This window comes from Mucilaginibacter aureus (assembly GCF_053514885.1).
Window position 1 is genome coordinate 1,842,745 of record NZ_CP170601.1, and the last position, 57,671, is coordinate 1,900,415.

At 45.1% G+C, this 57,671-nt stretch carries 51 protein-coding genes (2 of these 51 only partly in view); 21 read left to right on the top strand and 30 right to left on the bottom strand.

What is annotated here, in order from left to right; all coding sequences use genetic code 11:
• Positions 1 to 428, bottom strand: partial view of a response regulator transcription factor gene (locus ACFGVR_RS07780; RefSeq protein WP_448702210.1) — the 5' portion only. It extends 274 nt beyond the left edge of the window; the window shows 428 of its 702 coding nt (coding positions 1–428); it begins with the start codon at positions 426 to 428; the stop codon falls past the left edge of the window.
• The gene (locus ACFGVR_RS07785; RefSeq protein WP_448702211.1) at positions 428 to 2,314 is read right to left on the bottom strand and encodes a sensor histidine kinase; all 1,887 of its coding nucleotides are present in this window, start codon (positions 2,312 to 2,314) and stop codon (positions 428 to 430) included. Before ACFGVR_RS07785 ends, ACFGVR_RS07780 begins: the two co-directional genes overlap by 1 nt.
• Before the next feature lie 189 nt (positions 2,315 to 2,503).
• Between ACFGVR_RS07785 and ACFGVR_RS07790 the strand changes: the two genes are divergently transcribed.
• Positions 2,504 to 3,154 carry a DUF47 domain-containing protein gene (locus ACFGVR_RS07790; protein ID WP_448702213.1) on the top strand — a complete coding sequence of 217 codons (651 nt, stop codon included), beginning with the start codon at positions 2,504 to 2,506 and terminating at the stop codon, positions 3,152 to 3,154.
• A gap of 1 nt (position 3,155) precedes the next feature.
• Positions 3,156 to 4,157 (top strand): anion permease, encoded by a 1,002-nt coding sequence (locus ACFGVR_RS07795; protein ID WP_448702214.1) that lies wholly within the window; start codon positions 3,156 to 3,158, stop codon positions 4,155 to 4,157.
• 186 nt (positions 4,158 to 4,343) lie between these two features.
• Here ACFGVR_RS07795 and ACFGVR_RS07800 read toward each other — a convergent pair whose 3' ends face one another.
• Positions 4,344 to 6,191, bottom strand: coding sequence for an ABC transporter ATP-binding protein (locus tag ACFGVR_RS07800; protein ID WP_448702215.1), 1,848 nt, complete (start codon positions 6,189 to 6,191; stop codon positions 4,344 to 4,346).
• Positions 6,192 to 6,368: 177 nt separating this feature from the next.
• Here ACFGVR_RS07800 and ACFGVR_RS07805 point away from each other — a divergent pair, with 177 nt between their 5' ends.
• Positions 6,369 to 7,070: a L,D-transpeptidase family protein gene (locus ACFGVR_RS07805; protein WP_448702216.1), complete on the top strand. Its 702-nt coding sequence runs from the start codon at positions 6,369 to 6,371 to the stop codon at positions 7,068 to 7,070.
• 36 nt (positions 7,071 to 7,106) lie between these two features.
• Here the strand turns inward: ACFGVR_RS07805 and ACFGVR_RS07810 are convergent, their stop codons facing one another.
• The 4 genes from ACFGVR_RS07810 to ACFGVR_RS07825 all read right to left on the bottom strand — a co-directional run bounded on the left by ACFGVR_RS07810 (position 7,107) and on the right by ACFGVR_RS07825 (position 10,346).
• On the bottom strand, positions 7,107 to 8,345 hold the full coding sequence (locus ACFGVR_RS07810) for a carboxypeptidase-like regulatory domain-containing protein (protein ID WP_448702218.1): 1,239 nt from the start codon (positions 8,343 to 8,345) through the stop codon (positions 7,107 to 7,109).
• A gap of 569 nt (positions 8,346 to 8,914) precedes the next feature.
• Positions 8,915 to 9,817, bottom strand: a complete 903-nt coding sequence (locus ACFGVR_RS07815; protein WP_448702220.1) for a prohibitin family protein — start codon at positions 9,815 to 9,817, stop codon at positions 8,915 to 8,917.
• 26 nt (positions 9,818 to 9,843) lie between these two features.
• A complete protein-coding gene (locus ACFGVR_RS07820; RefSeq protein ID WP_448702221.1) occupies positions 9,844 to 10,032 on the bottom strand; it encodes a DUF6358 family protein in 189 nt (62 codons plus the stop codon).
• The gene (locus ACFGVR_RS07825; RefSeq protein WP_448702222.1) at positions 10,032 to 10,346 is read right to left on the bottom strand and encodes a rhodanese-like domain-containing protein; all 315 of its coding nucleotides are present in this window, start codon (positions 10,344 to 10,346) and stop codon (positions 10,032 to 10,034) included. Before ACFGVR_RS07825 ends, ACFGVR_RS07820 begins: the two co-directional genes overlap by 1 nt.
• A 391-nt stretch (positions 10,347 to 10,737) precedes the next feature.
• Here ACFGVR_RS07825 and ACFGVR_RS07830 point away from each other — a divergent pair, with 391 nt between their 5' ends.
• The gene (locus tag ACFGVR_RS07830) at positions 10,738 to 11,856 is read left to right on the top strand and encodes a DUF4407 domain-containing protein (protein ID WP_448702223.1); all 1,119 of its coding nucleotides are present in this window, start codon (positions 10,738 to 10,740) and stop codon (positions 11,854 to 11,856) included.
• 306 nt (positions 11,857 to 12,162) lie between these two features.
• On the opposite strand, the gene ACFGVR_RS07835 is transcribed toward ACFGVR_RS07830, so the two are convergent.
• Positions 12,163 to 13,539 (bottom strand): aspartate kinase, encoded by a 1,377-nt coding sequence (locus ACFGVR_RS07835; RefSeq protein WP_448702224.1) that lies wholly within the window; start codon positions 13,537 to 13,539, stop codon positions 12,163 to 12,165.
• A gap of 182 nt (positions 13,540 to 13,721) precedes the next feature.
• Here ACFGVR_RS07835 and ACFGVR_RS07840 point away from each other — a divergent pair, with 182 nt between their 5' ends.
• On the top strand, positions 13,722 to 16,172 hold the full coding sequence (locus tag ACFGVR_RS07840; protein WP_448702225.1) for a hypothetical protein: 2,451 nt from the start codon (positions 13,722 to 13,724) through the stop codon (positions 16,170 to 16,172).
• Positions 16,173 to 16,192: 20 nt separating this feature from the next.
• On the opposite strand, the gene ACFGVR_RS07845 is transcribed toward ACFGVR_RS07840, so the two are convergent.
• The 3 genes from ACFGVR_RS07845 to ACFGVR_RS07855 all read right to left on the bottom strand — a co-directional run bounded on the left by ACFGVR_RS07845 (position 16,193) and on the right by ACFGVR_RS07855 (position 20,928).
• Positions 16,193 to 16,414, bottom strand: a complete 222-nt coding sequence (locus ACFGVR_RS07845) for an MbtH family protein (RefSeq protein ID WP_448702226.1) — start codon at positions 16,412 to 16,414, stop codon at positions 16,193 to 16,195.
• Between the two features lie 24 nt (positions 16,415 to 16,438).
• Positions 16,439 to 19,603, bottom strand: a complete 3,165-nt coding sequence (locus ACFGVR_RS07850; protein ID WP_448702228.1) for an ATP-dependent helicase — start codon at positions 19,601 to 19,603, stop codon at positions 16,439 to 16,441.
• A gap of 455 nt (positions 19,604 to 20,058) precedes the next feature.
• Positions 20,059 to 20,928, bottom strand: a complete 870-nt coding sequence (locus ACFGVR_RS07855; protein WP_448702229.1) for a transglutaminase family protein — start codon at positions 20,926 to 20,928, stop codon at positions 20,059 to 20,061.
• A 1,376-nt stretch (positions 20,929 to 22,304) separates the two neighbouring features.
• On the opposite strand from ACFGVR_RS07855, the gene ACFGVR_RS07860 reads away from it, so the two are divergent.
• A complete protein-coding gene (locus tag ACFGVR_RS07860) occupies positions 22,305 to 23,363 on the top strand; it encodes a terminase small subunit (RefSeq protein WP_448702230.1) in 1,059 nt (352 codons plus the stop codon).
• Between the two features lie 288 nt (positions 23,364 to 23,651).
• On the opposite strand, the gene ACFGVR_RS07865 is transcribed toward ACFGVR_RS07860, so the two are convergent.
• The 6 genes from ACFGVR_RS07865 to ACFGVR_RS07890 form a co-directional block, all read right to left on the bottom strand.
• Positions 23,652 to 24,785, bottom strand: coding sequence for a polymerase (locus ACFGVR_RS07865; RefSeq protein ID WP_448702232.1), 1,134 nt, complete (start codon positions 24,783 to 24,785; stop codon positions 23,652 to 23,654).
• A 96-nt stretch (positions 24,786 to 24,881) separates the two neighbouring features.
• Entirely contained in the window at positions 24,882 to 25,331 is a 450-nt protein-coding gene (locus ACFGVR_RS07870) for an SRPBCC family protein (protein WP_448702233.1), read from the bottom strand.
• Positions 25,332 to 25,359: 28 nt separating this feature from the next.
• On the bottom strand, positions 25,360 to 25,794 hold the full coding sequence (locus ACFGVR_RS07875) for an SRPBCC domain-containing protein (protein ID WP_448702234.1): 435 nt from the start codon (positions 25,792 to 25,794) through the stop codon (positions 25,360 to 25,362).
• Positions 25,791 to 26,117, bottom strand: coding sequence for an ArsR/SmtB family transcription factor (locus tag ACFGVR_RS07880; RefSeq protein WP_448702235.1), 327 nt, complete (start codon positions 26,115 to 26,117; stop codon positions 25,791 to 25,793). The genes ACFGVR_RS07875 and ACFGVR_RS07880 overlap by 4 nt, the downstream gene beginning before the upstream one ends.
• Positions 26,098 to 26,547, bottom strand: a complete 450-nt coding sequence (locus ACFGVR_RS07885; RefSeq protein ID WP_448702236.1) for an SRPBCC family protein — start codon at positions 26,545 to 26,547, stop codon at positions 26,098 to 26,100. Before ACFGVR_RS07885 ends, ACFGVR_RS07880 begins: the two co-directional genes overlap by 20 nt.
• A gap of 20 nt (positions 26,548 to 26,567) precedes the next feature.
• Positions 26,568 to 27,002 carry an SRPBCC family protein gene (locus ACFGVR_RS07890; protein ID WP_448702237.1) on the bottom strand — a complete coding sequence of 145 codons (435 nt, stop codon included), beginning with the start codon at positions 27,000 to 27,002 and terminating at the stop codon, positions 26,568 to 26,570.
• A gap of 320 nt (positions 27,003 to 27,322) precedes the next feature.
• Between ACFGVR_RS07890 and ACFGVR_RS07895 the strand changes: the two genes are divergently transcribed.
• The 6 genes from ACFGVR_RS07895 to ACFGVR_RS07920 all read left to right on the top strand — a co-directional run bounded on the left by ACFGVR_RS07895 (position 27,323) and on the right by ACFGVR_RS07920 (position 31,693).
• Positions 27,323 to 27,991 carry a hypothetical protein gene (locus tag ACFGVR_RS07895; protein WP_448702238.1) on the top strand — a complete coding sequence of 223 codons (669 nt, stop codon included), beginning with the start codon at positions 27,323 to 27,325 and terminating at the stop codon, positions 27,989 to 27,991.
• 104 nt (positions 27,992 to 28,095) lie between these two features.
• A complete protein-coding gene (locus ACFGVR_RS07900) occupies positions 28,096 to 29,406 on the top strand; it encodes an amidohydrolase (RefSeq protein ID WP_448702239.1) in 1,311 nt (436 codons plus the stop codon).
• A 49-nt stretch (positions 29,407 to 29,455) separates the two neighbouring features.
• Positions 29,456 to 30,340, top strand: coding sequence for a hypothetical protein (locus ACFGVR_RS07905; RefSeq protein ID WP_448702240.1), 885 nt, complete (start codon positions 29,456 to 29,458; stop codon positions 30,338 to 30,340).
• A 462-nt stretch (positions 30,341 to 30,802) separates the two neighbouring features.
• Positions 30,803 to 30,991: a hypothetical protein gene (locus tag ACFGVR_RS07910; protein ID WP_448702241.1), complete on the top strand. Its 189-nt coding sequence runs from the start codon at positions 30,803 to 30,805 to the stop codon at positions 30,989 to 30,991.
• Complete coding sequence (locus ACFGVR_RS07915; RefSeq protein WP_448702243.1) at positions 30,988 to 31,359, top strand: type II toxin-antitoxin system death-on-curing family toxin; 372 nt, start codon at positions 30,988 to 30,990, stop codon at positions 31,357 to 31,359. Before ACFGVR_RS07910 ends, ACFGVR_RS07915 begins: the two co-directional genes overlap by 4 nt.
• A gap of 7 nt (positions 31,360 to 31,366) precedes the next feature.
• Complete coding sequence (locus tag ACFGVR_RS07920) at positions 31,367 to 31,693, top strand: low molecular weight protein tyrosine phosphatase family protein (RefSeq protein ID WP_448702245.1); 327 nt, start codon at positions 31,367 to 31,369, stop codon at positions 31,691 to 31,693.
• Between the two features lie 350 nt (positions 31,694 to 32,043).
• On the opposite strand, the gene ACFGVR_RS07925 is transcribed toward ACFGVR_RS07920, so the two are convergent.
• The 4 genes from ACFGVR_RS07925 to mutY form a co-directional block, all read right to left on the bottom strand.
• On the bottom strand, positions 32,044 to 33,567 hold the full coding sequence (locus ACFGVR_RS07925; RefSeq protein WP_448702246.1) for a serine hydrolase: 1,524 nt from the start codon (positions 33,565 to 33,567) through the stop codon (positions 32,044 to 32,046).
• A 211-nt stretch (positions 33,568 to 33,778) separates the two neighbouring features.
• Positions 33,779 to 34,264, bottom strand: coding sequence for a hypothetical protein (locus ACFGVR_RS07930; RefSeq protein WP_448702247.1), 486 nt, complete (start codon positions 34,262 to 34,264; stop codon positions 33,779 to 33,781).
• A 276-nt stretch (positions 34,265 to 34,540) separates the two neighbouring features.
• Positions 34,541 to 34,939, bottom strand: a complete 399-nt coding sequence (locus ACFGVR_RS07935; RefSeq protein ID WP_448702248.1) for a single-stranded DNA-binding protein — start codon at positions 34,937 to 34,939, stop codon at positions 34,541 to 34,543.
• 24 nt (positions 34,940 to 34,963) lie between these two features.
• A complete protein-coding gene (gene mutY, locus ACFGVR_RS07940; RefSeq protein ID WP_448702250.1) occupies positions 34,964 to 36,013 on the bottom strand; it encodes an A/G-specific adenine glycosylase in 1,050 nt (349 codons plus the stop codon).
• A gap of 162 nt (positions 36,014 to 36,175) precedes the next feature.
• On the opposite strand from mutY, the gene ACFGVR_RS07945 reads away from it, so the two are divergent.
• From ACFGVR_RS07945 to radA, 5 genes are all read left to right on the top strand, one after another.
• Complete coding sequence (locus tag ACFGVR_RS07945) at positions 36,176 to 36,475, top strand: HU family DNA-binding protein (protein ID WP_295650864.1); 300 nt, start codon at positions 36,176 to 36,178, stop codon at positions 36,473 to 36,475.
• 3 nt (positions 36,476 to 36,478) lie between these two features.
• Positions 36,479 to 37,339, top strand: coding sequence for a tetratricopeptide repeat protein (locus tag ACFGVR_RS07950; RefSeq protein WP_448702252.1), 861 nt, complete (start codon positions 36,479 to 36,481; stop codon positions 37,337 to 37,339).
• 221 nt (positions 37,340 to 37,560) lie between these two features.
• Positions 37,561 to 39,111: an Rne/Rng family ribonuclease gene (locus ACFGVR_RS07955; RefSeq protein WP_448702253.1), complete on the top strand. Its 1,551-nt coding sequence runs from the start codon at positions 37,561 to 37,563 to the stop codon at positions 39,109 to 39,111.
• A 242-nt stretch (positions 39,112 to 39,353) separates the two neighbouring features.
• A complete protein-coding gene (locus ACFGVR_RS07960; protein ID WP_448702255.1) occupies positions 39,354 to 40,178 on the top strand; it encodes a hypothetical protein in 825 nt (274 codons plus the stop codon).
• 62 nt (positions 40,179 to 40,240) lie between these two features.
• A complete protein-coding gene (gene radA, locus ACFGVR_RS07965; protein WP_448702256.1) occupies positions 40,241 to 41,656 on the top strand; it encodes a DNA repair protein RadA in 1,416 nt (471 codons plus the stop codon).
• Positions 41,657 to 41,798: 142 nt separating this feature from the next.
• On the opposite strand, the gene ACFGVR_RS07970 is transcribed toward radA, so the two are convergent.
• The 9 genes from ACFGVR_RS07970 to ACFGVR_RS08010 all read right to left on the bottom strand — a co-directional run bounded on the left by ACFGVR_RS07970 (position 41,799) and on the right by ACFGVR_RS08010 (position 54,329).
• Complete coding sequence (locus ACFGVR_RS07970) at positions 41,799 to 43,508, bottom strand: ArnT family glycosyltransferase (protein WP_448702258.1); 1,710 nt, start codon at positions 43,506 to 43,508, stop codon at positions 41,799 to 41,801.
• A 150-nt stretch (positions 43,509 to 43,658) separates the two neighbouring features.
• Positions 43,659 to 44,795 carry a PepSY-associated TM helix domain-containing protein gene (locus ACFGVR_RS07975; protein ID WP_448702260.1) on the bottom strand — a complete coding sequence of 379 codons (1,137 nt, stop codon included), beginning with the start codon at positions 44,793 to 44,795 and terminating at the stop codon, positions 43,659 to 43,661.
• A 3-nt stretch (positions 44,796 to 44,798) separates the two neighbouring features.
• Positions 44,799 to 47,234, bottom strand: coding sequence for a TonB-dependent receptor domain-containing protein (locus tag ACFGVR_RS07980; RefSeq protein ID WP_448702262.1), 2,436 nt, complete (start codon positions 47,232 to 47,234; stop codon positions 44,799 to 44,801).
• Positions 47,235 to 47,585: 351 nt separating this feature from the next.
• Positions 47,586 to 48,524 carry a LysR substrate-binding domain-containing protein gene (locus tag ACFGVR_RS07985; RefSeq protein WP_448702264.1) on the bottom strand — a complete coding sequence of 313 codons (939 nt, stop codon included), beginning with the start codon at positions 48,522 to 48,524 and terminating at the stop codon, positions 47,586 to 47,588.
• A gap of 190 nt (positions 48,525 to 48,714) precedes the next feature.
• Positions 48,715 to 49,410 (bottom strand): hypothetical protein, encoded by a 696-nt coding sequence (locus tag ACFGVR_RS07990; protein WP_448702266.1) that lies wholly within the window; start codon positions 49,408 to 49,410, stop codon positions 48,715 to 48,717.
• 89 nt (positions 49,411 to 49,499) lie between these two features.
• Positions 49,500 to 50,120: a CatA-like O-acetyltransferase gene (locus ACFGVR_RS07995; RefSeq protein ID WP_448702268.1), complete on the bottom strand. Its 621-nt coding sequence runs from the start codon at positions 50,118 to 50,120 to the stop codon at positions 49,500 to 49,502.
• Positions 50,121 to 50,132: 12 nt separating this feature from the next.
• Entirely contained in the window at positions 50,133 to 51,968 is a 1,836-nt protein-coding gene (glmS, locus tag ACFGVR_RS08000; protein WP_448702269.1) for a glutamine--fructose-6-phosphate transaminase (isomerizing), read from the bottom strand.
• A gap of 101 nt (positions 51,969 to 52,069) precedes the next feature.
• On the bottom strand, positions 52,070 to 53,485 hold the full coding sequence (locus tag ACFGVR_RS08005) for a DUF4270 domain-containing protein (protein WP_448702270.1): 1,416 nt from the start codon (positions 53,483 to 53,485) through the stop codon (positions 52,070 to 52,072).
• A 19-nt stretch (positions 53,486 to 53,504) separates the two neighbouring features.
• Positions 53,505 to 54,329, bottom strand: coding sequence for a glycogen/starch synthase (locus ACFGVR_RS08010; protein ID WP_448702271.1), 825 nt, complete (start codon positions 54,327 to 54,329; stop codon positions 53,505 to 53,507).
• Between the two features lie 152 nt (positions 54,330 to 54,481).
• On the opposite strand from ACFGVR_RS08010, the gene panC reads away from it, so the two are divergent.
• From panC to ACFGVR_RS08030, 4 genes are all read left to right on the top strand, one after another.
• Positions 54,482 to 55,321: a pantoate--beta-alanine ligase gene (gene panC / locus ACFGVR_RS08015; RefSeq protein WP_448702272.1), complete on the top strand. Its 840-nt coding sequence runs from the start codon at positions 54,482 to 54,484 to the stop codon at positions 55,319 to 55,321.
• A 46-nt stretch (positions 55,322 to 55,367) separates the two neighbouring features.
• On the top strand, positions 55,368 to 56,363 hold the full coding sequence (locus ACFGVR_RS08020) for a TonB family protein (protein WP_448702274.1): 996 nt from the start codon (positions 55,368 to 55,370) through the stop codon (positions 56,361 to 56,363).
• Positions 56,364 to 56,375: 12 nt separating this feature from the next.
• Positions 56,376 to 56,945, top strand: coding sequence for a Crp/Fnr family transcriptional regulator (locus ACFGVR_RS08025; protein WP_448702275.1), 570 nt, complete (start codon positions 56,376 to 56,378; stop codon positions 56,943 to 56,945).
• A 71-nt stretch (positions 56,946 to 57,016) separates the two neighbouring features.
• Positions 57,017 to 57,671 carry the 5' portion of a sterol desaturase family protein gene (locus ACFGVR_RS08030; RefSeq protein WP_448702276.1) on the top strand. It continues 68 nt past the right edge of the window, so the window shows 655 of its 723 coding nt (coding positions 1–655); it begins with the start codon at positions 57,017 to 57,019; its stop codon lies off the right edge, out of view.

Here is a 57,671-nt window from a genome sequence, read left to right on the forward strand (position 1 = left end):
GCACCTATCTCAAAAACCTCGTTATTATCCTGCTTGGGGGTTGTGTACTCACTGATGAGCCGGTCTTTGCTCAGCAATGCTTTGATACGTACAATGAGCTCTTCAACACTGAAAGGCTTTTTTAAATAGTCGTTGCCACCCATTTCAAAACCCATTACCACATCTTTGGCTTGCGAGCGTGCGGTTAAAAAAATAACCGGCGTTTTACGGTCGCTTTCGCGAATGGTGCGGGCTACCTCAAAACCATCCATTTTGGGCATCATTACATCCAATACCAAAATATCGGGTTTGGCTAAAGTATATTGTTTAAGCGCCTGCTGCCCATCCGCGCAAAGCGTAACAGCAAAATCGCGTTCCTCTAAACTTTCGCGTACAATGTGGGCCAGTGCAAGTTCGTCTTCGGCTAATAAAACTTTTATCTTTTCCATTAATTGGGTAAAGCTATTATAAATTCGGCACCGTTGCCCGGCTCGCTTTTAACCGCAATGCTGCCTCCGTGGGCTTCAATAATATATTTGGCATAACTTAAGCCCAGGCCGGTGCCTTTTACATTGTGGATATTGCCGGTGGGTACACGGTAAAACTTATCGAACACCTGTGCGGCATCGGCGGGGGCAATACCAATGCCATTATCTTTTACAGAAATGCAGGCCATGTTATCTTCCGTATAAACAGTGATCACAATATCCACTGCATCGCCCGAGTATTTAATGGCGTTGTCGATCAGGTTATGCAGCACGTTACGCAGATGAAAAACATCGGCAGTAATGGTTTCAATGCCATCGCGGTTAGCATAGCTAAAACTCACCGTTTTGGTAGCCTTGGCTTTTTCGCTGCGAATGATATCATTGACCAGGTCATCCATCTTTATCGGCGTTACAGCCAGGTCCACCTCCTTGCCTTCAAAAGCGGCAATGTTAAGCACTTTGGTTACCAGTTGATTGAGGCGGGTCAGCTGCTCGCGCGATGTTTCGAGATAGCGCCGGGTTTTTTCGGGATCGTTCAGCGCGTTAAAGTTTTGCAGGCCCTCAATAGCTACGCTGATGGTGGCTATTGGCGTTTTGAGTTCGTGTGTCATGTTGTTGATAAAATCATCCTTTAACTCGGCCAGCTTTTTTTGCTCAACAATGGTGCGGTACACATACAAAAAGCAAAATCCGGTAAGGGCTATCAACAGCGCTGAGAACAGCAGGTTGATGAGCATGCTTTTCATTACCGCATATTGGGGTGATTTAAACACTGCCTTGGTGTAGGTAGTGTTAATGGTGGTGATATTGGGCGTTAAAAAATCAAACCCGTGGTACCGATACGGAAATGCAGTAGTCTCACTATATAGCTCGCTTACTTTTTTCTCACGCTGATCTTTCGGGACAAACGTTAACTTAAATGGTGCAATGATATTAATATGCACAAGCTCTTTTTTAAAGTACTTGTAAATTCTGGCGCTATCGGCCTGGTGAAAATGCGGCGGCATACGACTGTCGCGTTCCTGCTTAAACATCATATTAATGGAGTGTTTAAGCAGTGTGTCGGCAGGTTTTGGAGGTACAGTGAGCTTGAGAGCGCCTGGTGATTGTTTGGAATTTAAAAAAGCTTTGTGTTTAGCTGCCAGTACTTTTATTTGCTGCTTAAATAACGAATCGTCTGCAGGTGTGTGCTTGCCCGAATTGTGTTTGTAAAACAGATCGTGCAGGCCGCGGTCAAAAGCGCTATCCCTGGGTTGTATGGGGTTGGGGTTAGGATCAATGGTTTGCAACTCTGCCTTTTGTTTAGCGCGTAAAGCACTATCGGCTTTATAACTGGCACGGTTAATGGCTTTAAACCGTGCCATGCCACTGCTCATTTCTTCCATTTGGAAAGCAAAGGTGAGCTGGTATAAAAAAGTGGGTACGTAGAAAGACATTTCCGTAAGCAGTGCCGGGATGCTTTCGCGTCCGGTATATTTTATCTTAGTTTTATAATAGTTGAGGTTGAGCGCCCGCATGGTAAACGGAGCATTCACCATCATTAACGATTCTTGTGATTTATGCGCCACGCGGATATCATAACTGATATTGCCTGGATCGGGCGCGGTATTGGTATCTATCCGGATGATATAATCGGTTGATAACTTTTTGATCATCACAATCCGTATCGAATCAAAATAATCGCGCTTGCAACTATCCATGGCGCGCAGCATGGCGCTGTCGATATCGCTATCGAACTGTTTTTTGTTTACCCGGTAAGCGTTAACGGTCCAGTATCCCTGGAAAACGATAATGCCGATCAGCGAGAGCGCGATCAATGTAAAAGCAATACCCAGTTTCTTTTTCATGCTTAGCGATGAAGATATGGCTTATTGACTGCAAACGGCGAGTCTGTTAACAAATGTTAACATAAAATAAGGTAAATGCAACGTGTTGTGAGGCTGGTAATAATAGTTCATCATTTTTTATTGCTTAACATTAACTTAACATAACCGGGTTATCTTTGCCTGTCTGTACTACACAAATTATAAAGACAAATGTCGCTAAACAGCATCTTTCAATACTTCGTCCCTAAAGACAGAAAAGTTTTTTTCCCTCTATTTGAACAAGCCGCTAATAACGTAGTAGCCATAGCCACAGTTTTGGTTGAAACGGTAAACTCGCACAACCCTGAAACCCGCGACGAGCTGTACAAACAGATAGATAAGCTTGAAAATGTAGGGGACGAGCTGACCCACCAGATCTATATTGAGTTAGGTAAGAACTTTATTACTCCGTTTGACCGGGAAGATATACACAGCCTGGCTACCGCCATTGATGATATTGCCGATAACATACAGGGCGCTGCCAACCGGATGAACCTGTACCGGATAGAAGATTTTACGGTACCTATCCGCAAACTGGCCGACCTGATATTACAGGCCAGTATTGATATGGAAAAAGCGGTACGCGAGTTAAAAGACCTGAAGAACGTACGTAATATTGCCGACTCGTGTATCCGCATTAACAGCATTGAAAACCAAGCTGATTATGTATTTGACCGTGCTGTTGCCGACCTTTTTCTATACGAAAAGGATGCGATTAAGCTGATCAAATACAAAGAGATATTAGCGACCTTAGAAAATGCTACCGATATGTGCGAGGATGTAGCCAATGTAATGGAAACCATTTTAGTTAAAAACGCGTAGCATGACATTACTTGTTGTGGTTATTTGCTTAGCCATCATTTTTGATTTTATCAATGGTTTTCACGATGCGGCCAACTCCATAGCCACCGTGGTATCAACCAAGGTACTTTCGCCGTTAATGGCTGTGCTGTGGGCCGCAGCTTTTAACTTTCTGGCTTACTTTTTAGTTAAAGATCATAAAGTAGCCAACACCATTGCCAAAACAGTACACGAAAGCTTTATTACTTTAGATGTTATATTGGCCGGTCTTATTGCCGCCATTACCTGGAACCTCATCACCTGGTGGTTTGGTATCCCATCGAGCTCATCGCACACGCTGATTGGTGGTTTTGCGGGCGCCGGCATGACCAATGCCATGTTTATGCACCAAAATGCCTTTGATGCAGTAAATGCCGAACCTATTATCAAAATAGTTGCCTTTATATTTTTAGCGCCTATATTGGGCAGTATTATTGGTTTTGCCATTAACATTGCCATTTTGCATATCTGTAAAAACATGCGCCCATCAAAAACCGAGAAATGGTTTAAGCGGCTGCAACTGATATCATCGGGTGCGTTGAGCTTTGCCCACGGGGGTAACGACGCGCAAAAGGTAATGGGTATTATTTACGTGGCCCTAATAGCAGGCGGACATTTGGTAGCCGGTGCTGATATGCCCGAATGGATACCTTTAACCTGCTACTCGGCCATAGCTTTAGGCACCATGAGCGGCGGTTGGAAAATTGTGAAAACCATGGGTACTAAAATAACCAAGGTTACCCCGCTTGAAGGTGTGAGCGCCGAAACAGCCGGCGCTGTTACCTTATTTATTACCGAGCGTTTTGGTATACCGGTATCAACTACACATACTTTAACGGGTTCAATTATTGGTGTGGGTTTAACCAAACGGGTATCGGCAGTGCGCTGGGGGGTTACCATTAACCTGATATGGGCCTGGATAATTACCATCCCCATCTCTGCACTTATAGCCGGCCTGGTGTTTTTAGTGGTTAAGCAGTTTTAATTTTTCCAGTCTAAGATTACTAATTCGTTACACATAGGCGTTGTTAGGTTATTGCTCTACGCGCGTCATTGCGAGCGATAGCGAAGCAATCCCCAATAGGCAGAGCGGCTCTGTAAGTCGGGGATTGCTTCGTCCCTCGCAATGACGCGTGGTGAAGGATCGTCCAGGAGTAGTTGTCTGTCAAAATTACCTATACCCCGCAGCCTGCAAGTTAAACAGCTCGGCGTAACGGCCGTCCTTTTGCAGCAATTCTTCATGGCTGCCAATTTCAATCAGCTCGCCTTTTTCTAAAACCAAAATACGGTCGGCCATGCGCACGGTTGAGAAACGGTGCGAAATCAATACAGCTGTTTTGCCTGTTGTTAACTGGGCAAACCGCTGAAATACTTCGTATTCGGCACGGGCATCCAAAGCGGCAGTTGGCTCATCTAATATCAGCAGTTCGGCGTCGCGCATATAAGCACGTGCCAGAGCCACTTTTTGCCATTCGCCGCCCGATAGCTCAACCCCTTTGTTAAAACGACGGCCAAGCATTTGATCGTACTGGTCGGGCAGTTTGGCAATCAATACATCGGCAAGGCTTAATTGTGCAGCTCTTTTTATCAGGTCAGTATTGTGCAGCTGCTTAATGTTACCTACAGCTATATTTTGCCCGTAAGTAAACTGGTAGCGTAAAAAATCCTGAAAAATAATACCTGTTTGCATACGCAGCTGGGTAAGGTCGTATTCGCGCAGGTCGTGCCCATCGAGTAATATGCGCCCTTCGGTAGGGTCGTATAATCGCGAAAGCAGCTTAACCAGGGTAGTTTTACCCGCACCGTTCTCACCTACCAGGGCCAGTTTTTCGCCTGGGCGCAGGGTAAAGTTCAAATGCCGGTTTGCCCAGCGCTCGCTGTTAAGGTATTTAAAGCCAACATTCTCAAAAGTATAGCCTTCAACCATTGGGTTTGGAAACGGAAGCGGGTTTGCCGGTACGGGTATTTTAGGTTTGATCTCAAAGAAATCAAAAAAGTCGCGCAGGTAAATAGCGCCTTGCGATACCGAGGTAAACCGCGATAAGATACCCTCCATCAGACTGCGTACCTGGCTAAACGAACCAACCATAAACATCAGCTGCCCGATGGTGGTTTTACCGACAGCGGCGCTAAAAACAATAATAAGGTAGGCAGCATAATAGCCCGCTGTGCCAATGAATGAAAACAGCGCACCCCAGGCCGAACGTTTGATGGCCAATACACTGTTTTCGCGGTAAAACTTGGTTGATAAAACCCTGAAACGGTCGATAATAAATCCCGAAAGGTCAAAAATTTTAACCTCCTTGGCGGTATCATCGCTGGCGCCAATGTAGCGCAGGTAATCCAGTTCGCGCCGCTCGGGGGTTTGCCCGCGGGTAAGGGCATAGGTACGGTCGTTAAAATAAGCTTCTCCTAAAAAGGAAGGGATGATAGTAACCAGCAGTAAGGCAATGAGCCAAAAGTTGAACGTAAGCAGCCCCACGGCTAAAGCGCCAATGGTGATCAAATCCTGTATCTGGCTCATCACCTGGGTAAGTAATACGGTACGGCCCGCGGTTTGCTGGCGGGCACGTTCAAGCTTATCATAAAAAACCGAATCTTCAAACTGGTCAAGGTCAAGCGTGGCCGCATGCTCCATGATGCGGATAGAGGTATGGTTTGAAAACAAGTCGCCAAGCAGGGCATCAACAAGCGAAACGAGCCTGCCCAATATATCTGATATGATAGCCAGGCCAAACTGAAGCGCGATGAGCATGAGCAAATGCTGGTGCGATACCGGGCCCTTGCCTGTTATCATACTGGTTATCTCGTCAAGTATCAGCTTGGTAACATACAATATAGATAAAGGTAATGCCGATTTGGCAATGCGCAGGGCAAAGGTGCAAATGGTCATCCATTTACTGGTTTGCCATACCAGTTTAAATAGGGCCGGCAGATTGCCAAGCGCCATTACACGCTCTTTTAAAGTTACGTTGTGGGTGTCGCGGGGGGCAACATTAAAAAAGTCCCTAAGCTTCATTGGGCTAAATTAACAAAAGGCGGCATAGGTAATTGAAAATTAAAGTGATTTTGCAATAAAAAGATCACACTGCCGGCTGGTTTTAAGTCGACTGCATCGGCCCTGAAATTTTTTTAAGGCTTGTGGAAATTATACGATCTGCGCATCGTTAGGATAAACATAACCAACCTACGCCTTATGCCTAAACTATTATTTACCCTGCTGATCTTGCTGGGTGCTTTTAATTACAAAACCAACCTGCCCGATAGCAAACGCGCCAGCGATGTACGCGACAATGTATGGCCAAAACTACAAACCGAACTGGAAAGCAAAAACCTTAAAATGAGTGGGGTTTACCTGCGCATTTTTAAAAGCGAGCATATGCTTGAGGTTTGGGTTAAAGCCGCAAAACAATATGAGTTGTTTAAAAGCTACGAGGTTTGCTTTTTCTCCGGTGGCCTGGGCACCAAAACCAGGTCGGGCGATGGTAAAAGCCCCGAAGGTTTTTATACCCTTGAACCTAAGCAGCTCAACCCGGTAAGCAATTATTACCTGGCCATGAATGTTGGGTATCCCAACAAATTGGAGCAACTAAAAGGCTATACCGGCGATGCCATTATGGTGCACGGGCATTGCGCATCGATAGGCTGCTATGCCATGACGGATGCGCGGATAGAAGAAATTTACACATTGGTTTATAAAGCTTTTGAAGCAGGGCAGCAAAAAGTACAGCTTGATATTTTTCCTTTCCGAATGGATGCCGGGCACATGCGCCAATATGCCTCATCGCCGTACAGGCAATTCTGGAAAACTATGAAACCGGGTTATGACCTGTTTGAACAAAAGCACATACCGGTTGTTGCGGGGATAAAAGATAAACAGTATTGGTTTGGAAAGTAAATTGAATATCGAATAATGAATATCGAAATTTCCCCTTTAGGGGGTTAGGGGGCTCATATAGTCAACCGGCAACAGGTCGGCGTTGCCGCTTTTACCCCATTCGCCCTCAAATAAAGTACTGGTAGGGTCAATAAAAATGCCGTTTTGATCAAACACGGCAAATTTTTTGGGTAGGGTAACGGTAGTTGCAGTATAATTAACCTCCTCTTTGGGGTGTAGCTGGATATCCTTTGCAGGCCGGCTGGTTTTTTTAGGATAAACAATGTACAGGTAATCGGTAAAGGTTAGGGCATATAAGTTTCTGGCATCCGCGCGTTGTACAAAGTCGGCAGGCAGCAAAGGTTTGTTTACCAGGTACTCAAATATCTTAGGCATATTAAACTTTTCGCGCCAGTATTTAAGCGAATCGGCAAAGGGCCCGTAACCCGTATCGGGATATTTGATGTTGTTAATGCCATTTACCGGCTGGCTAAATTGCCTTATCCTGGCGCGTATCACCTCATCAGGAGGCCGATTAGGGTTGGGTTTGCGTATCAGCCGCAGTACTTTAAATCCATCGGTATCCAGCCGGTTGGCGATAATCGACCGCAGAAAATGCATGCCCGAACCGAGATAGGTTTCCAGCCGTTTCTTTTCCCATTTTTTAACCTGCGAACGCGAACCCTGCATATTTTCAAAAAGCACATTACCATAGTAGTAAGTGCTTGAAGTGCCGGGCTGCATGGTCAAAATAAAACTGGTGAGCTGATAATGGATCTTATAACCCAGTGCTTTGTTCTCGATGATCAGAAAATCATCCGAACTGGCAGTGAGCGTTCGTTTGGCGCCGTCATAGTCCAGGTCGAGCACGTCGGGATTAAGTATCTTACAATCGGCAGCGTTTTCTGAGCGGCCCAGAAACTCGCGTGTAAACAACTCCAGGTAATTTTTGCGGTTAGGATCGGGCGGACCGATACGCACTTCTTTTAACTGCTTATTGCTCAACGCCAGCACAATTGGCGGCAGGCTGATACCGGTATTGCCGGCGTTAATGTTTTGATGGTTGGTTTGGTACCCGATAAAAGATACCACCATATCATACTGCCCCGGTTTTACATTGCTGAGCGCGAACGACCCATCGTCCTTTGTTTGGGTGCCAACCTGTGTGTTGCTTAAAAACACGTTAGCAAAAGGCACGGGCTTGCTATTCGCATCAATTACCTTGCCGGTGATAGTGATTTGCGCGGATAGTGAAAAGGGCGATAGTAATAGGAATATGAGCAGTTTGCGCATCATGCCGGTAAAATTAACTAAATTTTTAGTTGTTTTACAATTCGTTTGTTTTAATGAATGTTGTGTAGCGCTTTTGACGGAAAAATGCATTCTCTGTTCCGTTATGTTTGTGCAATAAAGCAGATATTTTATACTTTTAAACTGTGAATAATGCAAATACTAAACACTGGTTGTTAGGGAATCCATTTAAAATATATGGTTGGTCGTTTCTCCTTTTTCTGCTATTCTATTCAATAGGCACCATCATAGTAAGGTTAGTTACTAAAAACAACCAAGGTTCAGTCGGGGATTACCAGTTATTTGCTTGTGTGGGATATAGTGCATTGGTTTTACTGATCGCTATCATCACAAGTTTTTTATACCGTGAGTGGTTTAGAAAATACGCACACATTAATATTACCCTGGTCATCTTTTTAGGTATTTTTTGGGCTTTTCTAATTGCAATACTTTGTCTCGGAAGATTAGGATGTTAATCAGGATATGTGCGTTGCTAAATATCCAATAAAAAAGCACGAACCGTTTTTATACAATTCGTGCCTGAACTTTTAATTCCCATTTCGGGGATTAGAGGTCTACTCTTTCCCCAATATGATAGACCCCGGCTTGCCGCCCATAATAATTACTTTGGCGTTTGGCGACAGGGCGATCTCTTTTTGCGCCTTAATGGCTTCGTATTGCAATTGCTTGTCGGATAAACCGGTGGAGAGGATCTTTTGATAATCGGCTATACCTTGTGCCTCTACACGCTTACGATCGGCTTCCTGGCGCTCTTTTTGCAAAACGAACTGCATTTTTTGCGCGTCCTGCTCGGCATTAATTTTTGATTCGATGCTGGCCTTTACCGATGCGGGTAAGGATATATTGCGCACCAGCAGCGATTGCAGCTCCATACCGTTTTTAGCAAAGGCTGCTGCGATGGTTTTTTGAATGCGAGCCTGGAACTCTTCGCGGCGGGTAGAATATAAGGCCACGGCCTCGTAATAAACGGCATTATCGCGAATGGCAGTGCGTGCTACCGGGCGAACAATGTTATCGATATAATCGGGACCGATGTTTTGTAACAGGAATGGGGTTTTGCTTGGGATAAGACGGTAAAGCACCGTGATATCAATGGTCACTTCCAAACCGTCTGACGAGAGCACGCGGATGGCATCATCGCCCTGTTTCTGGCCCTCATCGTGCTGGCCGCTCATGGTGTAATTTTGAGTTTTGGCATCAAACTCGGTTATTTTAACCACAGGGTCGATAAAATGGAGGCCGCTTTCTAAAACATCATTTTGTACTTTACCAAACAGCGATTGTACGCCAACCGTGCCTGGCTCAATCACCTTAACCGATGAGCTTAATAAACCCAGCGCCACAATAATAACCCCTACAATAGTAATGGTGCGCGAAAAATGCGCGGCCGGCGATTGACCTTGTTTGATAACCATGCCCGCAATGAGCACGATGATACCGATAATTGCTATAAACATTTCAGGTTTTGATTTAGACCTGAAAGTTACGGCTTTTTAGTCAGGTTTTTAATATCCTTAATTAAGCGCAATTTAAAGATCACGATCAACGTGCCAATAAACAAAGCACCTAATACAAACGCCCAGTTGCCGTTTTTAAGACCCGACCAAATGGTGATGAGGCATATGATAATGCACAGGTTATATAATATATTGAGGATGAATTTAAAGGCCATTAGTACACGCTCATATTAGGGTCGATCTCATTGGCCCAGGCCAAAATACCACCCTGTAAATTATATAAATTGGTATAGCCAAGCGGCTCTAATTGCATAATGGCAACAGCACTGCGTTTACCGCTGCGGCAGTGCACAATAACCGGCTTGTCTTTGGCAATCTTATCGGCTTCTATCACTACGCCGGCCAAAGGGATCAGCAGGCCGCCCAGGTTCGACGTTTCATATTCAAACTCTTCGCGAACGTCGATCAGTTGAAAATCTTCGCCATTGTCCATTTTCTCTTTTAGTTCCTGTACGCTTATTTCTTTCATTTTTAACGGGTATCAAATTATTAGTTCAAAGGTATGTTTTTTATCAGAGAAAATGGATCATCGCAACGTAAGGTGTTTGTTGAGAATTTCGGAATTCGGATGTTCGATTTCGGATTTTCTTTTTTAGCAAGTCATGTCGAACTCGTTTCGGTACCACCATACAGAGCATCTATGCAAATTATTTTTAATTTTAACTTTTGAATTTTGACTTTCAACAGGGCGTTCCCTGCGGGCCGGGCTATCCGCTCATACTGCACTGGCCTTAGCCACGGGCCGGTATCCGCTTCTATCCCTAACGCATTCTTTCGGGGTGGTTGTGCTCATCAATTGAAAATAGCCTGTAACATAAACCACTTACAGGCGTTTAATAACAACAAACTGTTGACTATAAATGAGGAAAGTAACGCGTTTTTTTTGGTTTTGCAGCGGCGCGCATATCGATACGTTAAAAAAATACCCGGTTGAGCATAATAAGTATGTGGGTATTGGCGCCACTATATTTTTTACGGCGCTATTTGCCTCGTTGTCGGGTGGGTATGCCATGTATTTTGTATTTAGCGGCAGTGCGTTTGCGGTTGGCTTTGCTATTTTATTCGGTTTGATATGGGGTACGGCCATTTTTAACATGGACCGTTATATTGTTGGCAGTATCAACAAACAGGGCACGGTAAACCAGCAGATCTTACAGGCATCACCGCGTATCCTGCTGGCCATCATGATCGGGGTGGTGATATCGCGCCCGCTGGAGCTGAAGATCTTTGATAAGGAGATCCGCCAGAAACTCAAAACCAGCTACCTTAACGGGCAGCGCAATAAAATTGATACGTTGCAAAAGGCCTATAACGAAAAATACGCGCAGCAACTGGGCAGCACATCCGAACTGAAAAAGGAGCGCGACTCGCTCACCAAAGATATTAACCGCTCGCGATACCAGTTAAACCAGGAAGTATTTGGCGATAAAAGCAACCAAACAAGCGGCATAAAAGGGTATGGCACCTACGCCAAACAAAAACAAGGGGTATTGGAAGAAAAGCAGGCCCGGCTAAAAACCGTGCAGGATGGTATTGATAAAACCACAGGTTACCTTGACGAGCGCAAACAGCTTGATGGTTTAAATAACATCATCCTGTTCTCCGATCATCAGCTGGACAGTCTGGCCAACGTTGCGGGCTTTGCCGACCGTAACTGGGCGCTTGGGCAGCTGGCTTTTCGCGCCGATGGTAAAAAGGACCTGGATACTTACCTGGCCGAATCGTTCATCGCCTATCTGTTTATCCTGTTTGAGTGCTTACCGGTTTTCGTTAAACTGATGTCGCCAAAGGGACCGTACGATGTGGCGCTTGGGCGGATCGAGGAGGCCAATCATTATTATGCCGATAAGGACCGCGACCACGAAATTGCCGTTACCGATGAAACTTTTGACCATCGTTTCAAAACAGATGTAGATAAGCGAAAGCAAACCATCACCGGCCAGGCGGAATGGGATCTGGGCAGGCAGCGGTATGATTGACAATGTGCAGAAGAGGACACACCCCTCCGCCCCTCTCAAGAGGGGAATCGCACCAGGCCCCTGCTTTTTTATTTTGGAAGATCAGGTTTGCCATCAAAACTCCCTTCTTGAGAAGGGGTGCGTAAGGTAGTGTGGTTGCGGGGATGTGTTATTTTGCGTTATAAAATGACACACCCCTCCGCCTCCCGAAGTATCGGGACAGGCTCTCTCAAGAGGGGAATCGCACCAGGCCTCTGCTTTTTTTATTTTTCGGACATCTGTAATTAAAAATCCGCACAATTACATCAATATAGACAATGGACCCAATCAGGCCATAGCTTTGTTTAGCGCTATAATCGCTTCATCAAAATCTTCGCGGGCAACCAAAAACTGGATGTTTACTTTACGTAAAGCAAAACCGGCGCTTTTGATATCGATATTGCGTGCCGAAAGTGCGCCTGCCGATTTAGCCAGTAAGCCTACCTGGTCCATATTTGAACCTATCAGACAAACCATGGCCATTTTTTCGACGGTTACCTTTTCAAATTTTTCTTCCAGTTCTTTGATCAGTTCTTTATGAAAATCTTTTTCCCAGATCACGATCGAGATACTGTTGGCGCTGGTGGCCTTAAAGTTGTAGCTGATGCCCAGGTCAAAAAACACCTGCATGATCTGGAAATCGGTACCTACGTTGCCCACCATCAGCGGGTCGTAAATATCGATCATCACCAGCTTGGTGGTGCCGGTAATTACCTCCACACGCTTGTGCGGCGATACATAATCCTTAGTGATCAACGTACCGGGATGCTCAGGCTCAAAAGTGTTTTTGATGCGCAGGTTGATGTTGTTGATCTCGAGCGGTTTTGACGCTTTAGGGTGGATAGCCTCCATGCCCACATCAGCCAGCTGATCGGCAACATCGTAATTGGTAAACCCAACCGGGATGCAGTTATCGGTACCAACCAAAACCGGGTCGGCGCTGCACAGGTGATATTCTTTGTGGATGATGGCCTCCTGGGGCTGAACCGCAACCGCGATCTTGCAAAAAGTAACCTCGCTGTAGCCACGGTCAAACTCGCGCATAATACCCTCGGTACCTTTGGCGTAGCCGGTTACTATGCAAATGGTTTTATCAAACTCGATATTGCTGAAGGTATGCTTGATGCGCTGATCGATGGTGTACGATTTATGATCGTGAAAACCGCTCAGATCAACCAGCGTAGCGTTGATACCCATGTTTTGTAAAATATTGGTAAACACAAAAGCCGAGTGGCTTTCGCCGATGGAGGCAAGGATCTCGCGGGCGGCCTGTAAAATACCTTCTTTACTTACATAACCCGATGCTAAAATATTAGCCAGGTTATCCAGATAATGTTTGGCATCGTTGATCCGGCTTTCAATAAATTCATCGGCCAGAGCCAGATCTAAACCCAGGTCGACATATTTTTTATTGATGGTTTGCAGGCTCACGATCAGTTCGCTCAGCGCGTGATGAAATTCCTGGTATTTGGCAATACGGTGGTAAACACCCGGTTCGCCGGTTTTTTTATTTTCTAAAAGTAAGTTGGTTACACCCGAAAAAGCCGATACCACAAAAATGCGGTTATACAACTCATCGCCCTCGCGGCCAAATAATATAATGTTATTAATTACATCCTTTAAGGCACTCATTGAGGTGCCGCCTATTTTTTCTACTGTCAGCATGTTCACTATTTATATCCTTAAACTGATATCCACCCGTTTAAGTGGCGGCAAATTTATAAAAATAGCTGAAAAGATTGTCGACTGATTTTATAGATAATGAAAGCGGGTGATACCGGCAGATCATCTTAAAAAAAACAGGTTCCCCAAAAAATGGCTATTTTTATCACACCACTATAAACGAAATGAAAAAAGCCTTTTTAACTATCCTGTTGCCGGGCATTATTTTATTGTGCCTGTGTGCTGCACGAATAGATGGCCGGATGCATGGGTTAACGGGCGGGTTAATTGACAGTTTGCAACACCGGATGGCTGTTTACCAGGCCGAACGCCCTTTTAACAACCTGTACGTGCACCTGGATAAAAACAATTACCTGACCAACGAAAGCATTTGGTTTAAGGCTTATATGCTTACCAACCCCGGTTTAGAGAACAAGGTGCTTTTTGTGCGCCTTACCGACGCGGATAAAAAGGTGATACTGAGCTACCAGTTTCCGGTGTATGATATAAGGGCGCATGGCGATATGTTATTGCCCGATACCCTTAAACAGGGCGAATACTTTTTTTACGCCTTTACCAATACCATGCTCAACTTTGCCCCAAACCAGGTATTTGTACAAAAGATAAAGATATTTAAGAACGCCGCCGAAAATATGGAGGCCGAGGCCGGTGTGACCGACAGTACCAAACTGCGCCGGGGCGCGGCAGTGGATATACTGATCAAGCTGAAAAAGGGCAACCGTTATGTAACTGATGTGAAGGGCAATTACCAGTTGCTGGTTGATGATAAACCCATTAAAGCTGGCAAAGTGACCACCAACTTTTTAGGCGAGGCGTTTATATCATTTACATACCCGCAAATTGCCGACAACCAGACATTAAAGGTTACAGCCAAATTTAACAAGGATAATGATGGCGCCGAACTTAACCTGAACCTGCGGCACGAAGCCAGCCCGGTGGTGGTGAATGTTTGGCCCGAGGGCGGACACCTGGTTGAGGGGATAGTTAACCACGTTGCTATTGAGGCGGGCGATAACAAGAACAATCCGCTGACTACGGCTCTGCTGTTTAAAAACGGCGATGAAGTTTTAGCCAGGCTGCAAACCAATGCTTACGGCATAGCTAAGTTAGATTTTGTACCGCGGGCCACCGGCAATTACCATTTTGAGGTGCCGGGCAATACTAACAAAACGCCCATTGTTATGAACGCGAAGATAGAACCGGCAGGGCTTGGGCTATGGGTAAAGCAAACGGGCAACCGGTTTTACGCCACTGTATACAATAAAGGTAAAAGCGATAGCGCTACGCTGGTTTTACGATCGTACACGAATGTGCTGTGGCACCAGGGATTAGTAGTGAAAACGGGCGACTCGACCCGGGTTGAATTGCCGGCGGCAGACTTCCCGAAAGGCGTGCTGAGTTTGGCCTTGTTTGACAACGCGGGCAATTGCGCTGCCGAACGCCTGTTAATGAACAAGCAAACCGAGCAGGTGAGCATAGGGGTGCAAACGGATAAACCCAGCTATGGGTTACGGCAACGGGTAAAGGTAACCATTAATGCCCGCGACCTGGCCAATATGCCTATGGTTACCAACCTATCGGTAGCGGTGGTAGAAAAAACACGCATTAATAGCGGGAGCTATACCACGATACTGGATAACTATTACTATAAAGCATTGAGCCAGTCGTTTGCCGACCAGCATTATAACAGCGCCAATGCTGCCGATATGGATGCTGTGCTGATAGGTAAAAAGTGGTATGCCAACAACTGGACCGATCTGTTGGCCTATAAGCCCAGAGGCTACCGCCGGATGCTGAAAAACACCGACGGGGTTAGTGGCATGATCACCAGTTTGAAACATAAGCCGATACAGCTGAAATCACTTATCGTGATGTCAAAAGGTGGATTTAGCGAAGTGCCGGTAGACAAAGATGGTTATTTTTATATCCCTTCGGATGATCTGATCACTGAGCGCAGCGACAAGAGGTATATCATGTTAAATCCGGATTTTTACGACAAGTACGACATTAAGATCACGAACTTTGAAGGCGAATACGATAACATGGCTGTGTTTTCGGGGGCATTCCGTTTCCCCGACCTGTACAACAGCATCGTAAAGCTGAACGATAAAACAGGCGTCAACCTGAAGGGTAATATCCAGCTGCGCGAAGTAAAGATCAAAGACAATACACGCAATACGGAATTATCTGTAGATATGAGCAGCTTTACCTCGAAAACCTGTAACGACTACGTGTGCATGTACAGTATTTTGAACTGCCCCAACCACAAATTTGGTAACCCCCCTGTAGATGGCGGCATTTATATTTACAACGGGCGCCCGGTTGTTTACCACGGCTGTGCATCGCAAATGCCGTCGCCGACCCGTTTTTTGCTGAAGAACATTGCTACGCCCAATAAATTTATACTGCCCGATTACGATAAGGACCCATCTAACGAGCCGGAATTGCGGAGCACCATTTACTGGGAATCCAACCTCAATACCGGTACCGACGGCAAGGTTACCTTTGAATTTTTTACCAGCGACATTAAGGGCGATTTTACTATTATGGTGCAGGGTATTGATGTGAAGACCCTGCGGCCGGTATATGGGACGGGCGGTTTTGTGGTACGATAAGAGAGTTAAGAGTTACCAGGTTATTTTCCCCGGTTTCGCTCTTCGTCCATTGCCTTTCTTAATGATAATGGCCTCATATCCTGCCAAACTTCGTTGATATAGGCAAGGCACTCTTCCCTGGTGCCGCTTTTACCGGCATCGTTCCAGCCCAGGGCGTTTTCTCTGTCGGCCGGCCAGATGCTGTATTGCTCTTCGTGATTGATTACCACTTTGTAAATGGTTTTGTCTTCTTGTGGTTGCATGGTGATATAGGTTAAGTTAATGGCTTAAACTTCGTCTTCGGCGGCTTGTTCCAGCATTTCGCCGGTTTGTTCAAAGTTGCTGCGAACAAAATGGCACCAGTCGCACTCCTTTTTGCCGCAGCCGGTGCTAAACTCGTGGTTCAGTATTTTTTGGTATACGGTTTTGATCTGGGTGGTTACGTCGGCCACATCCTGCGGGGTGATCACTACCTTTTCTTTGTAGTATTCGCCTTCGGATACAGGCTCAACAAATTCAAACTCGGTGCTTACTACATCCCAGTTGTTGGTACGGTCGTGGTCTATCAGAATCTTATAAAAAACAGCCTGCCGCCAGTAATCGCCGCCGTTAGGGTCGTCCATAGTAGGGCGGTTAAACTTGTCGCGGGCGTTTTTGTATTTGCCGGTTTTGTAATCAACCACGTTAACCTGTTTGCCGGTAAACTCAATTTTATCCAGGTTACCTTTGATGGGCACGCCTTCAATTTCCACGTTTCTTATCGCCCTTTCGGTGATGGCAATTTTGTTCCAGCTGCCTACGTTTTGCTCGTAGTAGGGCGGCAGGATCTTTTCGCCAAAATCAAGGCGGAGCTTGAAATCCTCTTTGGTGAACGAATCGCGGTTGCGGTACATGTACCAGCGAAACTCGCGCATAAAATCATCTGTTGAGGGGAAGTTGCCTACGTTATCTTTGATATCGCGGAAAGCCTTGTTAAGCGCCCAGTGCACGGCCTGGCCAAAGGTAGCCGCCGGGCTTTTACCCGATGGCACCCGGATGAGGTTCTGGAAATAAAAGCGCAGCGGGCAATCAAGATAATTGCTGAGGTGCGTTACCGACAGCGTGTAGTTTTCGAGCAGCTGATCGATGTAGTTTTTGTCGAGCAGCTCTACTTTGGGTTTATCGGTTTCGCTGAATTGCGTGGCGTAAAACTCCAGCATGGCATCTTCGGTAACCTGCGGATGCTGAATGCCTAAATGTGTTTGGGCGAGGATCTCACCAATAAACTGCGAGGCTTCCTGCTCCTTGCCGTTTTTATCCTTGCCGGGATACGAGATCATGAGGCATTGGCGGGCGCGGGTGAGGGCCACGTAAAACAGGCGGCGCGACTCTTCCTTCTGGGCAATGTCATCGGCGGAAGCCTGGGTTAGGGTATCCGGATAGGCAAAGCCATTGTTGCGGCCCTTGCTATCCCAGATCTTTTTGCTGCAGCCGATCAAGAATACATATTCGAACTCGAGGCCCTTGGAGCCGTGGGCGGTCATGAAGTTAACGCCGTTGCCGGTATGGATCACCTGGTTCAACTCAAGCGGGATGTTGTTGCGCTTCATGAGGTTAATGGTAGCGATAAACTCAGCGGGCGTGATATCGGGTTTTTTGCGGCTTTCGTCTTTGAGCAGGTTAAACAGGCTGGTGAGTACCTGCATGTGCCAGCCTTTATCGGGCTGCTCCATAATGTACTTAAGGATGCCCATTTTGGCGATCATCTGCTGAAAAAAGCCTTGCAGCGTTAAGCTTACGGCGCCTTTAAGCAGGTAATCGATATCGCTCATTAAAAACTTCATGCCGGTGTTTTGTACAGCATCAAACAGGCTGGGCTGTGCGGGTGTACGCATCTCGCTGATGTAGCGGCGCAGCGATGTTTTGGGTTTATTGTTGTTTTGGGCAAAGTTATCTTTAGATACCTGGATGCTGGCCTTGGCAATCTCGATGGGCGCAATGCTGAAGAAATCGTAATGCATGATCTCGAACAGCTTTTCATCGCCGCTGTAAGGCGAATCGAGTTCGAGGGCAAAATATTCGAGTATGTTGATGATCTTCTCTGCAAAGGGCAGTTCAAATACGTTGATCTTTCTGCGCGTGCTTACCGCGATCTTTTGTTGATCCAGGAAATGTACCAGCTCTTCCACCTGGCTGTGGTTACGATAAATTACGGCTATTTCGCCTGGCTCGGTACCATTGGCAACCAGCTTTTTGATCTGCTGCGCCACGTCGACGATTTCCTGGTCGGGGTTGTTGTACTCGCGGATAAGGGGCTCAACTTCGAGTTCGGCGAAGCGTGGATGGGCAGCGGCCAGGTTTTTATCGAGGTTAAGCTGTCGCGTTAAGCGCTCGTTGTTGTTATCGATGAGCACCCGCGAAACATTAAGAATATGCTGATTGGAGCGGTAGTTGTGCTTCAATACAACGGTGTACAGGGTGTTGACGTAATCGCCGGCAAAATCGAGGATGTTCTTCATATTGGCACCCTGGAACTTGAAGATCGACTGGTCGTCATCGCCCACCACAAACACATTGGGCGTTTCCCAATAGTTGAGGATAAATTTCAGCAGCTCGTTTTGCGAACCACTGGTATCCTGAAACTCATCCACCAAAATGTACTGGTAGCGCTCCTGGTAACGGCGCAATATTTCGGGGTTTTCGCGGAAAGCACGCAGTACCCAAATGATCATATCATCATAGTCATACGCACCGCGGGCCTGCATTTTGGCGCTGTAGTTATCGTATTGCTTTACGGCAGCCAGCAGGCTTTCCATTTTGGCTTTGGCGGCATCAATGTCCTTTTGCTTTGGGTCGCCAATGGCGATGCCCGCTTTAGGGTTGGCGCGTTTGTAGATAAACTCATCCCGTAAAGGCAGGTCGGCAAGGTAATCGGCAACAGCCTTTTCTATCAGGGCAATATCCCAGCTTTCGCGCTTCATGGTGCTGAACAGGCTTTTTAACCGCGGTACATCGTAATATACATCGCCGGTAAAACGCTTGAGGAGGTGATCGTTAGGCAACTCGTCAACCAGTTCGCGGAAGAGTAGAGCCGCATCCAGATCGCTCAGCGGCTCGAGGTTCATTTTGCCAAAGTACTCCAGGTTTTCCTGGATCACCTCGTTGCAAAACGCGTGGAAAGTGTAGATGTTAACGCGATAGGCATCCGGGCCAATGAAATCGAACAATCGCTTGCGCATGGCTACAGCGCCGGCATCGGTATAGGTGAGGCAAAGGATCTCGTGCGGCAGGGCATCGGTTTCGGTAAGGATCTTGCCGATACGCGCTGCCAATATCTGGGTTTTGCCCGTACCCGGACCGGCGATAACCAGCACCGGGCCATCCATTTTGTTAACTGCCGACAGCTGCTGCGGGTTAAGGGTGGAAAGCGCTTCCTGAAACTTGGCGTTGTACTTTTGGTAGGCGGATTGCATACGTAAAATTACGAAAATTTATCTGGTTGAATTTGGTAATAGGGGCGTCCGTTTAACCATGAGGGTCACTATTCGTTTCGAATTATATTCTTGTTCCGCTCGCCGCCGCGGAGGGCTCTTACTTTTTTCTTGATAAAAAAGTAACAAAAAATCAAGACAGAACGATCCTTCTGCCCGCTCTGCCGGTTTTTAGCTTTCCCATTCCGCTGCGCTCCACTTAGAAAAGCTAACCCGGCATTCACCCCTGCGCTGGCCCGGCGTTCTGTCTGCCCGGCGCGCCATTAAATAATATTTAGGTATTGTAATGTAAGCAGGGTTTTTTACTGGTGTAAGTTTGGGCAGGTATCCTTTCTTATCACTAACGCAGCGCTTGCTATTCCAACTGACGTGGCGGAGATACCCCTCCCTGCCATATCACAGGCCATCGCACCCCTCCCCAAGGAGGGAAGTTAGGATCAATGCTTTTCTTCGAGCATGATCTCGAGCATTTCGTTCAGTTCGTCGGCTTTATCGTTGTTGCCGCTGCGCTCGTAGCTGCTGATGAGGTTGCGCAGCACCCGGCGAATGATGTCGGCATTGCTGCAGGGTTCGTAAAACTGGGCATCAAACCTGAGATCGAGCTGTTTGAGAAACTGATCCACATCGCGGCGGCCGAAAATAAAGCCTTTGTTGAATGTGTTGATGTAAAACAGTACGCCGTTCTCCACCTCGTCCAGCTTGGTTTCGTCAATATAGGCCAGGATGAAGTGCTGCGGCAGGTTTACGCCGTAAATGGGGATATCCAGCTTTTGGGCAATGATGCTGTAGATGATGGCCAGCGAGATCTGGTTGCCCTTGTGCGTTTCGATCACCTGACTGAGGTAGCTGTTTTGCGGGTCCTGGTGGTTGGTGGTGTTGCCGCTAAAACCGTAAATGTTATAAAACACGTGGTTAATGAGCTTTACCTGTTCGCCCGGACTGGCGTCATACATCATCTGGATCCAGATATCGCGCTTAATGGCCTCAATGTAGTTGATCACCTTTTGCTCGTCGAGGTCGGGGTACTGGTATTTGTTGACGATGAGTGCGCCCTGCAGCAAGTCGAACGAACCGCCGTGGTACCACAACTTGAGCTCGTTTTTTACATTGAGAAACTGAATTTCGTGCACCAGGTTGGCAATACGCTCCTGCAGTATCGGGTCGAAAGCTTCGCCAAAGGCAGCCTCCAGATATTCTACCGCATCGCTGCCGTAACTCAGCAGCTTATCGTGCACATGGGTAAATATCTCCTGGTCAGGGTCGTCCAGCAGGCGAATGAGTGATGTTATTTCGGTAGTATTAGTCAATGTAGTACTAAATTACTAAGGTTTGGGGAGATGTGCAAGTGGGGTTTTGATGGAAGATGTGAGAGGGGCGATGGAAGATGTTTTGATTTCGAATTTACTTTCTTGAAGCGTCATTGCGAGGGACGAAGCAATCTCTATGCTATACAGAGCCCGAGGTTGATTTACCGTTGCTTTTACTGGCGGGCATTGCGGTGGGTTAGCCTGTGACTATCCGTCGTATAGCCATCGGTCACTATGCGTTTCGAACTGTATTCTTCTTCCGCTCATAGCCGCGGGGGCCTAGTTACTTTTCCTTGATGAAAAGTAACCAAAACCGACCGTAGGGAGCTCATGAACACCATAAAACAATTAAACAGTGAATAAATCAAGACAGAACGATCCTTCCACCCGCTCTGCCGGTTTTTAGCTTTCCCATTCCGCTGCGCTCCACTCAGAAAAGCTAACCCGGCATTCACCCCTGCGCCGGCCCGGCGTTCTGTCTGCCCGGCGCGCCATTAAATAATATTTAGGTATTGTAATGTAAGCAGACCCTTTTGCTGGTGCAAGTTTACAGGTGGCATTGTGGTGGGGTAACTTGTGACTATCCGTATAACCATCGGTCACTATAGGTTTCGAACTGTATTCTTCTTCCGCTCATAGCCGCGGGGGCCTAGTTACTTTTCCTTGATGAAAAGTAACCAAAAATCAAGACAGAACGATCCTGCCACCCGCTTTGCCGGTTTTTAGCTTTCCCATTCCGCTGCGCTCCACTCAGAAAAGCTAAACCGGCATTCACCCCTGCGCGGGCCCGGCGTTCTGTCTGCCCGGCGCGCCATTAAATAATATTTAGGTATTGTAATGTAAGCAGACCCTTTTGCTGGTGCAAGTTTACAGGTGGCATTGTGGTGGGGTAACTTGTGACTATCCGTATAACCATCGGTCACTATAGGTTTCGAACTGTATTCTTCTTCCGCTCATAGCCGCGGGGGCCTAGTTACTTTTCCTTGATGAAAAGTAACCAAAAATCAAGACAGAACGATCCTGCCACCCGCTTTGCCGGTTTTTAGCTTTCCCATTCCGCTGCGCTCCACTTAGAAAAGCTAAACCGGCATTCACCCCTGCGCCGGCCCGGCGTTCTGTCTGCCCGGCGCGCCATTAAATAATATTGATGTATTGTAACGTGAGCAGGCTTTTTTACTGGTGCAAGTTTAAGGGTGGTAGTCTTAAAACTGTGAGACTACTTTGCGGTGGGTAATGCTTATTTTTATGGTGAGTCCATAGTCGATGGACCATAGACCATAGTTTTCTACAGGTCTCTTTTTTGAGCATTCTTCCTTGCTATTGACCATGAACCCATGTGCCAATTCCTTTCCTGTAAATCTTAATCTCACTATAAAATGGAACCTATTATTTTAACTCCCAAACAACAAAAATTTTGTGATGAATACCTGATCGACCTGAATGCGACCAAAGCGGCCTTGCGGGCCGGGTATAGCGGTAGCACGGCCCTGAGCGGGGCGCTGATGCGGATACCAAAGATTGCTTATTATTTGCAGCAGCACACGGAAGCGGTGTCGCGCAAAGCAAAAATAAACCACGAGATGCTGCTAACCGAACTGGGTAAAATAGCTTTTAGCAATATGCGTAATTATTACCACAGCGATGGTACAATGAAAGGTGTTCATGAGCTGACGGATGACGAAGCGGCCGCGCTGTGGTGCATGAAAATTACTGATGGTAAGGACGGGCAGACCTCGTTTATCCGATTAAATAACAAGCTATCGGCACTGGAAAAGATAGCCAAACACCTGCGGTTTTACGATATGGAGGAAGAAGAGCCTGAAAAGGAGTATGTATTTCTTGACTCTGCTAAGCTGGACGACGTTGATACTTTTGATGATGAGCTGTTTGAAGATGAAGAGAACGAGGACGACGAGGATTATTACGATGAGGATGATGATGAATATTACCCCTGGGATACGGAATGCAAGGTTGCTGTAGCTCAGGCAAGGGCGGCTTGTAAGGCAAGAAGGGGGGATAGTCCGGAAGTCGGAAAGTCGGAAAGTCCGGAAGATGCGGAGGGGTTTGAAGAAGAAGATGATGAGAATGAATGGGCGGATCCGGCGCCGGTTAAATATCACCCGTTGCCTGCGCCGCAATACTTAACTGATGAAACGTCGGCCATATTGCTGAAGCCAAATTGCCCGCCGCTTGGCGAAGGCTGGCAGACGGTGAGGAAAATACCTGAAGGGATGGACCCCACTGAATGCAACAAAGCCTGGAAGGTGACGCTGAAATTATGGAAGCAGGGGGTGGATTTTGAGGAGAGTGCGGAATCAGGAGATCAGGAACCTGCAACACCGCAGCCTGGTTTTGTTTCGGGTGGTTTAACGGGGAGGTTGGTGGATGAAGCAACAAGGAGGGAACGGAAAGAGCAGGCGAAGTGTTGGAGATAATGTTTGAATGTTGTAAGGTTCAGTCGCAGACTGAAAATGATCTGTGGGCTTCAGTTGCAAACTGAAGCCAGTGGCGGGATACAATCGCCTGACCACGTTAAACGCTCGTTGTAAACGAGCGCAAGAGATGGTGTTGAAAATTATCTGTGGGCTTCAGTTGCAAACTGAAGCCAGTGGCGAGTGAAAATACCGAAGAATACCGATGTGCCGGGGAAAAGAGTCAAGAGCCAGGAAGCAAGAGTCAGGAAGCAAGAAAAAAATCCGAAATCGAACATCCGAATTCCGAAATCAAAACGCTTCTCCTAACCCGATATAAAACCCGCTCTGCCTGCTTTCGCCCGGGCGTTGCTCACCAACCCCATAATCCAGGCGGATGCTCAAGCCTTTTTCCACGTCGAAAAAGTAGCGCAGGCCGCCGCCGTAATTGGGTTTGAGGATATCGGTGCTGAATTGATCGTGCCAAACGGTACCGGTACCGCCAAAGGCCACAATGCCAAACCGATCGTTGATGCGGTAACGCAGTTCGGCCTGGCCGGCTGCATAGTTTTTATCGCGGTAACGCCCGTTGTAATAACCCCGCATACGGCTATCGCTGCCCATGGCAGGCAGCAGGTAAAACGGGGTTTGGCTGCCCAGCAGGCTGTTGTTGTACAAATCGTAAGCCAAAACAAAATGTTTGCTCAGCCCAAAGTACTGGCTAAACTCGATGGCGAACAGGCCGCCGCTGTAGCCGTTATTGGCAAAAATGCCTTTAACATAGTTATAGCTGGTGTTAAGCAATATGCCGTGGGTGGTGTAGGTATTGTTGTTGCGGGTATCAAAAATAAAGCTGGGGCCAATAGTAACGCTGCTGCCCCCTTCGCGGTTTTGCACCTGCGGGTCGGTTTCAAAAATACCGATGGTATCGCTGCTAAACTTGTACCTGAAGGCGCCCGCGTTGAGGCCCAGGTACAGGTGCGGGGCCACCAGCTTTTCGGCACCGACACTAAACTTGTACCGCTTTTGGCCGATATGCTGGGCATCGGCCTTATTGGTGGCATTGCCGATACCGTAAAAATTGAACGGAAAGTTGAGGTAGCTCAGCGCCGCCGTGTAATGATATTTATTGCCCGGGCTCCAGTAACTGGTGCTGATGCTGGCGCGATATTGCCCCTTGGTGGTAATGGTGCCATAGGCGAAGATGTTGCTTACGCGCGTGTTGCTGTGCAGGGTATCGGTGTAAAAACTGTACAGCAGTGAGCCGCCTACTTCCAAACCGGTTTCGGGTGCGCTGCTCAGCACGGGCAGCGGGATAATACTGCTGCGTTTGCTGCTATCTTTCTCAAAAATGGTGCGGCGGATAAACTTGGGTACAATTTTGTACTGGGCAAAAAGCGATGTGCTAAACAGACAGCAAAAAGCAAGGCAGTAAATTTTCTTCATAGCGTGCTGCGAAGATACGGGATTTTAGTCGGGAGTGGGTAGCCTTGGGTCGAGAGTCGTTTGTAGATTTTTCGATTCAAGACTACCCACTCAAGACTAAGCTTTCTCGTCGGGGTGGCCCTTGCCGGTGGTAATAAGCTGGCTGAGGCTGTGCAGGTAGAAGGGCCAGCCGCCGGGGCCGGTGCAGGCGCTATAACATTCGCCCTGCGGCACCAAGCCTTCGTGGGTAAAGTTGAGCCTGGTTTTACCGTCCTGCTGGGTTATTTCGAAGATAACGCGGGTGCCGGTCCACTCGGCTTTATCTTCAATGAAGGTCAGCTCGCTATCGGTTACCAGCCACACCACTTTTTTGTTGGGAACTACTTCGGTAAGTTTTTGTTTGGAGTAGTGCACATCGCCGTGGCGGTAAACAAATTCATCGTTGAGTTTGTGGGTGCCACCCTGCACGGTTGCCGACCACCAGCCTGCAACATTGTTTACCGCATTGAAAACCTGTTCGGGGCTTTGATCGAACAGAAAAGAAACGTTAAAATTTTGATTATCCATGATGTTTGTTTTTTTTATTTTTGATTGTTTATGCCGGTTCGCCAACACCTTCGCTCAGCAGTTTTTGCAGGCTTTCTGTCAAATGTTCCGTCCAGCCTTTAACGCACTGGTTGTAACACTCAACCCCGGGTTGCAAGCCCTGATGCGTAAAATTGATGGTGGTTGTACCATTGCCGGATACGATCTGGTAGATCACTTTGGTGCCCGTCCATTCGGTGATATCTTTTTGCCAGGGCAGGTGGCTGTCGGTAACCGTCCACACCACTTTGGTAGCGGGTATCAGTTCGCTTACGCAGAAGGTAACGTAAGTGGTGCCAAACCGTACGGTAAAAACATCGTTGAGGTGCTGTGCACTGCCTTCAAAAGTTTTGGCCCACCATTGGTCAACGTGGCTAATGGCATCCAGGGCCTCTTCGGCTGTAACCTTTGCAGTTATACTGCAGGTAAAATCGGGTGTTTTCATTTCTTTTTGTTTTTTTCGCTTAATAGATTACCCAGTTTTTGTAGTTTATTGGCCCAGAAGGCGTCGAAGTATTCGAGCCATTTTTGCAGATCCTTAAAGCCATCCTGCTGCAGCGAACAATACCGCTCACGGCCGATGTCCTCGATAGAAATAAAGCCCGAAGTTTGCAGCACCTTAACATGCTTGGATACCGCGGGCCGGCTCATATCAAAGTTTTCGGCCAGCGCGTTAATGGTCAGGCTGTCTTTTGATAACAGGTATAATATCTGCCTGCGGCTGGGATCGGCAATTACCTGGAATGCGTCAAGCCTTTGCTGTTCCATCGGTTTCGGGGTTTAATAGTTTTGCAATTTTGTTGATGTTACCCAACCAGCCTTTATCCATTGCGTCGAATATCTGCAGCATTTCCGAGCCTTCGGCGCCTCGGTGGATAAGCAGGAGGTGGGTGCCGTTGTCCTTTTCGGTTAACGTCCAATGCACTTCCGAGCGGTTTAAAAAGCCTGTTCCGGGGCCAAAATCCCAGGAGTATGAAAGCTTTTTGAAAGGCACAAGCTCTAATACTTCGCAATGGAATATCCCGTCGAAGTCGAAATCGGGCATGGGTTTGCTTGTAAACCGAAACTTGTGGCCCAAAACCGGTTTAAAGTCGCTGGGCATGAGCCACAGTTTCATCAGTTCGAGGTCGGTTAAATACGCCCAAACATCGGCTGCCGGGTTTGGATAAAAGATCTGGTGTTGAATGATTTTTGCCATGATATAGTTCTTTAAAAATGTTAAATGGTTTGATGATTTAGTGATCGGGAAAGATTTTCCATATGCTGTAACCAGCCAGGATTCATCAGGTTGAAGATCTGTAACATCTGCTCACCTTCGAAGCCGCGATGTACCAGTAATAGTTCGGTACCGTTATCTTTTTCGGTTAATGTCCAGTTCACTACCGATGTGTTTACTTTACCCGTTAGGGTTTTAAAATCCCACGAATAGGATAATGTTTTATAGGGTGTTACTTCTAAAACTTTGCAGTAAAAAGTACCGTCAAAATCGCAATCGGGCATGCAGCCGGGCTTAAACTCAAATTTGTGACCAACAACGGGTTTAAAATCTGTGGGCATCAGCCATTGTGCTATGAGCTCGGATACGGTGAGATACTCCCAAACCTCTGCTGCCGGGTTTGGGTAAAAGATCTGGTGTTGAATGATTTTAGCCATAATGAGTAACTTGTAGGTTACGCAAATGTATATGTAACTTGTGGGTTACGCAAATATTTTTTAAAATATTTTTTCAGGGCACCTGTAAACTCTTAAAAATCACCATAAAAAGCGCAATTGTGAATAATTTAGCCATGTAAATAGCCCCAACCATTAAATTATATCTTATTTTTGCCTGTATGCTGAATGTGCAGGTTTCCTCCAACCTTTTTCTGCATATCCAGATCAGCGCGGGTATAACAATAATCCGCCTGTAAACGTTGGTACACAAAAGCCCTGAACGAAAGCGATAGCAAAAAGTCGTCAGACCAAGCTGCATTATGATGGAACCGGAATTTTTGACCTTCAGAAAATTTAGCGACATGGCTTTTGCCGGAGGGCTCACCGATCTGCTCGACGATAACCGGATACCTTACCAGGTTGAAACGAGTCCGCTGATCGTGAACCCACTGCTGGCCTCGGGGGCGGAGCTGAGCCTCGAATACATCATCAAATTGCAGCCGCAGGACTTTAACACCGTAAATACCCTTTTGGAAGTATATGAGGAAAAGGCTGTAGAAGAGGTTGAGCCCGATCATTATCTGTTTGATTTTACCGATGAAGAACTGCACGATGTGCTGAAAAACAATAGCAAATGGAGCGCTTTTGACCAGGTGCTGGCCCGCAAGATACTGGACGAACGCGGTGCGCCCGTGACAGATGAACAAATAGAAGAATACCGGGAAGAAGAGATCGAATTACTGAGCCGACCGGAAGAATCAGAAGCAACATGGATCATTATTGGTTACCTGTCGGCCTTTTTAGGTGGCTTTTTGGGCATATTTATTGGCGCTATGATGTGGAAGTTTAAAAAGACCCTACCCAACGGCGAGCGCATTTATGCCTACACCGATACCAGCCGAATAAACGGCCTCATCATATTGATCATCGGGATCATCGTATTCGCCATAGCAATTGGCTCACAGATATTTGACTATAGCCTTTTTTAAAAGGCGCCTTTGCGACAGATAATATCCACTGAACATCGAGGGAAAACCGGCATTCGAAATTCATTATTCGATATTATACCCCTGAATCATTATATTTATCTCCCATGAAGAAATCCCTGCTCACCATACTCTGCGGCTTAAGCATAACCGCGTCAATGGCCCAAACCATTACCAAAGCCGAAGTTGCCAAACGTGCCGATGCCATCGAAAAAAAGATCATCGCCTGGCGCGAAGATTTTCATCAGCATCCCGAATTAGGTAACCACGAGGTGCGCACGGCCGATATTATTGCCAAACACCTGCGCAGTTTAGGTATCGAGGTTAAAACCGGCGTTGCCACAACTGGCGTAGTGGGCATACTGGTGGGCGGTAAACCCGGCCCGGTAGTGGCCCTGCGTGCCGATATGGATGGCCTGCCCGTTACCGAGCGTACCAATGTTCCCTTCGCATCAAAAGCTACCACAACTTATATGGGCAATACCGTTGGCACCATGCATGCCTGTGGGCACGATTCGCACATGGCTATCCTGATGGGCACTGCCGAAGTACTGGCTTCGATGAAAAACGAGCTGCACGGCACCGTTAAATTCATTTTTCAACCCGCCGAAGAAGGTGTGCCACCCGGCGAAACGGGCGGCGCGCAGCAAATGGTAAAAGAGGGCGTAATGGAAAACCCGAAGGTTGATGTGGTATTTGGGCTGCATATCCAGTCGTACCAGCCGGTGGGTACCATTACCTATAGGCCCGGTGGCGATATGGCAGCGGTTAACGATATGCAGATCATTGTAAAGGGCCGCTCATCGCACGGCGCCTACCCCTGGAGCAGTATCGACCCGATAGTTACCTCGGCCCAGATCATCAATAACCTGCAAACCGTGGTGAGCCGCAACCTGCACATTACCGATAACCCTGCAGTGGTAACCATAGGCGCCATTAACGGCGGCAATCGCTCCAACATCATCCCCGAATCAGTTACCATGCTGGGCACCATCCGCACCTTTAGCGCTGCCGATGAAAAGATGATCATCGAGCGCGTAAAACAGATCGCCACCAAAACCGCCGAAGCCAACAACGCCACCGCCGAACTCAAAATACCCTACAGCAACCATTACCCCGTTACCTATAACGACCCGGCACTGGTAGCCAAAATGCTGCCCACCCTACAGGCAACCGCCGGTGCTGATAACGTAAAACTGCGGCAGGCCGAAACCGGCGCCGAAGATTTTAGCTTTTACGAAGAAAAGGTTCCCGGTATATTTTTCCACTTAGGCGGCCTGCCCAAAGGCACCGACCCGGTTACCGCTCCCGCGCACCACACGCCCGACTTTTTTATTGATGAAAGCGGATTTACGTTAGGGGTTAAAGCTTTCTGTAATTTAACGTTGGATTATATGGCAATGGCTGCAAAAAAATAGGCAAGTTAAGTTCAAAACACTTTTGTACAGCATAATACCAAACCTAATTATGTTAATTATAAAACGATCGTTCCTGTTGCTCATTTTGATTTTAGGTGGATTACAACTACATGCACAGGAAAACAATATTGCCAAATTAACCGACAGTATTGAAAATGAGGGCCGTAATTTATATAAATCGGAAATCGCCTCGTGGTATGGGACCGATATCTTTTTGGAACAATGTAAAGGTAAACGTAATCGTATTGGTGGCTATCTCTCTTACGACACTGGTGCGGGAATGGCCAATATCTTTTTTTCGAAAGATGAGGTACCGGTTGTGCTGGCTACAATGTCGTTTCCGTATGATGTGAAGCCTGACAACTGCAAATTAGATAGTACCGAGCGTAAACTGTTACCTGTGGAGGAAGAGCTTTACCGTATCCGCAAGGTAGCATATCACGCTATCAGCACCAATAAAGACAGTGTTTTTAGGTTCTATAATAATACAGGGACGAACCTTGTTCCGCTTATTATCAAGGGCGAAAAAAGGGTTTACGTACTGACCAGTCCGCATGCCAACGGGTTGGTGTTATTTGGTAACGATTACCTTATCCGTCTTGATAAAAATAACGAAGTAATTAGCAACAAACGACTGCATAACAGTCTGATATCTGCTTCAGTTAAGAAAGCACCTGGTGATACTTCTAAAAATGTACAGGTGGCAGCCATGCATAGCCATTTATCCGGATACAGTGGTTTGATAACGGCAACAGATATCTGTACGCTGATGCTGTACGAAAGATTCACCACCTGGAAACAGTACTATGTGATATCGAAAGATTATGTATCGATATGGAACTGCGAGAAGAATCAACTGTTGGCCTTAACAAAAGTAGCGTGGGATAAGATAAACGAAGATCAGAAACAACGACATCCCGCAAAAGCGAATTAACTTGAAGTCCGAAATCAAAATCGACCGATCGAAAAATTACTTTGCCGCACCACGGGCAAGATGGTGTTGTCCCGAGTGTAAAAGCGATCATATTGTTTTCAGAAGTCGCCACAAATATCTGAAACGGGTATTGATATACACCTGCATCAGTTTATTGTGTACTTATTGTTTTTGGAGCCTCACACAGGAAAAAGAGGTTGATATGACAGTGCTTATCGGCTTTGGGGCGTGTGGCCTGGCGGGGACTATTTTTGTGATATTGCTAATAGTAAATCTTATAAAAGCGTTGCTTGTTAAGGTTGCGAATTACAAGTGCAGGTATTGTAAAAATGAGTTTGCAGAACCGGTGAAGGTGTTTAAGGGTTGATGGTGAATTGCGGCAAGTACAGAAACTTTACGTTTTGACGAAATTACATCGCCACCCCAATTTTTTGTCTTAACATAATAATCGTAAATTTGATTATGAGTACGGCAGAAATTAAAATGGAGATACAACAGGTATTGGATAAAGTACCCGAAGATAAGTTAGCAGGGATACTCGACTACCTCAAACAGTTTCAAAGTCAAACGTCAGAGCAAACAGAACTATCCGGTTACATCAAAAAGATACTTACCGAAGATAAAGAACTGCTCGAAAAATTGGCGCAATGATAGATCTTGCCATCGTACAAAATCTTCACGAAGTACTTATTCAGCGTTTTGGTGGTGGAAGCGGCATTCGTGATATGGGTGCATTACAGGCCGCCATTGCCCGTCCGTATGCCACATTCGAAGAAACAGACCTGTACCCAACTGCCATCGACAAAGCATCGGCCATTCTCGAAAGTATATTGATCAACCATCCTTTTGTCGACGGGAATAAACGCACAGGGTATGCCTTAATGAGATTACATTTGTTAAAAGCGGGATCGGATATATCGGCTGATCAGGACAAAAAATACGCCATGGTTATTTCGGTAAGCACCGGCGAATTTCGATTTGACGAGATCAAACAATGGCTTACCGAAAATGTAAAATAATCCACCCTTGCCCAACCTCCTTTTCATCTGCAGTAAAAACCAATGGCGCAGCCCCACCGCTGAGCTATTATTTAAAAATCATCCTATACATAACGCCCACTCGGCAGGCACCAGCGATAGGGCCCGCATCAAAGTATCACAAAAATTGATCGATTGGGCGGATGTGATCTTCGTGATGGAACGCAAACATCGCGATATTTTGAAACAACGCTTCGCACCGGCTTTAGCCGGAAAAGAAACAGTGGTACTGGATATTGAAGACAATTACCAGTTTAACGACCCGGAATTGGTAAGCATCTTAAAACGAGCTTTAGGTTATTATTTACTGCCTTAAACTTGCTTTTCAGCCAGAAAACACGTATATTTAAAGGTTAAGCGCGAGGCTTAATGTGTAGAACAGGAAGTAAAAGGCTGCGAAAATTTCTTACAATTTCCCCCCTTGGGAACAGAGGCAAGAATCAAGAGCCAGGAATCAAGACTAAAACAGTTGTGAAATATTCTTACAATTTCCCCCCAGGGAACAGATTGAAGGATTGAGTTACTGAATGATTGAATAATCAATTTGGAAAATACCCATAAATACCTATGTCGGGTTGCAAATATCGATTGTCCTGTGTAGAGATTGCTTCACTATCGTTCGCAACGACGCTTCAAGATAAAAAATCCGAAATCGAACATCCGAAATCACTGTTTCTTAAACTCATACGGCGTATACTCAATAAAATCGGCAACCTTTACCCGCACACTAACCACCCGGCCGTTAACTACTGTAAACGGAAAAACCGCCTTGCCAAACTCCGGGTCGCTAAAAGTAACGTAAAAGCGGTTGCCGCCAATGGGGCGCATCAGGGCGTACATTTTGGGGTGGTGCTCAAACCTGATCTGCAGTTCGCCGTTCTCGCCGCCCTGGTCAATGGTCATATTACCATACAGGTCGCTAAAGTATTTACCGGTATAAGCACCTGCGGGCAAGGCGGGCTGCAGGTGTAGCGCGGCCGAATCGGCCAGTCTTTTATCGGCAAGTTGTTCTTTAAATGTTTTAGCCTTAAACTGGCCCAGGTACTTATCGCTGTAATCGCGAAAAGGTTTTTTCATATACACATCGATGATCTCGTCGCGCAAAGCCTCGATCACGTTATTCTGGTCGGTGTTGGTCAGTATCACAATGCCCAGGTTTTGATCGGGCACCAGCGTTACTGATGATACATAACCATTAACCCCGCCCGTATGAAACACCTCGCGGTGCCCGTTATAATCTTTCAAAAACCAGCCCAGTCCGTAAAACTCGCTGTTGCCGGCACCGTTATCAAATACAATATCCTGTGCCTGGCGCGGCTCAAGCACAGCTGCCTCGGGGATAAACTGCCTTGGGCCAACCTTGCCGTTGTTAAGCAATGCCAGCACCCATTTGCTCATATCACTAACGTTCGAACTGATGCTGCCCGCCGGTGCCAGGTTATCTATCTGGCAAAACGGAATAGCCACCAGCCGTCCATCCGTCATGGTATGCGGTGCAGCCTTGTTATAAGCTCCGGGCATATCTTTGCTTAACGCGATGGTGCTGCCCATCCCTAAAGGTGCAAAAATGCGGTCTTTCACTGTCGATTCCCACGATCGGTCGGTAGCAGCGGTAATGATCTGCCCGGCAGTTAAAAAAGCAGCATTGGTATACCCCCACTTACTGCGAAAAGAATATAGGGCCTGTACATGCGCCATCTTTTCTACCACCTGCTCGCGGGTAAGGTTACTTGTCCAATAAGTAAAATCGCCCTGAAAGGTACCAAAACCTATCCGGTGGCAAAGTAGGTCGCGCACGGTAACCAGTTCGGTAGCGGGTTTGCTTTCCAGTTTAAAACCTGGTATGTATTTGGTCACCTTGTCATCCAGCGCAAGCTTATGCTCACCTGCTAAAATGCATAATAAAGTTGCGGTAAAAGCTTTGGTATTGCTGCCTATCATAAACAGCGTATTCTCATTAACCTTGTTATTCAGGCCAAGCTCTTTAACGCCGTAGCCCTTCATCAGCACAATTTTGTTATCCTTAATCACACACACTGCCGCACCGGGTATGCGCCAGTTGGTTAGCGCACGGTTAATATAGGTATCAATACTATCCTTAAAAAAATGATCGCGATTAACATTTTGTGCAAAAACAGGGCTGGCAAACAAGGTTAAACACAGTAATATAAGCTTTGCGCAATTCTTCATTGGATGGTTAATAAACTAAGGGATATAGTAAATATACAAACGCGAACCACAAATGGTTCTGCAATCGACTAAAATAATAAATCAGCCTAAATAAAAACCGGGTGTGTATAAAAATTGACCGGCTGATCGCATTTACGCTTTTTCTCACAAATTAAACAAAAAAAGCCCTCCCGTTTCCGGGAAGGCTGCTTTAATTAATTTATTTTAGTTTTTAATGATGTCCGTTATCGTGGTGGTCATTGTGTCCGCGGCCATTGTCATGATGATCATTATGACCCCTGCCATTATCGTGGTAACGGGTATACTTCACATCGCGGCTGTCGCGGATAATTGGTTGATCCCGGCGGCCTTTATACTGCGCATAACGGTTACGGTACACGTTATCATGCAGGTAGGGCGTAGGTTCGTTTAGCACCACTTTGTAACCCCTGTTCAGGTCAAAATTGTGGTAACGTGGCGGTAATGATGTAGCGCGGGTCCAGCTATTGCCGTTTCTGTATACAAATTGCTGATGTGGCACATCATAATAAACGCCTATATCAGGCATATAGTAATATTCGGCATGGTCATAACCGGTAGGGCCCCAGGTAGGCTGCGAACCGATGTTAATGCCCAGGCTTATTTTAAATTGTGCCTTGGCCGGACTAAAAGACAGTGCGGCTAATAATACAGCGGCACCTAACATTAATTTTTTCATGGTCGTTCTGAGTTGTATAAAACTTATTAATTATTAAACAACCCTGTAACCGCTTGGTTTGTTTACCCTTTGTAACAACTTGCTCACAAACTAATACCGTGTTGAAGCCGGGCATGGTTTAATAGTAACCGTACCGCGAGCGTTATCATAAAACTGTACAGGATAATCACACCATGATAATCACAAAACCTATATTGATGGTTATAAAACAAAAAAAGGTGCAGCTATTAGCTACACCTTTGATAATATTTAGGTTTGTGATTGCTTAACTAAAATTTAAACTGCATCGCTCCCGATACTAAAATCATCGCTTTTGTTACCGGGCATATCATCATCTTCAAAATCGGTTTTGCGGCCAAGCATGGTAAAGTTTTCGGCAACCACTTCGGTAGTATACTTTTTGTTGCCGTCCTTGTCTTCAAATGATCGCGTCCTCAGCTTTCCTTCAATGTAAACCAGCTTTCCTTTTTGTAAAAACTTGGCCGCCACATCTGCCAGGCCCCGCCACATTACAATGTTGTGCCATTCGGTTTGCTCAACTTTGCGTCCATCTTTGTTAAACGTTTCCGATGTCGCCAGCGGAAAACTTGCTACCGAAACTCCGCCTTCAAGATAACGGATATCGGGGTTTTTACCCAAGTGCCCCACGAGTATTACTTTATTTATTCCAGACATATTAATTAGGTAGGTATAATTGTATTATAATTCAAAAAATTTAGTTAAAAATAGAAAAATTATTTTTGGTAACGCTAAGTTATTTAAATTTTCCACTTTCGAGAAAAACCATGATGGTTTTAATTTAATTTTTAAATTATTTTCAATCCTGATAAACCTGTAATAAATATGCTGGTGTGTTAAGATGTGTTTTTGGGTTGGGTAAACAGTAATTACCTGTGGGTTAAAGCCCAGTGTTTTAGCCGTTTCCGGCGATGCCAGCAGTTCCTCTATAGTTTTATCTCCGGCTGTTTCTGTGAGTGGCACATCATACATATTCGCCCATATATCACTTTCATCCCGTTTATTTAACAGCACTTTATCGGCATCGGTTATTAACCAGTAATTAAAGTAACGTTGCTTTATCTTCACGGTTTTTAATTTAACCGGTAGTTTATTTACCTGATTATGTTGTAAAGCATAGCATCCGGTTTTAACCGGGCATACCTCGCAAAGGGGGTTACGCGGCTTGCAAAGCATGGCGCCAAACTCCATCATGGCCTGATTATGCAGCCCCGGTTCATTCTGGTCAAGCAGTTCATTAGCCATCTGCTGAAAAAGCTTTTTGCCTTTGGTACTATTAATAGGTTCGGCAATACCAAAATAGCGGGCCATTACCCGGCTCACATTCCCATCAACCACAGCTCTGGCCTGGTTGGTCGAAAACGATGATATAGCCGCGGCCGTATATTCGCCTATGCCTTTTAAGCCTATCAGGTCCTCGTACTTACCCGGAAACACGCCGTTAAACTGCTGCTTCACCAACCGCGCGGTGGTAAGCATGTTCCTGCCGCGCGAATAATAGCCCAATCCCTGCCATAATTTAAGTATCTCATCTTCGCTGGCCGAGGCAAAGTCCGATACAGTTGGGTAAGTCTCGGCAAAGCGGTAAAAATAGGGCTTACCCTGCTCTACCCGCGTTTGTTGTAAGATGATCTCAGACAGCCAAATAACGTACGGATCGGTGGTATTGCGCCAGGGCAGATCGCGCTTGTTTTGCCTGTACCACTGCGCTAAACTTTGGGTAAAATTCATTATATACAAAGGTACGTGCTTTTACGTTATAGTAGTTTACAAACCTCTTCGTAGGTAAAAGCAAAATTTATCATCTTTTATTTTTCAATTTCATTTTTTACCAATACTTTTGCAACCCCAAAACAGTTAAGTGTTTACATAATTTTATAAAGAAAAACAGATATGACCAAGGCAGAAATAATAGCTGAAATCTCATCAAAGACAGGCATCGAGAAAATAGACGTACAGGAAACTGTTGAAGCATTTTTCAAAGTTGTAAAAACTTCAATGGTAGGCGGCGAAAATGTTTACGTTAGGGGTTTCGGTAGCTTCGTAGTTAAAAAAAGAGCTAAAAAAACAGCTCGTAACATCTCGAAAAATACTGCCATCATCATTCCGGAACATTTTGTACCAAGCTTTAAACCGGCAAAAACTTTTGTTGAAAAAGTGCGCACCGGCAATAAAACAAAAGCAGTAAAGTAACTTATGCCAGCAAAGCAAAAACAAATAGCGGTAATTGTTATAGTAGTTATTATAATGGGCTATTTGTTTTCGCTTCCTGTTAAAGGATTAATAAAGCCCAAAGAGAGCCGCAGCAGTGCAGGCGCTAATATTACAGAGGGTAAAGCGGTTAATACCAGCGTAAATGCCGACTATGTTTCAACCCCTGCCAAGGCAGCAATAGGTACCGACATAGCCGCACAGATAACGGCCTTAGAAACCAGTTTGAAAAACGCTGCTAACGATGCCGAAAAACTAAAGATACAAAAACAGCTTGCCCTTAAGTGGGACGATGTTAACCAGGCTGCACCGGCGGCGTTTTACTACCAGGCTATTGCCGTTAAGCAAAACACCTACCAAAACTGGGTAACAGCAGGCGACAGATTTAACGATGGTTTCCGCTACATGCAGGATACCGTTGCACAACCCGCTTTAGTGACAAACGCGGTAAGCGCTTTTCAAAACGCTTTAAAGCTTAACCCCGATGGCCTTGATGCCAAAACAGGTTTAGGCATTGCCTATGTAAACGGTGGCGCGGCAAGCCCTATGCAGGGTATCAGCCTGCTGCTCGAAGTTGTTGGTAAAGACCCGGCTAACCGCAAAGCAAACCTTAATTTAGGTTTGTTTGCTATTAAATCGGGGCAGTTTCAAAAAGGTGTGGACAGGTTTAAGGGCATGATTGCCGTTAAGCCCGAGTTTGAACCTTATTTTTACCTGGCCGAGTGCTATAAGCAATTAGGGCAGAAAAAAGAAGCTATCGACGCTTACGAAAAAAGCAAGGCCCTGATGCCCGACCCAACGTTTACAACACAGGTTGATCAGTATATCAAAGAGTTAAAAAATTAATAGTATTTAAAAATTATCATTATGCCAAGCGGTAAAAAAAGAAAGAGACATAAAATGGCCACTCATAAACGTAAAAAACGTTTAAGAAAAAACAGGCATAAAAAGAAATAAGCCAGTTTAGTTATTGCCGCCCTTACTAAAAGGGCTATAGTTTCTATTGTTTAAACCTTCGTATTATTTAATTTACGGCCTTTATGTCGTTTAAAGAAATGGAGTAGCCATTGGTAAAAGAATTAATTATCGATGCATCCCCCAGCGGGGCTACTATTGCTTTATTACAGGATAAACAACTTGTAGAGCTTAATAAAGAGCAAATCAACAACAATTATGCTGTTGGTGACATTTATCTCGGGAAGATCAAAAAGATCATGCCCGGGCTAAATGCTGCTTTTGTTGATGTTGGCTACGAGAAGGATGCCTTTTTGCACTATCTGGACTTAGGCCCGCAAGTGCAAAGCCTGCTTAAATTAAATAAGCAGGTGCGTGGCGGCAGCCACCAGGGGAAACTATTGGATAATTTTAAGCTGGAGCAGGATATCGAAAAATCGGGTAAAATATCCGACATTTTAACCAAGGGCCAGCTGATACCGGTACAAATAGCTAAAGAACCTATTTCAACCAAGGGGCCGCGCTTAAGTTCCGATCTGTCAATAGCAGGCCGTTACGTTATCCTGGTTCCCTTTTCTGAGACGATCTCCATCTCCAAAAAAATAAAAAGTAATCCCGAACGTACACGCTTACGCAAGATCATTGAAGGCATCAAGCCTAAAAACTTCGGCGTAATTATCCGTACCGTATCCGAGGATAAGGGCGTTGCCGAATTACAGAAGGATTTGCTCGATCTCATCTCCAAATGGGAATCGTTCACCACCCGCCTGCCATCAACCGAACCTGCCAAAAAGGTTTTGGGCGAGATGGATCGCACCTCAACTATTCTGCGCGATATCTTAAATTCAGATTTTCAGAATATTTATGTGAACGATATTGGCATCTTCGAAGAGATCCGCTCGTACATTCACGAAATTTCGCCCGATCTGGAAAGCATCGTTAAACTGCACAAACACAAAGAACCCATATTTGAGCACTTCGGTGTAGATAAGCAGATCAAAGGCGCTTTTGGCAAAACAGTTAACCTTGCCGGCGGCGCATACCTGGTTATTGAGCATACCGAGGCCCTGCACGTTATCGACGTAAACAGCGGTAACCGCACAGCCAATAAAGAAAACCAGGAGCAAAACGCTTTCCAGGTAAATAAAGAAGCCGCTAAAGAAATTGCCCGCCAGCTACGCTTACGCGATATGGGTGGCATCGTGGTAGTCGACTTTATCGACATGCACAAACCTACCAACCGTAAAGACCTGTTCGATTACCTGCGCGATGAAATGGCTTTAGATCGTGCCAAACACACCATTTTGCCGCCAAGCAAATTTGGCCTGGTACAAATTACCCGCCAGCGTGTTCGCCCCGAAATGAACATCGTTACCACCGAGGTTTGCCCGGCATGCCACGGTACCGGTACCATTCGCCCTACGGTGTTGCTTATTGATGATATTGAAACCAATTTCAATTATATCCTTACCGAGCAAAACGAAAAGAATATTACCCTGGCCGTACACCCCTACATCGAGGCCTTCATCAAAAAAGGATTGGTTACCCGCCAAATGAAATGGTACTTTAAGTACAACCAGTGGATCAAGGTTAAAAGCAACCCTGCCTACCAGATCACCGAGTTCCACTTCCTGTCATCAAAAGGCGAAGAAATTAAGTTGTAATTTTTGATTTCGGATTTTTTTTGTGTCATTGCGAGCGGTAGCGTGGCAATCTCATGCTTTACAGAGCCGTTATACAAGTCACACGTCCGGTTAAGCGTCCACGCTTGACCGTAATAATTCGGGAGCGTCCACGCTCCTGAACTAAAAACAGCGTGGACGCTGAAAACTAATTAAGGCTAGGCATGGACGCCTGAACTGGCGAAATAACGTGAAAAATTGTAACTTGTAGCACAAATTACAAAATGACCGGATCTTTAGCACAAGTAATTGCCTTAGTTTCTTTTGGAAATGAATTTTTAACAACAGGCTCGTTACCTGATAACTTCTATCCCGATAACTCAGTATTCCAATACTGTAAAAGCATCAATTTTTTTGATTTTAAGAAGGGTTTTTTAAGAACTAAACAAATTATGGTAGCGGAGGACCCTACCAAATGGTTAGACTTTTTAAAGTCTGACGGATGTAAAAAACTAAGGCTCTCTTTTCAAGAAGATGGTACATTAGAGCAAGACCATAAATTGGCCGCGTTTGTTGGCGGAGGCGGACTTTGGTTAATTGAGGCCATAAACAGTGATGGATACTCGACTTTATGGGCAAACAAATGGGAGGTAATTGATCCGGATGCAGCTGATCGCAAAATATGGGGGATATCTTATATTGCCATCCAAAAAAATCAAGCTGGGTCTACAACTCAGACTGACTTAAGTATTGTTAAAGGAGAGTTTTCAGATTGTTTACATACCATAGCGGACTTCGCATACAAAAATAATCTATTAAGCTGGGGTGCAATATTTGATAAAGCGAACGATACTTTATCAAATAATAATCCTATTTCGGAAGACTACTATAAAGACTTTATTATCGACAAAAATTATTCATTACTGGCGAGGCAACTATTAATTTCGGCAAAAAAGGCTTGGGTATTTGGCGGCATGGGTTCTTGGAATGATATGTGGTTTGAATCTGATGAAGAAAACAAAGTATATAGTGAGTTATCAGCAAACCTTTATGAAAACGTAAATAATGCTATTATAGCTGCAATCAATAACAATACACTTACTAAATAAATTAGTAAAACACAAAAACAATCTGCACATTTGCAAATCATCACATTTGCACATTAACAAACGTGGCTAAAACAAAAACCTCCTATTTCTGCCAAAGCTGTGGCTACGAATCGCCGAAATGGCTGGGCAAATGCCCTTCGTGCAACCAGTGGAACACCTTTGTCGAAGAGATCATCGAAAAAAGTAACGGCGCTATTCCCGACTGGAAAGCTACCGGCGGTTCCACATCAACCCAAAGGGCCAACAAGCCTGTTTTAGTTTCCGAAGTAGTTTTTGAAGAAGATAACCGTCTGCTCACACCCGATAAAGAATTTAACCGCGTATTGGGCGGCGGTATTGTACCGGGTTCGCTGGTGCTGATAGGTGGTGAGCCGGGCATCGGTAAATCAACCCTGATGCTGCAGCTGGCCATGAATATGCCTACGCTCAAAGTACTCTACATATCGGGCGAAGAAAGCGAACGGCAGATCAAAATGCGCGCCGAGCGACTGGCGCCAAACGCGGGCAAAGCAGGTGGCGGCTGTTTTATCCTTACGGAGACATCAACCCAAAACATTTTTAAGCAGATAGAGCAGCTGCAGCCAGATATTGTGATCGTCGATTCCATCCAAACGCTGTATTCAGCCCATATCGAATCAACACCCGGCAGCGTATCGCAGGTGCGCGAGTGCACCGCCGAGCTGTTACGCTTTGCCAAGGAAACCGCTACACCGGTATTTTTGATCGGCCATATCACCAAAGATGGTATGATAGCCGGACCAAAAATATTGGAGCATATGGTGGATACTGTTTTACAGTTCGAGGGCGACAGGCACCATGTTTACCGCATTTTACGCTCCATCAAAAACAGGTTCGGCTCCTCGTCCGAACTGGGTATTTACGAAATGCTGGGCGAAGGCCTGCGCGAAGTATCCAACCCATCCGAAATATTGCTGTCACAGCGCGACGAGCCTTTGAGCGGCATCACCATATCGGCTACTTTAGAAGGTTTACGACCAATGCTGATCGAAACCCAGGCATTGGTTAGCACATCGCCATACGGCACGCCACAACGCTCTGCTACTGGTTTTGATACCAAGCGGATGAACATGCTGCTTGCGGTGTTAGAGAAACGATGCGGCTTCAGCCTGGGCACTAAAGATGTATTTCTCAATATCACCGGCGGCATCAGGGTTGAAGATCCGGCTATTGATCTGGGTTTGGCTGCGGCCATTATCTCTTCTCACCAGGATATCCCCGTACCTTTTAAAACCTGCTTTGCTGCCGAGCTGGGCCTTAGCGGCGAAATACGAGCCGTAAACCGGGTAGAGCACCGTATTGCCGAAGCGCAGAAACTGGGCTTCGAGCAGATATTTATCTCCAAATACAACATGCCCTCAACAGCCAAAGGCAATAAAGCGCTCGACCTCTCGCGCTACACCATCGATATCAAACCCGTTGGCCGGATAGAAGAAGCGTTTAATTTGTTATTCGGATAATTAAAGAGCTACAGCCTGTGCCATTCCCTCCTTTGGGACGGTGGAGGAAGGGATTTAATCATGTTCGCGTTTTAACTTGCGCTCGTTTGTAACGAGCGCTTAACATGGGTAAGCGTTTTAAACGCGATACACGCTTTAGGGCTTAGGGTTCCTCCACTGTAAACTCTATTGTTTGGCTGTTTTTTGAGCCGGGAAAAGGCACAGTTCGGATAGAAAAGGACAGCTCGTACTTGCCGGGTTTATCGGGTACTTTGAATTTGAACTGGTACCTGCCCTCGTGAGGTATGTTGCTATCGAGTGGTTTCGATGCCAGTTTCAGGTCGCCGTTTTGCATAAAGCAGGCTTCCAAAAAGGCTTTATCGGGTGCTAAGCGTAACTTCGGAACAACAGTCATGAAGAGATCTAAACGATCTGCAGCCAAAAGTAAATCCATCGTAACGTTTTGCCCCGGCTTTGCCGAACGGATGCCCGATAAAATACCGATCTCAGCTTTCTGGTAGGTTTGCACATCATCAACCCAGCCAATATACCATTTGCGGCCGTAAAGCGCCACCAGCGAATCCGTTGTGGCGCCGGGTTCATTATATTCGGACATATACAGCGCTTTTTTATGCTGCATGCTATCCTCAATGGGCCACATATCGTACTGGGTTTTGCGGTAATAACGGGTATCGTATGATACAGCCTTTAGCGAATTGCTGTAGTAATTGTATTTGGATGGATCCTGGAAACCATCGCGGATAACGACATAATTATCACCAACTATTTGGTGCACCTGTTTGGTCCATTCGCGGAAGCCGAAATAACTTTCAAACTGGCCGATCTTCATCACAAAAGGAAACTGGAACAACAAGGCTATCCGTAAAAACAGGATAAACGCGAGGTTAACCAGGGTAAGGTTGTAAAACCATTTTGGCGGGTAAGCCGATTGTTTAAACCGGATCAATACCAGCATAACAAGCGGCACGTAGGCAACCAGTGTCCAGTGCATTTGTACGTTACCTTTAAAAGTATTGAGCCAAAAGAACAGAAAGGTACCAATACAGTTAACTACCAGTGTACGGATAAAGGTATCTTTGATCTTCACTTTCGCTGCCGAGTAATACAAAAACCAGCCGATAAATGGTCCGGCCATAGCCAGCTGCCCGAGCGGATAAGTGGCTGTAAATTCGATATTGTATTTTTCAGAACGGTCAACCAGGTGATATTTGAGCGACGGGAAATCATGCTGAAACTGCCAAAGTACATGCGGAATGAACAGAATTGATGCAAGCACAGCAATGAGCCAAAAGCTTTTACGGCGCAGTAGTTTGATATTGGCACAAAGGGTTAGCCCGATGACCAGTATTCCATGATATTTGCTGTACAGCAGACAGGCGGCCACAACACCCAAAATGAGCGCGAGGCCCCATTTATCCTCGTCAATATAGCGTTGATAAAAGTAATAGAACAGTACCGTAAAGAAGAATAACGGCGAATCGGGTGTGGTGGTAAACCCGTACATATGGAAAATAAACAACCCCGAAGCGATAGCAATAAACCATTTGGCATCAACTGCGTACCTTTTAAGGATGAGCCATAACAGGTATAGCGAAGCCGAATTGGTGATCACTGTAAGCAGCCGCAACCCCAGCTCGTTATGCATGATGCTATCGCCAATGCGAATAAAAATAGCCACCATGGGCGGGTGATCAAAATATCCCCAATCTAAAAACCGCGAATAAACCCAGTAATATGCCTCATCGCCATGCAGTTCCAGGGTATATGATTGCAGGGCGTTAAACAACGTCCAGAACAATAAAAAATACCAGATGGGCTTGTTTGAAGAAGTGCTGATACCGGTTGCGGACATTAAACTTTATTTTAACACAAATAACCAAAAAATATTTGTGATTTGGATTTTATCCTGGCAACAGCAGCAAACCGGCGGTAATTATAATGGTGCCTGATTTACCCGCGGTATTTAGCTCAGTATAACCGCAGGTAAACAGGACTTTGATTTTTAAGGGGTGTGGGGTATCAATTTTATTTGGGGCTTTTTATATCGTTTTTTATTGCGTTTGCCCAGCCAGATCACAAAACCGGTAACCGGCAGGCTGGCGCAAATAAGCGATGCTGTAAAGGCGATGATCTTGCCGGTTAAGCCCAGCACCTGGCCTACGTGGATATCGTAGTTCATATCGTTCATTTTCATACCAGGGCTTTTTTGCTCGTGAGATAGATATTGGAGCAGTTTACCCGTATGTTTATCGAAGGTGTAGCCATCACTGTGGTAAAAATGCAGGCTTTTGGCATAAGCGGTTATGCCTATTGTCCCGGCGTTTTCGGTAGGATCATATACTAAAAACATCTCTGCATTTGCCGATCGTTTTTGTGCGAAGGCAAACGCCATATCTGCTACAGGTTGTAGCGTGTTGCCTTTAAACAAAGTGTCTGATTTAAAGGTGGCCTTCTCAGCCGGATACTTATCGCCCAGGTTGGCCGTAGTGTAAATACTGTCGCGCATCCAATCAAAAGCTATAGATAAACCCGATATGGCCAGTATAACGGCAATGCTTGTGGCATAAAACCCCAGCACATTATGCAGATCGTAGTTGACACGCCGCCAACGGCCGTTCCATTTAATGGTGAATGCCCGCTTACGGTCGGTTTTACGTTTGGGCCACCATAATATAATGCCCGTTATCATCATCACCACAAAAATAATAACGGATATACCCACTATCGGCGTGCCGATACCAGGTGGCAAAAGCAGGTAAAGATGAATGTATTCGACTATGGTAAAAAAATTCCTCAGCGGGTTTTCTGTATGGGTAATTGCACCGCTATATGGGTTTAAATAAACATATTCGAAACTGTTTTTACTGTTGATGATAACCGCTGCCGGGCGATCTTTGCCATAATAGTAAATATAATTTGCGGTATAACCGGGATGTTGCTTTAGTGTGATCTGTTTTAAAACTGATGGTGCCAGGTAGGGCTTACTTTGCTGTTCAACCTTGCGATAACTGTATAACGCATCCTGTATCTCATCCTGGAAACAGAAGATACAACCGGTAATGCTCACAATAAACACCACCAGCCCAGCTATAAAGCCGAGCCAGCGGTGTACAAATAATATCGATCTGTTAACAGCCATGCATTAAAACCTGTAGCTAATGCTGCCAATAACCTGCCTTAACATTTGCGGATCTACAGTGGTATAACCTATCCAGTATTGCTTATCGGTAAGGTTATTTACGTTTAACGCAAAACGGAATTTATCCTTGTTATAAAACAAACTGCTGTTTAGTACAGTGAACGATGGCAGGTAAAAAACGCCATTGTAAGCATTGTCGATCACATAGTTATCTGCCGAATAATTACCCCCGAAACCTAAACCAAGGCCTTTGGCGCTGCCTTTAGTCAGTACATAGCTTGCCCATAAATTGGCCGAGTTAGCCGGACCAGCAGTTTGAGGCCTGCGTCCGTTATCGTAGGTTGGGTCGGAGTTGGTCATTAGGCTGTTATTATGCGAGTAACCTGCCACAATGTTAAAGCCATTAAATGGGTTGGCAATAACTTCGGCCTCAAAACCACGGCTGTATTGCGAGCCGTCCTGGATGGAAAAATTAGTGTGATTAGGGTCGGATTTGACGATATCCTTCACCTTGATATCATAATAGCTGATGGTGCTGCTCAGCTTGCCGTCAAACAGGTCAACCTTAACGCCGCCTTCCAACTGGTTGGCTTGCTCTGGTTTAAAGCTTTTGCCATAAAAATCGGTACCCGGAGTGGTGTTGCTAAAACCGTTCATATAATTACCAAACAGCGCTACCTGGTTTTTTACCAATTGGTAAACTAACCCAAATTTAGGCGAAAGGGCCGTCTGGTGGTATGCGGTACTGCTGGTGCCGTTTACCGGGTTATCAACCGATGTGTTGTTAAAATAATCAACCCTTAAACTGGCCATAGCCATCAGGTTATCTGTAATATTCAGCACATCTGATGCATAAGCGCTGTAAGTATAATTGTTGTAACGGCTGTAAGCGGTGTATAACGGCGTGTTATTGAATAGCGAATCTACTTTGGCCTTGTTAAAATTGTTATAGGCAGGTATAGGGCCCTTTAAGTTGATAATATCGAACGAGTCCGACCCGCCGTTAGGGTCGCTGTATTTGAGGTTTGAGGTTTGATTTAAAAAGTCAACCCCGGCTACCAGCCTGTTTCTTAAGCTGCCGATCTTAAAATCGCCAATGAAGTTTTGCTGTATTTGTAAGGTATTGGTGTTGCCATCAATTGCCCAAACGTTGCGGGCAATGGAGTTATTACCTGGCAACAGGTAAAAATAGGGGCCATACCCATCAGAACTGCTGTTGGTTGTGCCAAAGTTAGTTTGCGACTTCCAGCTGTCCGAAATTTTGTAATCTATTGCGCCGTAAAAGTTAACGTTGTTTGAGGTAGTAACCAGGTCGTCGCTTTGATACGAACGCTTGTAGTCGATATTTAACTGGCTGGCATTGGTTGCGCCAAGTGCTGCAATGGTTGAGCCAAAATAAAATATCGGCGGAGTAGTGCCCTTACCATGGCTTATCTCGGCATCAAAAGTTAAACTTAATCTGTCGCTGGCTTTATAGGTAAAGCTCGGATCGAATACGAAATTTTTGTTAAAGCCATTATCCTGAAAAGAATTGATGGCATTGTAAGCTGTATTGATACGTAACAGCGCTTTTTTAGCCGAATCGAGCGGCGTATTGTAATCGGCGCTAATACGGTTAAAACCATAGCTACCGCCCGAATAACTGATCTCGCCGCTGGTAGTTTCAAAAGGTTTTTTGGTTACCCGGTTGATCAAACCGCCAAAAGAGATCAAACTGCTGCCATATAACGTACCGGATGGGCCTTTGATCACTTCCAGCTTTTCAAGGTTGGCAGCATCAGCAGTGTTGGTGATCAAACCGGCAATGCCATTCCGCAACGAGGTTTGTACAGAAAACCCTCGGAGTGTAAAGTAGCTGCCGCCATCGCCTGCACGGCCGGTAGGTGTCCATAATTTGGTGATACCGGCTGCATTTTTGATCGCGTCATCAGCAGAAAATACAGCCTGTTCCTGCAAAAGCTCCTTACCTATACTGGTATAAGCCTGCGGATTTTCCAGGTTACTCAAGGGCATTTTGGCCGCATAATCGCTCGACTTTTTAACGAACTTGTTTGTGCGGCTATCGCTTACGTTAATCTGCTGTAAAATGCCCGCAGTTAAGTTGATGGTGATTACAGGTACTTTAGTTGTTTGTACGCCTTGTACAGTTACAACTACCTGCTGCGCGGGAGCACCAACATGCGATGCAATAAGTGTATAGGTGCCGGCAAGTACTTTTAATGAGTAGGTACCGCTTTCGCCCGACATGGTACCGTAACGGGTGCCTTGCAGCGCGATGCTTACATTTTCGGCAGGTTTACCATCGGATGTTTTAACCGTGCCGCTGATAAAGCCGGTTTGACCAAAAACTGTTGTGGTGATGAAAAGGAAGAAAAAACTGAGGTGTATTTTTTTTAAGAACGAGAAAGTAGACTTATTGCTACATAGTAAAGAATTCATAGTTTTGTTACTGATGATTAATAAATTGAAGGATTTGTTGACATTGGCCCGGTAAGATGTTTGGCGACGGAATACCGGGTTTTTTTATACGCGCGGACTAAGTATAATGCATAGGCATGTTTTTAACAGGGTTCGGCGACAAAGTAACCTCTTATTTAGAATAATTCCAAACAAAGATCTTTGAAATAGGAAAAATACCTCTTTGGGGGTATGGGGATGGTTCCGCGGATTACAAATCTGCTTGTATTTGGGTCGGGATTGCAAATCCCGACGAACGGTAAAAATAAAAAATGTACTTTCGTTAATCCGGATTAAATGACGCGGGGATTTGCAATCCCCTATAAAGAAATACTACTGTATCTCCATTACCTCTTTTTTCTTTCTTGTTTTCATACGTTTAGGCACAAAGTCGAGTATTTCGGTTTTCAGGGCCTCTATCATGCGGCGTTTTAAAAAGTTCTTTTGTATCACAATACTCACCTCGCGCACCGGTTCGGGGCTTTTAAAATAACGTACTTTATCAAGCTGTTTATCGGTCAGGTCGCTTAGGGCCAGTTCGGGTAAAATGGTTGCGCCGCTGTTTTGATCAACCATCCGTTTTAGCGTTTCAACACTGCCCGTATTGTACTCAAAATGCTGAAAGCCCCTGGTTGAGCGCCTGCGCTGGCAAATGTTCAATACCTGCTCGCGCATGCAATGGCCTTCGTTCAGTACCCATATTTCCTCCATGTCTATATCATCCGGACTGATGCTTTTCTTTTTAAACAACCGGCTTGTTTTTGAGGCGTAGGCCACAAAGTTTTCGTAAAAAACAGGGATCTCTAACAAGTAGGCCTCATGTAGCGGAGTTGATAATATACCGCAATCTATTTTACCAAGTTTGATCTGCTGAACGATCTCTTCGGTAGTTTGCTCCCAAACGATCAGTTTTACCTGGGGATATTTCTCAATAAAGCGGTTAATGATACGCGGTAACAGGTAAGGCGATATGGTTGGGATGATACCTACTTTTAATTCGCCGCTCAGTTCTTTTTGCCTGTCGCTGATGATCTCTTTGATCTTTTGGCTTTCGGATAATAATAACCTGGCTTGTGCGATGATCTCAATGCCGATCTCGGTAGGTACAACAGGTTGTTTGGTACGGTCAAATATTTTTACGCCTAAATTATCTTCCAGCTTTTGGATCTGCATGCTCAGCGTAGGCTGTGTTACAAAACACTTTTCGGCAGCAGCCACAAAGCTGCGATAGCTATCCAGGGCAACGATATATTCTAATTGTACTAAGGTCATGCTATATAGTTAAAATCTAATTCAAATATAATAATTATTGATTTTATCTATATGATAAACTTCAGCAAGTTTATTTAAGTGCACATTTAAATAGTTTTACACGGATTTGAGATAATAGATATGAGATTTGAGACAACGTTTTTAAGGGTTCTTCTGTCTCATATCTCACATCTCAATACTCACATCTAAATCATCCTCCGGCAAAAACAGCTGCCTTTTCGGCCATTAGCTTGTTTATTTTCTCAATGCTATCGCCGTTACGGTCCTTATCCTGTTCGTTGGCAACGCTCGAAAGCAGTACCCCTGTTTTGGCATCTATCAGGCTAACCTCGTAATGCACGCTATAGGCTTTAACTCCGGGCGTGAATGATAATCCCCCATTCGAGCTGGTATTCACAACTGCATCAAATATAGCTTTGCCGGTATTAATGCCATTAGCCAACCCTTCGGACATATAGCGTGTGCGCACCACACGCACCTTTAACACCAAATCGGCACCGCTAAGCCTGCCTAAACTGTCAGGAGCCATTTTCCATGCCTTGCGCAAATCGGAAACTGCAGCTTTAATACGATCATTAACGACGTTGGTATTGATCATTTCTACATGGTGCTGAAATTTTTTGGCGCTGTGACTGTTGGTATACATCAGGTAAGCCTGTTCCAATGCCGATTGTGTTTCAAGGCTGGTAGCCTGTTCTTCGGTATAAGTATCGCCTTTTGATGACGGAATGCCGGTATAATACACTTCAACAGGTAATACAGCTAATTTTTTGCCGCTCAGATCATGCGACGACAAATAGGCGTTGTTATTATACACCTTTTTTGAACATGAGAGCAATACCACCGGTAAAACCCCCAATAATAAGTAATAAGATATGGTTTTCATACCGGTAAGACGCCGGTTGTAATTAATCTGTTACACAAATCAATGTTAAAATTTGTTAAACAATTTGATGAATATAGGGTGGAACCAGCCTATTCGTTTAACAGAAGCTGCAGTTTATCGATAAACAATCCCAGATGATAACCATCTACCAATGCATGATGCACATGGATGGCTAAAGGCATCAGTTTACGGCCATCAACATCGGTTAATTTACCTACAGCTATTTTAGGGCAGCTATCGCCTGCGCTTTTGTTAAATGCTTCGGATATACTGGTAAAGTTTATCCATGGCAATGCCGAAAAATGAATGACATTAGTTAACGGACCGGTTGTAAATAACCCGCTGGTGTTTTTGATGCGTTCAATTTCGGCAGTTACTTCCTGGTGAAATTTAAACAGGTCAGTGTGGAATTTGATGTGCGAAAATCCAAAGGTATGATCGTCACGCAGGATGGTAGACGAGGCATCCACCTGGTCGCAAATATAAACGTCGTCGCCATCAATGCGGTACTTCAAATTTTCCGTTTCATTAATGGCAACGAGTATTTTGTGCAGGTAATAACTATAAAACGAAACGTCTAAGGCTTTATACCGGCTGTAGGCACGCGTACAATCCAACTGAACGGTAATGCCGTAGTAAGGCTGGTTAAAAGTTTTAAAAAAGTTAAAATGCTCTTTCCGGTTCCAGTTTTCAATATCCAGTTTTCGCACAACTTACCTGTATTATTCTACCGTTACCGATTTAGCCAGGTTACGCGGCTGATCGACATTGCAACCCCGCATTACGGCGATATGATAGGATAACAATTGCAAAGGTATGGTAGCCACCAGCGGTACAAAAGCCTCATCGGTTTGAGGTATCTCGATCACGTAATCGGCCATCTCTTTTACATCAACATCGCCCTCGGTAACAATAGCAATTACCTTGCCTTTACGGGCCTTAACTTCCTGTATATTGCTTACCACTTTTTCGTACGATGAATTTTTGGTGGCGATAAATACCACCGGCATTTCTTCGTCTATCAAAGCGATAGGGCCGTGCTTCATTTCGGCTGCGGGGTAGCCTTCGGCATGGATGTACGATATTTCCTTCAGCTTTAAAGCACCTTCCAAAGCCACCGGGAATGAACTACCCCTGCCCAGGAATAAACAATTTGGCGAGTCTTTAAATTTGGCAGCGATATCACGGATATGATCGTTGCTTTTCAGTGCCAGCTCAACAAGGTCGGGTATTTCGTTCAGTTCGGTTAAATACTCGATCAGTTTACTTTCTGTAATGGTACCCCGCTGCTGCGCGATGTAAAATGCGATGAGGGTAAGTACGGTAACCTGCGCTGTAAATGCCTTGGTTGATGCTACACCAATTTCGGGGCCTGCGTGGGTATAAACACCTGCATGAGTAGTACGCGGTATAGAAGCGCCAACCACATTACAAATACCAAAAATGGTTGCACCGCGCTCTTTGGCCAGCTCAATTGCCGCCATGGTATCAGCGGTTTCGCCCGATTGCGAAATGGCTATCACCAGGTCTTTTTCGGTAATGATAGGGTTACGGTACCTAAATTCGGAAGCGTACTCAACCTCAACAGGTACACGGGCAAAATCTTCGATCAGGTATTCGCCTACCAAACCCGCATGCCATGATGTACCACAGGCAACAATGATGATCCTATCAATGTTTTTTAACTTTTCGGTGTATTCTTTTATCCCACCCAGTTGTACTTTACCTGTTTTAGGATAGATACGCCCGCGCATACAATCGCGGATGGAGCGTGGCTGCTCGTAAATTTCCTTTAACATAAAATGCTCGTACCCGCCTTTTTCAAGCAGTTCAAGCTTCAGATCAAGTTCTTGTATATATGGAGTTTGTATGGTGTTATCGATATTTTTTACCAGCAGATCCTCTTTGCTAATGTAAGCGATCTCGTTATCGTTCAAATAGATCACGTTTTTGGTGTACTCAACTATCGGTGTAGCATCCGATGCAACAAAGTATTCGCCTTTACCAACGCCTATAACCAGCGGACTGCCTTTACGGGCGGCAATGATCAAATCGGGCTCATCACTGCTCATGATCACTATTGCGTAGGCACCAACAACTTTGTTGAGGGCCACCCGTACTGCTTCGCGCAGGTCGAGGCCGGTTTCGTGTTGTATATTTTCGATCAGGTGTATTAAAACCTCTGTATCGGTATCACTTTTAAAAACATGGCCGGCAGCCAGTAAAGCTTCTTTTATGATAGCATAGTTCTCAATAATGCCATTGTGGATAATAGTAAGCTTGCGGTCGCCTGATGAATGTGGATGCGAATTGCGGTCGCTTGGGGCACCATGGGTGGCCCAGCGGGTATGGCCCATTCCAATTTTGCCCTTTAGTTCTATGTCCTTTACAAAGTCTTCAAGATCACCAACCTTACCTGCTTTTTTGTAAACTTTTAACTCATCATCTAAAAGTGCTACACCGGCACTATCGTAACCACGATACTCTAACCGGTGAAGGCCTTTGATAATAATGGGGTAAGCATCTCTGTAACCAATATATCCTACAATTCCGCACATAAAAATAGTTTATTGAAAAATAAAAAAAGCGCCACTTTGTTTTAACAAATGTGGCGCTAATATCTTAATTCCGTTTAATTAAATAAGGGATGTGGCGTATTTTATTTTGAAACCTTACCGTAAATAATGTTGAGTTTCATTTTATACGGCGATGTTTTATTGCCGCCTATTATTACGCGCGAATTTACCGATGCAGAGTTACTGATATCTATAACGGCTGAGCCTGTGTGTAAGCCCATGGTATCGGCAGGTGCAATAAAGGTACCGTAATCGGTAGTTTTTCCGCGCATCAGGTCGTCAACATAACCGGTGATAACAAAGCTGTATGATTTATGATAAGTATCATAAAAACCACCAAATGAACCTACTGAAAGATAATATACACTGCCTGCCGTAGCATCGGGCACGGTAGTTTTTTGGTGCGCAATATCAAATCTGTATAAAGCTAACCGCGGTGTAGGCACATATGGTATACCTGTACCGGCAACCGGGGTTACTACCAGTTCGGCGCGGTTTATGGTAATATCATTATTGGTTAAATTTGCGGGCAGTAATTTTTTAAGATACGGAAAACTAACCTTTGAACGTAAACCGGATAAACCCTGCAGGTAAATAGTACCTGTAGATACTGTAGGATTATTTAATTGGGCCTGAATGGCCGGTATGCCGGTGTAATCGTGCTTAATTTCGGCAGCGTGGGGGTTTCCTAATGGCAGGGTAGCTGTTAAAGTATCTATAGTGCTTCCGTGGGTAACACGGTAATACACCTCTAACGAACACGCGCCCGACATATTAAAGTAAATGTTCCCGCCCGGGCCACCGGTAGTACCTGTTTTATCAAGCGTAATGTATAACCCTTTAACCGCATTTAAAAACACCGAGTTATTGCTCAGCTGGCTCGTGCTTGCAGCAAAAAAGTTATTGAACACAAAACTATTGGCAATGGGCACCCGTATTTGCGGAGCAACCTTTTTTAAAGTGTCTTTACCGCCGGTAACAATATCGGTAATTTTAACACTATCTTTTTGCCTTACAAAAAAGGATTGTGTACCTAGCAAAGTATTGCTGTGGCTCCATACCTTGGTATTGTAATAATACTGACTGCTTATTACCGGCTCGTTTAGCTGGTATACATTTAATTTATACTTTGTAGTTAACGAGTCGCCGTAAAAACCATCAGCATAAGTTAATACCAGGCGCGACGAATCGATAACGATCGTACCGGCAGGTAAAGTAAAGCTTGATGAGTTAGGTAAATTTAATCCAGCTGCAATGTTAGCCTCGGTAGTGCCAAATAATGGGTCCTTAAAATAGGCCAAAGGCGCTTTGGAAATGTTGTTGGTTAACAAGTCGTCATCAACCACGGTAGTGGTATTGATGGTTGCCGTATCAACCAGGGTTGCCTGCAGGGATTGTGAAGGGTCGATGCCCAAGCCCACGCCATCCGGGTTTTTACAACTGTTTAAAATAAAAAGACTTATCAACAGTGTCAATAAGTCCAGTCTGAAAAATTTCATATATCGATCTCTCTTTGTCTTATGCAACGTGTACCAACTCTTCATTGGTAATTTCGTCGTAAAAATTGTAATAATTTTCGAAATCTGAAGTGAATTCGTTTTCTAAAATCGATTTATGGCTGTTTTTAACATTATTTAACACATCAGCGGCGATATTGGAGCTACCTAAAACTATACCATCAGAGTAGTGTATAGCGCCGGCATACAACGATGAGTTGGTTCCGGGCTTGTATACTTCGGTATGGCTTTCAGTCATATCGGCCATTACTGCCTTGCGTGCAAAATCAGCATCTAACTGCTCAGTAAAATCGTTTTCGTAAATAGAGTAAACAACTTTTGAGTGTTTAAATGTAGGGTCGTCTTTGTACGTAGTTTTTAAATAAGCAGGCACAAGCGCGCTCATCCAGCCGTGGCAATGAACAATATCAGGCGCCCAGCCTAATTTTTTTACAGTTTCAAGTGCACCTTTGCAAAAGAAGATCATTCTTTCATCATTATCGGCGTAAAACTTCCCATCCTTATCTCCAAACACATGTTTACGTTGAAAATACTCTTCATTATCCAAAAAATACACCTGCATGCGTGCCGCAGGTATCGAAGCAACTTTAATGATCAATGGATTATCATTATCGTTGATAATAATGTTCATGCCCGATAGACGGATAACTTCGTGTAATCTGTTCCTGCGCTCGTTAATATTACCGAACCGTGGCATGAGGATACGGATTTCAAATCCTTTATCCTGCATAGCTTGTGGTAGTTGTCTGGTTATTTCGGCAATTTTTGTGAGTTCTAAGAAGGGAGACATTTCATGAGTTATGAACAAAAGCTTAGATTTACCCATCACTAATCAATATTAATTTTATGTAAAGAAGTCAAAAAATTTGAGTTTGCAAATATAAGCATTATCTTATGATATATCAATGAATTATGCAAGTTGTTTTGGTAATATTTATTCTATTCCTAATCTTTGCCCCTGTATAAAACCCAACCTCATTGAAAATCTTTACAACCAAGGGCGAGATTATCCAATATTTGCTTCAAAAACGCTCTGCGGGTAAAACTATAGGCCTCGTACCCACCATGGGTGCTTTACATAACGGCCACATATCCTTACTGGCTACGGCCAAAACCGTTACCGACGAGGTAGTGTGCAGCATTTTTGTTAACCCTACCCAGTTTAACGATCCTAAAGACCTTGAAAAATACCCGCGGCCTATCGAAAGCGATATTAAAAAGCTGGAGAGCGCAGGTTGCGATATATTATTTAACCCCCCGGTTAGCGAAATATATGCTGCCAACGAACCTGCCTGGCACCTGGACATCGGCCCGCTTGAAAGCCTGTTGGAGGGTAAATTCAGGCCGGGGCATTACCAGGGCGTAACCCAGGTAGTATTTAAGCTTTTTGATATTATTAAGCCCGATATGGCCTTTTTTGGGCAAAAGGATTACCAGCAGTTTTTAGTGATCAGCAAAATGGTGCAACTGCTTAACCTGCCGGTTAAAATGGTAATGTGCCCCATTGTACGCGAACCGGGCGGACTGGCCATGAGCAGCCGCAATGTACACCTGAGCGCTGATGAAAAACAAAACGCGCTCGCATTATCACAGTTATTACAAATGGTGAAAGATAACTTTGCCACGCATACCCTGCCCGAACTCAAACAACTGGCTGCCGGTTTTATGGAACACCAGCCCGAATTGCGGATGGAGTACTTTGAACTGGCCGATGGTGACACCCTTTATCCCGCTGCAGCGGATACTGAAAAAGTTGTTGCTTTAGTAGCCGCCTGGGCAGGTAAAACACGGTTGATAGATAACATGATATTAAAATAAAATTATTTTAACGCTGTGCATTAAGTTGTTTTATTATTTTAGGACAATGATATCCCTAAGCGCCATTCAAAAAACCTTTATTGTACTTAATATTTGCCTTTTGGCAGGTATGGCAGCTTTTGCCCAAAAGCAAAACGTTTATTTTTTAAAGAATAACGGCAAAAAGGTAAGCATAAAGGATAGTGCTGATTACATCCGTATTGTAAGCGAACCCGATTCGGGCACCACGCTTTATAACCTCAAAGACTATTACCTTTCAGGCAAGGCGAAGCTGATTGGTAAAACATCGCGTATTGAACCGGTTTTGCTTGAAGGGCAGTGCATAACCTATTTTCCATCCGGTAAACGAAAGGAATTGACCAGCTACAAAAAAGGAGGCAGAACAGGCGATGCGTTTGAATATTATCCCAATGGTAAACTGTATACGCTTAAGCGATATAACGATACCAGGAAACCATTATACGACGGGATAAACGGAGAATATACTGTTTTAGCCTGCAACGATTCAACCGGTAAGGCGCTTGTTGTTGATGGTGCCGGGTACTACATTGGTTACGATGATGATTTTAAAAACATTGCAGAAGAAGGAAATTTAAAAGCTGGTATGCGGGAGGGCGACTGGAAAGGGCAGGAAGGCAAAAACAGATGGAAAGTAACTTTTACCGAAAAATACGAGAACGGCAAATTACTAACCGGGCAGTCTGTAGATAGTGCCGGTACCGTGGTAAACTATACCAAACGGATGCAGCAGCCCGAATATGCCGGCGGCGAACAGGCTTTTGGCCGTTTTTTAATGACTAACATACGATACCCAAGGTATGCCAGAGAGCGCAATATACAGGGCAGGGTGTATATTAAATTTGTAGTAGAAAAAGACGGCAGCCTGGTGGATATGGAGGTTTTAAAAGCAGCGAACACCGACCTGGCTGATGAAGGCATGCGTGTAATGAAACTATCGCCGAAATGGATAGCCGGAATGCGCTATGGCCGCCCTGTACGGGTGCAGTTTACCGTGCCTATTAATTTTTCACTGGGAGAGTGATCTATGATAATTATGGATGGCAGTCAATTACTTGGTACATTAAACAGCATCGCCATTCTATCATCACCTTTGCAGGAAAAGATCGGCTCGTATTTAATAGAGGAAGAATTTAGAAAGAAAACACTTTTACTAAAAGCCGGGCAGGTTGCACAGCGTATCTATTTTGTAAAACAGGGCTTTTTACGTTCTTACTTTCATCAAAACACAAATCAGTATACCAATTGGTTTATGGGCCAAAACGAATTTATCATCTCGGTTTATAGTTTCTTTTCGCGCAAGCCGTCGTTTGAAAATATCGAGGTTTTAGAAGATTGCGTTTTACAATCCATCAATTGGGATCAGCTGCAGCAATTATATCAGCAGTTTCCTGAGTTTAACCGTACCGGCCGGTTAATCACCGAACACTATTATATCCGCAGCGAAGAAAAAACTATTCAGCTGCAAACCCAATCGGCGTCTGAGCGGTATCAAAACCTGCTAAAAACCTATCCGGATATCTTACAAAAAGCCTCACTTGGCCAAATCGCCTCGTTTTTAAATATTAAACAAGAAACCTTAAGCAGAATAAGAGCAGTAAAATGATTTTTTGACTTAGATCAAAAACATCTGGAAAACTTACCCGGAGATTTGACTAAACAAAAAACAAAAATATTATGCTTACCATCATCCTGATCTGCTTTGCGATATGCTTTATTATAGAAAGACTGATCCCCGGCTGGAAACTGCCGCAGGTACCAACCTGGGCTATCCGTGTACTGGCTATTAATTTTTTTCAGTTGCTTATCGTTGTTCTTGCAGGTTATACCTGGGAAAAATGGCTGTCGGCAACTTCGGTGTTTAGCCTTTCGGCGATGGTGCCAAACTGGGCAGGCGGGATAATAGCCTACTTTATTGCCACGTTTATTTTTTACTGGTGGCACCGCTGGCGCCATCAAAGTGATTTTTTATGGCGGCACTTCCACCAAATACACCATAGCGCGCAACGCATAGAGGTTATTACCTCATTTTATAAACACCCTGTTGAGATGCTGGTTAATTCGATCATCGGGAGTTTGCTGGTTTACACTTTACTGGGCCTTAGCCCTGAGGCAGGTGCCGTATATACTTTGTGTACTGCTTTGGGCGAGTTTTTTTATCATACCAACATCACTACACCCAAATGGGTGGGCTATATATTTCAACGGCCCGAGATGCACCGCATCCATCACGAGTACGAAAAACATAGCAATAATTACGGAGATATTGTTTGGTGGGATATGTTATTTGGCACATACAGCAATCCCGAAAAATTTACTACTTCGTGTGGGT

Excerpts from the sequence above, each read along its gene's own strand:
- ACFGVR_RS07785 (WP_448702211.1), bottom strand. The coding sequence starts at position 2,314 with ATGAAAAAGAAACTGGGTATTGCTTTTACATTGATCGCGCTCTCGCTG.
- ACFGVR_RS07790 (WP_448702213.1), top strand. The coding sequence starts at position 2,504 with ATGTCGCTAAACAGCATCTTTCAATACTTCGTCCCTAAAGACAGAAAA.
- ACFGVR_RS07795 (WP_448702214.1), top strand. The coding sequence starts at position 3,156 with ATGACATTACTTGTTGTGGTTATTTGCTTAGCCATCATTTTTGATTTT.
- ACFGVR_RS07800 (WP_448702215.1), bottom strand. The coding sequence starts at position 6,191 with ATGAAGCTTAGGGACTTTTTTAATGTTGCCCCCCGCGACACCCACAAC.
- ACFGVR_RS07805 (WP_448702216.1), top strand. The coding sequence starts at position 6,369 with ATGCCTAAACTATTATTTACCCTGCTGATCTTGCTGGGTGCTTTTAAT.
- ACFGVR_RS07810 (WP_448702218.1), bottom strand. The coding sequence starts at position 8,345 with ATGATGCGCAAACTGCTCATATTCCTATTACTATCGCCCTTTTCACTA.
- ACFGVR_RS07815 (WP_448702220.1), bottom strand. The coding sequence starts at position 9,817 with ATGTTTATAGCAATTATCGGTATCATCGTGCTCATTGCGGGCATGGTT.
- ACFGVR_RS07820 (WP_448702221.1), bottom strand. The coding sequence starts at position 10,032 with ATGGCCTTTAAATTCATCCTCAATATATTATATAACCTGTGCATTATC.
- ACFGVR_RS07825 (WP_448702222.1), bottom strand. The coding sequence starts at position 10,346 with ATGAAAGAAATAAGCGTACAGGAACTAAAAGAGAAAATGGACAATGGC.
- ACFGVR_RS07830 (WP_448702223.1), top strand. The coding sequence starts at position 10,738 with ATGAGGAAAGTAACGCGTTTTTTTTGGTTTTGCAGCGGCGCGCATATC.
- ACFGVR_RS07835 (WP_448702224.1), bottom strand. The coding sequence starts at position 13,539 with ATGCTGACAGTAGAAAAAATAGGCGGCACCTCAATGAGTGCCTTAAAG.
- ACFGVR_RS07840 (WP_448702225.1), top strand. The coding sequence starts at position 13,722 with ATGAAAAAAGCCTTTTTAACTATCCTGTTGCCGGGCATTATTTTATTG.
- ACFGVR_RS07845 (WP_448702226.1), bottom strand. The coding sequence starts at position 16,414 with ATGCAACCACAAGAAGACAAAACCATTTACAAAGTGGTAATCAATCAC.
- ACFGVR_RS07850 (WP_448702228.1), bottom strand. The coding sequence starts at position 19,603 with ATGCAATCCGCCTACCAAAAGTACAACGCCAAGTTTCAGGAAGCGCTT.
- ACFGVR_RS07860 (WP_448702230.1), top strand. The coding sequence starts at position 22,305 with ATGGAACCTATTATTTTAACTCCCAAACAACAAAAATTTTGTGATGAA.
- ACFGVR_RS07865 (WP_448702232.1), bottom strand. The coding sequence starts at position 24,785 with ATGAAGAAAATTTACTGCCTTGCTTTTTGCTGTCTGTTTAGCACATCG.
- ACFGVR_RS07870 (WP_448702233.1), bottom strand. The coding sequence starts at position 25,331 with ATGGATAATCAAAATTTTAACGTTTCTTTTCTGTTCGATCAAAGCCCC.
- ACFGVR_RS07875 (WP_448702234.1), bottom strand. The coding sequence starts at position 25,794 with ATGAAAACACCCGATTTTACCTGCAGTATAACTGCAAAGGTTACAGCC.
- ACFGVR_RS07880 (WP_448702235.1), bottom strand. The coding sequence starts at position 26,117 with ATGGAACAGCAAAGGCTTGACGCATTCCAGGTAATTGCCGATCCCAGC.
- ACFGVR_RS07885 (WP_448702236.1), bottom strand. The coding sequence starts at position 26,547 with ATGGCAAAAATCATTCAACACCAGATCTTTTATCCAAACCCGGCAGCC.
- ACFGVR_RS07890 (WP_448702237.1), bottom strand. The coding sequence starts at position 27,002 with ATGGCTAAAATCATTCAACACCAGATCTTTTACCCAAACCCGGCAGCA.
- ACFGVR_RS07895 (WP_448702238.1), top strand. The coding sequence starts at position 27,323 with ATGATGGAACCGGAATTTTTGACCTTCAGAAAATTTAGCGACATGGCT.
- ACFGVR_RS07900 (WP_448702239.1), top strand. The coding sequence starts at position 28,096 with ATGAAGAAATCCCTGCTCACCATACTCTGCGGCTTAAGCATAACCGCG.
- ACFGVR_RS07905 (WP_448702240.1), top strand. The coding sequence starts at position 29,456 with ATGTTAATTATAAAACGATCGTTCCTGTTGCTCATTTTGATTTTAGGT.
- ACFGVR_RS07910 (WP_448702241.1), top strand. The coding sequence starts at position 30,803 with ATGAGTACGGCAGAAATTAAAATGGAGATACAACAGGTATTGGATAAA.
- ACFGVR_RS07915 (WP_448702243.1), top strand. The coding sequence starts at position 30,988 with ATGATAGATCTTGCCATCGTACAAAATCTTCACGAAGTACTTATTCAG.
- ACFGVR_RS07925 (WP_448702246.1), bottom strand. The coding sequence starts at position 33,567 with ATGAAGAATTGCGCAAAGCTTATATTACTGTGTTTAACCTTGTTTGCC.
- ACFGVR_RS07930 (WP_448702247.1), bottom strand. The coding sequence starts at position 34,264 with ATGAAAAAATTAATGTTAGGTGCCGCTGTATTATTAGCCGCACTGTCT.
- ACFGVR_RS07935 (WP_448702248.1), bottom strand. The coding sequence starts at position 34,939 with ATGTCTGGAATAAATAAAGTAATACTCGTGGGGCACTTGGGTAAAAAC.
- mutY (WP_448702250.1), bottom strand. The coding sequence starts at position 36,013 with ATGAATTTTACCCAAAGTTTAGCGCAGTGGTACAGGCAAAACAAGCGC.
- ACFGVR_RS07945 (WP_295650864.1), top strand. The coding sequence starts at position 36,176 with ATGACCAAGGCAGAAATAATAGCTGAAATCTCATCAAAGACAGGCATC.
- ACFGVR_RS07950 (WP_448702252.1), top strand. The coding sequence starts at position 36,479 with ATGCCAGCAAAGCAAAAACAAATAGCGGTAATTGTTATAGTAGTTATT.
- ACFGVR_RS07960 (WP_448702255.1), top strand. The coding sequence starts at position 39,354 with ATGACCGGATCTTTAGCACAAGTAATTGCCTTAGTTTCTTTTGGAAAT.
- ACFGVR_RS07970 (WP_448702258.1), bottom strand. The coding sequence starts at position 43,508 with ATGTCCGCAACCGGTATCAGCACTTCTTCAAACAAGCCCATCTGGTAT.
- ACFGVR_RS07975 (WP_448702260.1), bottom strand. The coding sequence starts at position 44,795 with ATGGCTGTTAACAGATCGATATTATTTGTACACCGCTGGCTCGGCTTT.
- ACFGVR_RS07980 (WP_448702262.1), bottom strand. The coding sequence starts at position 47,234 with ATGAATTCTTTACTATGTAGCAATAAGTCTACTTTCTCGTTCTTAAAA.
- ACFGVR_RS07985 (WP_448702264.1), bottom strand. The coding sequence starts at position 48,524 with ATGACCTTAGTACAATTAGAATATATCGTTGCCCTGGATAGCTATCGC.
- ACFGVR_RS07990 (WP_448702266.1), bottom strand. The coding sequence starts at position 49,410 with ATGAAAACCATATCTTATTACTTATTATTGGGGGTTTTACCGGTGGTA.
- glmS (WP_448702269.1), bottom strand. The coding sequence starts at position 51,968 with ATGTGCGGAATTGTAGGATATATTGGTTACAGAGATGCTTACCCCATT.
- ACFGVR_RS08005 (WP_448702270.1), bottom strand. The coding sequence starts at position 53,485 with ATGAAATTTTTCAGACTGGACTTATTGACACTGTTGATAAGTCTTTTT.
- ACFGVR_RS08010 (WP_448702271.1), bottom strand. The coding sequence starts at position 54,329 with ATGGGTAAATCTAAGCTTTTGTTCATAACTCATGAAATGTCTCCCTTC.
- ACFGVR_RS08020 (WP_448702274.1), top strand. The coding sequence starts at position 55,368 with ATGATATCCCTAAGCGCCATTCAAAAAACCTTTATTGTACTTAATATT.
- ACFGVR_RS08025 (WP_448702275.1), top strand. The coding sequence starts at position 56,376 with ATGGATGGCAGTCAATTACTTGGTACATTAAACAGCATCGCCATTCTA.